This is a genomic window from Pelagibaculum spongiae, from assembly GCF_003097315.1.
Taxonomy (GTDB): domain Bacteria; phylum Pseudomonadota; class Gammaproteobacteria; order Enterobacterales; family Pelagibaculaceae; genus Pelagibaculum; species Pelagibaculum spongiae.
Window position 1 is genome coordinate 1 of record NZ_QDDL01000006.1, and the last position, 57,671, is coordinate 57,671.

General features: G+C 42.9%; 53 protein-coding genes, 1 tRNA gene and 2 rRNA genes (1 of these 56 running past the window's edge). 26 read left to right on the forward strand and 30 right to left on the reverse strand.

The features are described 5' to 3' along the window. Together DC094_RS14170 and rrf are read left to right on the forward strand one after the other, a co-directional pair. Positions 1-88 (forward strand): 23S ribosomal RNA (locus tag DC094_RS14170); the annotation flags it as partial. Between the two features lie 151 nt (positions 89-239). Continuing rightward, positions 240-355 (forward strand): 5S ribosomal RNA (rrf, locus tag DC094_RS14175). 879 nt (positions 356-1,234) lie between these two features. On the opposite strand, the gene DC094_RS14180 is transcribed toward rrf, so the two are convergent. Then, complete coding sequence (locus DC094_RS14180) at positions 1,235-1,936, reverse strand: GntR family transcriptional regulator (protein ID WP_116687784.1); 702 nt, start codon at positions 1,934-1,936, stop codon at positions 1,235-1,237. Positions 1,937-2,120: 184 nt separating this feature from the next. On the opposite strand from DC094_RS14180, the gene DC094_RS14185 reads away from it, so the two are divergent. From DC094_RS14185 to DC094_RS14200, 5 genes are all read left to right on the forward strand, one after another. Next, positions 2,121-2,318, forward strand: a complete 198-nt coding sequence (locus tag DC094_RS14185) for a hypothetical protein (protein ID WP_116687785.1) — start codon at positions 2,121-2,123, stop codon at positions 2,316-2,318. Positions 2,319-2,329: 11 nt separating this feature from the next. Further along, positions 2,330-2,515, forward strand: coding sequence for a hypothetical protein (locus DC094_RS14190; RefSeq protein ID WP_116687786.1), 186 nt, complete (start codon positions 2,330-2,332; stop codon positions 2,513-2,515). Between the two features lie 39 nt (positions 2,516-2,554). Then, positions 2,555-2,683 (forward strand): hypothetical protein, encoded by a 129-nt coding sequence (locus tag DC094_RS22730; RefSeq protein WP_255420919.1) that lies wholly within the window; start codon positions 2,555-2,557, stop codon positions 2,681-2,683. Between the two features lie 92 nt (positions 2,684-2,775). Next, positions 2,776-2,988 carry a hypothetical protein gene (locus tag DC094_RS14195; protein ID WP_116687787.1) on the forward strand — a complete coding sequence of 71 codons (213 nt, stop codon included), beginning with the start codon at positions 2,776-2,778 and terminating at the stop codon, positions 2,986-2,988. A gap of 200 nt (positions 2,989-3,188) precedes the next feature. Next, positions 3,189-4,493 (forward strand): alpha/beta fold hydrolase, encoded by a 1,305-nt coding sequence (locus DC094_RS14200; RefSeq protein ID WP_116687788.1) that lies wholly within the window; start codon positions 3,189-3,191, stop codon positions 4,491-4,493. A 41-nt stretch (positions 4,494-4,534) separates the two neighbouring features. Here DC094_RS14200 and DC094_RS14205 read toward each other — a convergent pair whose 3' ends face one another. Together DC094_RS14205 and DC094_RS14210 are read right to left on the reverse strand one after the other, a co-directional pair. After that, the gene (locus DC094_RS14205; RefSeq protein WP_133245561.1) at positions 4,535-5,416 is read right to left on the reverse strand and encodes a hypothetical protein; all 882 of its coding nucleotides are present in this window, start codon (positions 5,414-5,416) and stop codon (positions 4,535-4,537) included. Between the two features lie 133 nt (positions 5,417-5,549). Then, the gene (locus DC094_RS14210) at positions 5,550-6,092 is read right to left on the reverse strand and encodes a DUF7691 family protein (protein ID WP_116687790.1); all 543 of its coding nucleotides are present in this window, start codon (positions 6,090-6,092) and stop codon (positions 5,550-5,552) included. Between the two features lie 220 nt (positions 6,093-6,312). Between DC094_RS14210 and DC094_RS14215 the strand changes: the two genes are divergently transcribed. Beyond that, the gene (locus DC094_RS14215) at positions 6,313-6,654 is read left to right on the forward strand and encodes a TraR/DksA family transcriptional regulator (protein WP_158527333.1); all 342 of its coding nucleotides are present in this window, start codon (positions 6,313-6,315) and stop codon (positions 6,652-6,654) included. Positions 6,655-6,786: 132 nt separating this feature from the next. Here the strand turns inward: DC094_RS14215 and DC094_RS14220 are convergent, their stop codons facing one another. Further along, positions 6,787-7,692, reverse strand: a complete 906-nt coding sequence (locus DC094_RS14220; RefSeq protein WP_116687792.1) for a glycerophosphodiester phosphodiesterase — start codon at positions 7,690-7,692, stop codon at positions 6,787-6,789. A gap of 295 nt (positions 7,693-7,987) precedes the next feature. Next, a complete protein-coding gene (locus DC094_RS14225; protein WP_116687793.1) occupies positions 7,988-8,761 on the reverse strand; it encodes a hypothetical protein in 774 nt (257 codons plus the stop codon). A gap of 992 nt (positions 8,762-9,753) precedes the next feature. Between DC094_RS14225 and DC094_RS14230 the strand changes: the two genes are divergently transcribed. Both DC094_RS14230 and DC094_RS14235 read left to right on the forward strand, forming a co-directional pair. Continuing rightward, the gene (locus DC094_RS14230; protein WP_116687794.1) at positions 9,754-11,502 is read left to right on the forward strand and encodes a substrate-binding domain-containing protein; all 1,749 of its coding nucleotides are present in this window, start codon (positions 9,754-9,756) and stop codon (positions 11,500-11,502) included. An 85-nt stretch (positions 11,503-11,587) separates the two neighbouring features. Further along, complete coding sequence (locus DC094_RS14235) at positions 11,588-12,205, forward strand: LysE family translocator (RefSeq protein WP_116687795.1); 618 nt, start codon at positions 11,588-11,590, stop codon at positions 12,203-12,205. A gap of 24 nt (positions 12,206-12,229) precedes the next feature. On the opposite strand, the gene DC094_RS14240 is transcribed toward DC094_RS14235, so the two are convergent. From DC094_RS14240 to gspC, 13 genes are all read right to left on the reverse strand, one after another. Next, positions 12,230-13,582 (reverse strand): Fic family protein, encoded by a 1,353-nt coding sequence (locus DC094_RS14240; protein WP_116687796.1) that lies wholly within the window; start codon positions 13,580-13,582, stop codon positions 12,230-12,232. A 175-nt stretch (positions 13,583-13,757) separates the two neighbouring features. Next, on the reverse strand, positions 13,758-14,543 hold the full coding sequence (locus DC094_RS14245; RefSeq protein WP_116687797.1) for a type II secretion system protein N: 786 nt from the start codon (positions 14,541-14,543) through the stop codon (positions 13,758-13,760). Next, on the reverse strand, positions 14,543-15,028 hold the full coding sequence (locus DC094_RS14250; RefSeq protein ID WP_116687798.1) for a type II secretion system protein M: 486 nt from the start codon (positions 15,026-15,028) through the stop codon (positions 14,543-14,545). The genes DC094_RS14245 and DC094_RS14250 overlap by 1 nt, the downstream gene beginning before the upstream one ends. After that, the gene (gene gspL / locus DC094_RS14255) at positions 15,028-16,260 is read right to left on the reverse strand and encodes a type II secretion system protein GspL (RefSeq protein ID WP_116687799.1); all 1,233 of its coding nucleotides are present in this window, start codon (positions 16,258-16,260) and stop codon (positions 15,028-15,030) included. Before gspL ends, DC094_RS14250 begins: the two co-directional genes overlap by 1 nt. Next, positions 16,248-17,441 (reverse strand): type II secretion system minor pseudopilin GspK, encoded by a 1,194-nt coding sequence (gene gspK, locus DC094_RS14260; RefSeq protein WP_116687800.1) that lies wholly within the window; start codon positions 17,439-17,441, stop codon positions 16,248-16,250. Before gspK ends, gspL begins: the two co-directional genes overlap by 13 nt. Beyond that, entirely contained in the window at positions 17,438-18,052 is a 615-nt protein-coding gene (gene gspJ, locus DC094_RS14265; RefSeq protein WP_116687801.1) for a type II secretion system minor pseudopilin GspJ, read from the reverse strand. The genes gspK and gspJ overlap by 4 nt, the downstream gene beginning before the upstream one ends. Further along, on the reverse strand, positions 18,036-18,449 hold the full coding sequence (gene gspI / locus DC094_RS14270) for a type II secretion system minor pseudopilin GspI (protein ID WP_116687802.1): 414 nt from the start codon (positions 18,447-18,449) through the stop codon (positions 18,036-18,038). The genes gspJ and gspI overlap by 17 nt, the downstream gene beginning before the upstream one ends. Next, entirely contained in the window at positions 18,439-19,029 is a 591-nt protein-coding gene (locus tag DC094_RS14275; RefSeq protein ID WP_116687803.1) for a prepilin-type N-terminal cleavage/methylation domain-containing protein, read from the reverse strand. The genes gspI and DC094_RS14275 overlap by 11 nt, the downstream gene beginning before the upstream one ends. Continuing rightward, the gene (gene gspG / locus DC094_RS14280) at positions 19,030-19,461 is read right to left on the reverse strand and encodes a type II secretion system major pseudopilin GspG (protein ID WP_116687804.1); all 432 of its coding nucleotides are present in this window, start codon (positions 19,459-19,461) and stop codon (positions 19,030-19,032) included. A 40-nt stretch (positions 19,462-19,501) separates the two neighbouring features. Then, on the reverse strand, positions 19,502-20,722 hold the full coding sequence (gene gspF, locus DC094_RS14285; RefSeq protein ID WP_116687805.1) for a type II secretion system inner membrane protein GspF: 1,221 nt from the start codon (positions 20,720-20,722) through the stop codon (positions 19,502-19,504). Positions 20,723-20,727: 5 nt separating this feature from the next. Beyond that, positions 20,728-22,236 (reverse strand): type II secretion system ATPase GspE, encoded by a 1,509-nt coding sequence (gspE, locus tag DC094_RS14290; protein ID WP_116687806.1) that lies wholly within the window; start codon positions 22,234-22,236, stop codon positions 20,728-20,730. Further along, positions 22,229-24,226: a type II secretion system secretin GspD gene (gspD, locus tag DC094_RS14295; RefSeq protein ID WP_116687807.1), complete on the reverse strand. Its 1,998-nt coding sequence runs from the start codon at positions 24,224-24,226 to the stop codon at positions 22,229-22,231. Before gspD ends, gspE begins: the two co-directional genes overlap by 8 nt. Before the next feature lie 41 nt (positions 24,227-24,267). Next, positions 24,268-25,227, reverse strand: a complete 960-nt coding sequence (gspC, locus tag DC094_RS14300; protein ID WP_116687808.1) for a type II secretion system protein GspC — start codon at positions 25,225-25,227, stop codon at positions 24,268-24,270. Between the two features lie 415 nt (positions 25,228-25,642). On the opposite strand from gspC, the gene DC094_RS14305 reads away from it, so the two are divergent. The 4 genes from DC094_RS14305 to pckA all read left to right on the forward strand — a co-directional run bounded on the left by DC094_RS14305 (position 25,643) and on the right by pckA (position 31,266). Continuing rightward, complete coding sequence (locus DC094_RS14305; RefSeq protein ID WP_116687809.1) at positions 25,643-26,020, forward strand: RNA-binding S4 domain-containing protein; 378 nt, start codon at positions 25,643-25,645, stop codon at positions 26,018-26,020. Positions 26,021-26,079: 59 nt separating this feature from the next. Continuing rightward, on the forward strand, positions 26,080-26,949 hold the full coding sequence (gene hslO, locus DC094_RS14310; RefSeq protein WP_116687810.1) for an Hsp33 family molecular chaperone HslO: 870 nt from the start codon (positions 26,080-26,082) through the stop codon (positions 26,947-26,949). Between the two features lie 556 nt (positions 26,950-27,505). Further along, positions 27,506-29,104, forward strand: coding sequence for a phosphoenolpyruvate carboxykinase (ATP) (locus tag DC094_RS14315; protein ID WP_116687811.1), 1,599 nt, complete (start codon positions 27,506-27,508; stop codon positions 29,102-29,104). Positions 29,105-29,646: 542 nt separating this feature from the next. Then, the gene (gene pckA / locus DC094_RS14320) at positions 29,647-31,266 is read left to right on the forward strand and encodes a phosphoenolpyruvate carboxykinase (ATP) (protein ID WP_116687812.1); all 1,620 of its coding nucleotides are present in this window, start codon (positions 29,647-29,649) and stop codon (positions 31,264-31,266) included. A gap of 51 nt (positions 31,267-31,317) precedes the next feature. On the opposite strand, the gene DC094_RS14325 is transcribed toward pckA, so the two are convergent. Continuing rightward, positions 31,318-31,893 (reverse strand): GNAT family N-acetyltransferase, encoded by a 576-nt coding sequence (locus DC094_RS14325; RefSeq protein WP_116687813.1) that lies wholly within the window; start codon positions 31,891-31,893, stop codon positions 31,318-31,320. A gap of 482 nt (positions 31,894-32,375) precedes the next feature. Continuing rightward, positions 32,376-33,434: an AraC family transcriptional regulator gene (locus DC094_RS14330; protein WP_116687814.1), complete on the reverse strand. Its 1,059-nt coding sequence runs from the start codon at positions 33,432-33,434 to the stop codon at positions 32,376-32,378. A gap of 251 nt (positions 33,435-33,685) precedes the next feature. Between DC094_RS14330 and DC094_RS14335 the strand changes: the two genes are divergently transcribed. The 3 genes from DC094_RS14335 to DC094_RS14345 all read left to right on the forward strand — a co-directional run bounded on the left by DC094_RS14335 (position 33,686) and on the right by DC094_RS14345 (position 37,774). Next, positions 33,686-35,965: a hypothetical protein gene (locus DC094_RS14335; RefSeq protein ID WP_116687815.1), complete on the forward strand. Its 2,280-nt coding sequence runs from the start codon at positions 33,686-33,688 to the stop codon at positions 35,963-35,965. Positions 35,966-36,084: 119 nt separating this feature from the next. Then, positions 36,085-36,756, forward strand: coding sequence for a hypothetical protein (locus DC094_RS14340; protein ID WP_116687816.1), 672 nt, complete (start codon positions 36,085-36,087; stop codon positions 36,754-36,756). Positions 36,757-37,078: 322 nt separating this feature from the next. Then, a complete protein-coding gene (locus DC094_RS14345) occupies positions 37,079-37,774 on the forward strand; it encodes a hypothetical protein (protein WP_116687817.1) in 696 nt (231 codons plus the stop codon). Positions 37,775-37,925: 151 nt separating this feature from the next. Here the strand turns inward: DC094_RS14345 and DC094_RS14350 are convergent, their stop codons facing one another. Together DC094_RS14350 and DC094_RS14355 are read right to left on the reverse strand one after the other, a co-directional pair. Further along, complete coding sequence (locus DC094_RS14350; protein ID WP_116687818.1) at positions 37,926-38,762, reverse strand: patatin-like phospholipase family protein; 837 nt, start codon at positions 38,760-38,762, stop codon at positions 37,926-37,928. A gap of 146 nt (positions 38,763-38,908) precedes the next feature. Then, positions 38,909-38,993 (reverse strand) — tRNA-Leu (locus DC094_RS14355). Between the two features lie 291 nt (positions 38,994-39,284). Here DC094_RS14355 and DC094_RS14360 point away from each other — a divergent pair. Then, positions 39,285-39,680 (forward strand): hypothetical protein, encoded by a 396-nt coding sequence (locus DC094_RS14360; RefSeq protein WP_133245562.1) that lies wholly within the window; start codon positions 39,285-39,287, stop codon positions 39,678-39,680. A 10-nt stretch (positions 39,681-39,690) separates the two neighbouring features. Here DC094_RS14360 and DC094_RS14365 read toward each other — a convergent pair whose 3' ends face one another. Next, positions 39,691-40,635 (reverse strand): cobalamin-binding protein, encoded by a 945-nt coding sequence (locus tag DC094_RS14365; protein WP_116687820.1) that lies wholly within the window; start codon positions 40,633-40,635, stop codon positions 39,691-39,693. 3 nt (positions 40,636-40,638) lie between these two features. Next, the gene (locus DC094_RS14370) at positions 40,639-41,565 is read right to left on the reverse strand and encodes a cobalamin biosynthesis protein (protein ID WP_158527334.1); all 927 of its coding nucleotides are present in this window, start codon (positions 41,563-41,565) and stop codon (positions 40,639-40,641) included. Positions 41,566-41,767: 202 nt separating this feature from the next. Here DC094_RS14370 and DC094_RS14375 point away from each other — a divergent pair, with 202 nt between their 5' ends. Continuing rightward, positions 41,768-41,980 (forward strand): DUF3820 family protein, encoded by a 213-nt coding sequence (locus tag DC094_RS14375; RefSeq protein WP_116687999.1) that lies wholly within the window; start codon positions 41,768-41,770, stop codon positions 41,978-41,980. Positions 41,981-42,015: 35 nt separating this feature from the next. Here the strand turns inward: DC094_RS14375 and DC094_RS14380 are convergent, their stop codons facing one another. Further along, the gene (locus tag DC094_RS14380) at positions 42,016-42,645 is read right to left on the reverse strand and encodes a Tll0287-like domain-containing protein (RefSeq protein ID WP_116687822.1); all 630 of its coding nucleotides are present in this window, start codon (positions 42,643-42,645) and stop codon (positions 42,016-42,018) included. Positions 42,646-42,864: 219 nt separating this feature from the next. Then, positions 42,865-43,242 (reverse strand): rhodanese-like domain-containing protein, encoded by a 378-nt coding sequence (locus DC094_RS14385; RefSeq protein WP_116687823.1) that lies wholly within the window; start codon positions 43,240-43,242, stop codon positions 42,865-42,867. 129 nt (positions 43,243-43,371) lie between these two features. On the opposite strand from DC094_RS14385, the gene DC094_RS14390 reads away from it, so the two are divergent. Both DC094_RS14390 and DC094_RS14395 read left to right on the forward strand, forming a co-directional pair. Then, positions 43,372-44,595 (forward strand): ADP-ribosylglycohydrolase family protein, encoded by a 1,224-nt coding sequence (locus DC094_RS14390; protein WP_116687824.1) that lies wholly within the window; start codon positions 43,372-43,374, stop codon positions 44,593-44,595. Positions 44,596-44,732: 137 nt separating this feature from the next. Beyond that, positions 44,733-45,542, forward strand: a complete 810-nt coding sequence (locus DC094_RS14395; protein WP_158527335.1) for an SDR family oxidoreductase — start codon at positions 44,733-44,735, stop codon at positions 45,540-45,542. Between the two features lie 13 nt (positions 45,543-45,555). Here the strand turns inward: DC094_RS14395 and DC094_RS14400 are convergent, their stop codons facing one another. Beyond that, positions 45,556-45,792 (reverse strand): hypothetical protein, encoded by a 237-nt coding sequence (locus DC094_RS14400; RefSeq protein WP_116687826.1) that lies wholly within the window; start codon positions 45,790-45,792, stop codon positions 45,556-45,558. A 213-nt stretch (positions 45,793-46,005) separates the two neighbouring features. Next, on the reverse strand, positions 46,006-46,320 hold the full coding sequence (locus DC094_RS14405) for a DUF6482 family protein (protein ID WP_116687827.1): 315 nt from the start codon (positions 46,318-46,320) through the stop codon (positions 46,006-46,008). Positions 46,321-46,443: 123 nt separating this feature from the next. Between DC094_RS14405 and DC094_RS14410 the strand changes: the two genes are divergently transcribed. From DC094_RS14410 to DC094_RS14430, 5 genes are all read left to right on the forward strand, one after another. Then, positions 46,444-47,199, forward strand: a complete 756-nt coding sequence (locus tag DC094_RS14410) for a ferredoxin--NADP reductase (protein WP_116687828.1) — start codon at positions 46,444-46,446, stop codon at positions 47,197-47,199. 512 nt (positions 47,200-47,711) lie between these two features. Then, positions 47,712-48,680 (forward strand): TAXI family TRAP transporter solute-binding subunit, encoded by a 969-nt coding sequence (locus DC094_RS14415; protein WP_116687829.1) that lies wholly within the window; start codon positions 47,712-47,714, stop codon positions 48,678-48,680. A gap of 317 nt (positions 48,681-48,997) precedes the next feature. Further along, entirely contained in the window at positions 48,998-51,580 is a 2,583-nt protein-coding gene (locus DC094_RS14420) for a TRAP transporter permease (protein WP_116687830.1), read from the forward strand. Next, positions 51,570-52,004 (forward strand): universal stress protein, encoded by a 435-nt coding sequence (locus tag DC094_RS14425; RefSeq protein ID WP_116687831.1) that lies wholly within the window; start codon positions 51,570-51,572, stop codon positions 52,002-52,004. The genes DC094_RS14420 and DC094_RS14425 overlap by 11 nt, the downstream gene beginning before the upstream one ends. A gap of 185 nt (positions 52,005-52,189) precedes the next feature. Next, positions 52,190-55,060, forward strand: coding sequence for an ATP-binding protein (locus DC094_RS14430; RefSeq protein ID WP_116687832.1), 2,871 nt, complete (start codon positions 52,190-52,192; stop codon positions 55,058-55,060). Here the strand turns inward: DC094_RS14430 and DC094_RS14435 are convergent. Together DC094_RS14435 and DC094_RS14440 are read right to left on the reverse strand one after the other, a co-directional pair. Further along, positions 55,017-57,410 (reverse strand): response regulator, encoded by a 2,394-nt coding sequence (locus DC094_RS14435; protein WP_158527336.1) that lies wholly within the window; start codon positions 57,408-57,410, stop codon positions 55,017-55,019. The two genes, DC094_RS14430 and DC094_RS14435, sit on opposite strands and share 44 nt — an antisense overlap. After that, positions 57,385-57,671: the final stretch of a response regulator transcription factor gene (locus DC094_RS14440; RefSeq protein WP_116687834.1), read on the reverse strand. 409 nt of this gene lie beyond the right edge of the window; only the last 287 of its 696 coding nucleotides appear in the window; its start codon lies beyond the right edge, outside the window — the gene reads right to left on this strand; it ends in the stop codon at positions 57,385-57,387. Before DC094_RS14440 ends, DC094_RS14435 begins: the two co-directional genes overlap by 26 nt.

Here is a 57,671-nt window from a genome sequence, read left to right on the forward strand (position 1 = left end):
TTGAAGACTACAACGTTGATAGGCAGGGTGTGTAAGCACTGTAAGGTGTTGAGCTAACCTGTACTAATTGCCCGTGAGGCTTGACCATATAACACCCAAGCAGTTTGCTGGTTGTTTGCGAGTAATCAATAGATTACAAAATGATTAAAGTAAGCTTACAAAACCGAATTAAGTCGTGATTGTTGAATCGATGTAATGAAAATTACAGAAAATCATTCAGCAACTTCATGCGCAGTTTGCTTGGCGGCAATAGCGAGTGGGAACCACCTGAATCCATCCCGAACTCAGAAGTGAAACCACTTAGCGCCGATGGTAGTGTGGGGCTTCCCCATGTGAGAGTAGGTCACCGCCAAGCGCCAAACAAAACCCGATTGCTTAAAAGCAGTCGGGTTTTTTTATGTCTGCAAAAAAGTGATTTAAGAAAAAACAGCCACCTGAACCCATCCGCTATTCCCGAATTTAGCACATGAGATCCACCTCCGTGTGACTGGATCCCGTCAATCCCTGGCGGGATGACGCGCCCAGCAGCATACTCCGAACCTGTCATTCCGAGCAGGGATGCCGGAACCCAGTAGCCACAGAAGGCAAAGATTAAACTTGGCGCAAGCTTTAAAGTGAAGCCTACCTGTCGCTGGGTTCATCGCCAATCCTTGGCGAGAATGACCAGTGTTAATTAAGTACGACCGCAAATTTTGACACAAGATATTAGCTTGGTAACCGCTACATTCAAATTGATTTAGCCAGAATCAATAAAAACAAATTGATTTGGTATGTCCGCTGGTAAAAAGCAACTGATATAACAATGAAATTAAGAGTAATAAAAAGAGGTTTTTTTACACATTAAACATGAATATAAATTTCACAATTATCTACAAGAATGCTTTAATTCAGGCTTTTAACATGATTTTTCTTATTGATGATTTTTGTTTTAAATTTCCATTTGTTTCGAATTTAATAATATAAACAGTGTTTTATGTAAAAAGATTTCTTTAAATAAAGTGAAGCCGATATGAGAACTGTAAAGAATTAACAAGGGAGTTTGTCGCCAGAAAAATATAAACAGAACTTAAATTATTAGCAATTGTTTTGATAGTCTCGTTGTAAAGTAGATGCAGAGTTTTTCACTGCAATGCTACTAATAAAGTTTAATGGATCAGCGACATTGTACGATCGCCCGGCGTTAGCAAGGCGTCGTAAACAGACAAATAAGAAAGAAAGAGGTAAGAAGCGGTAGCTAGTTTTGCCAGCTGCCCATGTCTTGAAATATTTCGGTAAAATCCTGGCTCCATTGGTGATGGTTATCCAGAGCCAGTGATTGCTCAAGATGCTCCAGATGATCAACCATAAACTTGCGACAGGCTTGTGGGTTTTTAGCTGCCAGAAGTTCGATTAACTTGTCATGGTCGTCAAAATGGCAAGTCGTGCCAGTTCCTTTTCGTTCATAGACTCCAATAATTAATGAAGTTCTGGCGAGTAAGTCATCCATCAATTCTAAAATTAGCTGATTACAGGAAATCTTAACAATTTGTTTATGAAAGCGGCCTGAGATAGCGATGGAGAGCGGATGATTTTTAGCCGCGATGGCTTTGTGTTCTTCATTTGCGAGTTTTTTCAGACGCTTAATGTCTACTGCTGTGATATTTTCAGCCGCTTTTTCAATAGCACAGCCTTCTAATACCTTCCTGACTTCAAAAACATCTCTGGCTTCTTTCATGCTGGGACGAGAAACATAAGCACCTCTGTTGGCCTCTATGGTGACCACTTTACGGTGTTTTAACTCCTGCAGCGCAGATCTAACATGGTTGCGGTTGGCATCAAGAGCTTCTGTCAGCTTGGCTTCGACCAGGCGGGTTCCGGGGAGGATTCGCTGTTCGACTATCGCGCGATAGATATTGTCGACGATCCGACGGATCTCCCTAGCTTTAACGGTTGGCATATATGCTGAACCTTGTTGTGACACTTAACTAAGAACATATTATCGATCTGACTGTAGAGAAAAAAAGCTGTATTAGCGACAAAAAATGATTAGTGCAGTACAAACCTTGATATATAACAAAGCGGGCTAGCGGCTAGCAGTCAAATATAACATTGCCAAGTTTATTGTTAACAAAAGTGGTGATATGGCCGAACCATTTCAATATCCATCATCCAAAGCTGATCTATTGATTTATAGTGGTTTAATTGCACTAGAATATGAAACTAAATTGGCTGATATTTTAGTCGACCAAGGAAAAATTGTTAGCATTCATGAGCCTAGTTATGTCACTAGAGCCAAGCGTGAAATAAATACCAGTGGTAAAATAGCCATGCTGTTGTAGTAGATCTCCATGTGCATTTTAAAGAGTCAGGCTTTGGTTCAATTCGTGAATATTACTATTCAGGGGCCAGACAAGCAGCAGGAGTGACTACGGTAATTGAAATGCCGTTAAGTCAACATTTAGTAATGGGTAGAGAAACCTTTAACTTCAAGCTAGATATTATCAATAAAAAATCAGTAGTAGATTTTTCACTTTAGGGTGGATTAAACACTTATACCGAAGGCCACTACGGTGAAATGAAACAAACCAGTGCATTAGCTGAAGACTCAATTACAGAGCACCTATCAGTAGATGTTGGCTCGTGGATAGATGAAGAAAGCTCTTATCATGCATTCCTTGGCAGTCGCAGTATTAATCAGCAATAGTTAGAAACAATCACCACGCATACCAGTGATAGTGTTTTGCAGCTGGTAAAGTTGAGCCACTAGATTTATCTAGTTACCAGGCATCTCTTGAGTTGCATATTGAGCAAGGCCCGATTTTAGAAGATAAGAAAAAATCATTAGCGGTGGTTAATAGTATTTTTGATTTGAAAATGCCAGCAGGTATGTTGTTTGTTCCCAGTATTAATGGCCGTAGTCATTGTTTTGAAGAAGATACTCATCATCAAGATTTAATTGTGAGTGTTGAAGCATTGACCGAAACTTGTTGTCATCTGTTATTAAAGTAAAAATTTCGCCGTAGCAGCGGTGCGTTTTCTGGTTAATGTTCAGTTGCTATAGTGTTGCTTTATCTAACCATAATCTTTGTAGCAGGAGGTTATGGTTTTTTTGTACCTTAGCTTAGCCTCTAAAAATAGCAATTTCAGTCGTAGAGAATATCTCATACAATCACCAGCAAATTCAGGTTTTCTTCAGAGCAAATTTTTCTATGACTCCCGATATTAAAATTGCCGGTGCGGTGGCAAATAAACATTATTTTGACTTGCCATTAGATTATAGCCAGCCGCAAGGGCAGAAAATTCAAATATTTGCTAGAGAACTGGTTGCAGTAGATAGCCAGGATAAAGATCTGCCATATCTGGTGTTTTTTCAAGGTGGTCCCGGGTTTGCTGCTGCCAGGCCAACTGCCAAGGGTGGCTGGATCAAGCGGGCATTAAAGGAATATCGGGTGCTATTGCTGGATCAGCGAGGCACTGGTTTATCAACACCAGTGAGTGCTGCGACTTTAGCAGGTTTGAGCCCACAGCAGCAGGCGGATTATTTCAGCCATTTGCGTGCCGATAATATTGTTCGAGATGCTGAAGCGATTCGTGCCCAACTTAGCCCAAATAAACCCTGGAGTATTTTAGGGCAAAGCTTTGGTGGCTTTTGCGTATTACGTTACTTGAGTGCAGCAGCTCAAGGTGTCAAGGAAGCCTATTTAACGGGTGGTATTCCTTCGCTGACTCGTCCTGCTGATGAAGTTTATCAGGCAACTTATAAACGCCTGCTGACAAAAAACCAGGATTTCTTTGAACGGTTCTCCGATGCTCAACAGTTGATGACTGAGCTGGCAGAATATATTTCAACTAATGAAGTGCTGCTTGATAGCGGTGAGAAGTTAACGGTTGAAATGTTGCAGCTGCTAGGTATTGCCTTTGGTGGCGAGTCTGGGCCTGAAGCAGTTTATTATTTGATTGAGCAAGCGCTGGTGAGCCAGGCTATGGCTGATGGTTCGGTGCGTAAAATCATCAATCCACTGTTTTTGAGCCAATTCAGTCAGATGCTCGATTACAACACCAACCCGATTTATACCTTGTTACATGAAGCTATTTATTGCCAAGGTGATGCTTCTAACTGGTCCGCAGAACGTGTTCGCCAACAGTATCCAGAATTTAATTGGCAGTCAGGCCAGCCATTTTTATTCACCGGTGAAATGGTTTATCCATGGTTTTGTGACCAGTTTAAAAACCTGAAATCATTAAAAGAAGCAGCCAATATTCTGGCTGAAAAAACCGATTGGCCAGAGTTGTATGACCTGGATATTCTAAAAAACAATACTGTACCAGCAGCAGCGGCTATTTACAGTGAAGACATGTATGTAGAAATGCAGTACAGCCTGGAAACAGTCGCTAAAGTTAATCATCTGAAATATTGGTTAACTTCAGAGTATGAACATAACGGATTACGCATGGATGGCGAGAAAATTCTTGACCGGTTAATTGCGATTAATCGCGGTGAGCAGTTGCACTAACTGTTGCTACAAGGGCTGATAAATGTCAGCCCTTGCTCTTCTTAATGCCGGCCGATGTAGGCTTCCCCCTCACTCCAACAGCCATTTTGGTAAATCAGGGCTTTTGGGAAAAAATGATCTGCCACTCCCGATGAATAATGCTCAATTGCAAAATTAACAGCATTCTGCTGCATTACAGGGTCTATAGCAGTGATTATCAATAGGTCTGTGCTACAGATATAGGCAGCAAACTCTGAACCGAAGTTATCTTCGGCATTCATTAATACCATCGGGTTTAAAAGCGTACTGGCTGCAAATAACCCGCCACTATCAAAATGCAAAAAACCATAGTCCGGATGTTTTTCTAATTCGGTATAATCTTGTGTGATACAAAAATCAGTCTGATTGGTTATTGCTGCCGCTTCCAGCTCAAGCGGTGTTAACTCAAGTAAATCTATATCACTGCTGGACAATATGTCTTTTTCAAACCAATGGTTCTTGGAGGGTGATACATAAATAACGGAAAGGTTTTTGGTAAACTCTTCTACATAAATAGGCTGGAAATAATCACGAGTTGCTTTTGGGCAGTGTTTATCATTCTTTGGAATAATGTGCGTTTGGTTATCGTCAAGGTAGATGGACCAATAGCCATTGGCATTTTGCTGTAAAGCTCGATCGAGGGTTTTGTTTTCAATTAACAATGGGAAAATATTAGCTATACCCTCATTACTATGCCTGACTTTGTCAAAAGTAGTCATCAGTGATTTCATTGCTTTTGAAAAAGAATGGCTATTGGCCATTTTTACATAGGGCGTTAGGTTTATGGTCGCCTGTTGAGTGGCTTCCTTGTTGATAAAACCAAAATATGCAGGTTTTTGGTGAGTTAGTAGAGATCGAGCCTGGTTTCTTCCAAAGTGTCCTAGCTTGAATCCTTTTTTACCCAATTCTTTTCTCAGGTATTTAAGGAAAAGTCGATTGCAATAAAACTTAGGGAAAAAGGGTTTTCTGAAAAAGAAATGATTGATGCAGTGTAAGGTTAATGCAAAAGAGAGTATAGATAGTAGCTGAGTCATAATTTTAATAGTTAAAAATGATTAAATCTTGGGCATGATTTTGTGAAAGAGTTAGCCAGCTCAAAAACTGTTGTCGCTGCTCATCATCTTCGATAATTGATGTGTCTTCCTCAAGCTGATGAAACAAGCTCTGCAACTGATCATTCAATACCAGATATACACCAGGAAAGTCATCTGGTGATGGGATGGCTAATTCATTACTTATATAACTACAGTGATGCACTTGGGGTAATTGATATAAGAAAGAGGGTAAAGAAGATGGGTACCACTGATCATTTGGTAAGAACTGACTGTTGCGATGGTTATCGATTGCGGCTTCAATAATATACCAGCAGGTATACCCACAAAGATCAGATCTGTCTTGCTGGGTAAAAAGCGCAATGGCACATTCCAGCGTGGACATGTTGTTGTCGCTAATGTCGTTCAGTGATTCAAGCTTATCGTATTGTTGGCGCAAGAAATCACGTAAAAAATCTCGGTCACGACCACCGATCTGGCTTTTAACCCATGCATAATCAAAGCGATAGGCCATTAATCCATAACTCATAGTGCTACTTGGCTGAAAATTTCGAGGCTTACTTTGAGTGAAGTAAACAATCAATACAATGACTTCTCAATTAATTCTTGCCAAATGGTAGGCTGAGATCACTGGTTGATATTATGAAAGCTTTTATACCCAAACGACCTCCAGCTGAACCTGCACCTTGAAGTTGTTTGGGTATATGCTCGGGATTAGATATAAAAAACTCAGGTGGTGGTTACAAATAATGGCAAGCAACCAACTTATTCAAGACACCTTGGATAGTCTGCGTGAACAGTTACAAGCTGAACTGGTACAAGGCAATGACTCTGCTGCAGCTGTTGAGCTGGATCAGAACAAGGTCGGGCGTTTATCGCGAATGGATGCGATGCAACAACAGGCGATGCAGCAAGCTCGCTTGCGATCTATTCAAAAGCGCTTGAGCGATATTCACCGGGCCGAAGAAGCTTTGCAGCATGATGAGTATGGGTTGTGTGAAGAGTGTGGCGAAGCTATTTCAAAGCAGCGAATGCAGGTCAGGCCGGAATCTGTTTTATGTATTGGTTGCGCTGAAAAAATGGAACACTAGCATTATTTTTTGCTGCACTGCTGGTAAATATATTTACCGTCATTCTGAACAAACGACTCTTTTAAATTAAAAAAGCCTTCAGGTTTCATAACCTGAAGGCTTTATTTTGTGCGCACCTGAAAACTTTTTTAATCAGAAAGCATCTGGTCGATAAGGCAAAAATTCCCAGCTGCCATCTTCGTAGACGGTTAAAGATTCATCAACCCGGCTGGTACCCATCGGTGGCTGTAAATAATTAGCAACTTCCTGGCGCAATGCCTGTGGACGATTGGTAGTTATCGTATCTACCCCCAGTGCTAAACAACGAATCGCATCAGTTAATTCATCAACTGTAAAAACATGAAGTTCTAACCCCTGTTGGCGAATTTTCGCCACTACCTGTTGGGTCAGCCATGGCGTCTTATTGATATCAATGCCATCGGTGCCAATGCTTTTTGCCACATGGAGAATTTGCTCAATGCTGTTAGAAGGCTGATTGGTTTCTTCATCTAAGAACCACCAAACCACCCATAGCGTTTTTGCCTGGGGAATTTGTTTTTTTACTTCACGAATGACTTCAGGATCAAATGCAATGATGATCTGTTGATCCATTCGTAGTTTTGAATTTTCCAGATATTGTTTTAATGCCGGGACAATTTTTTTATCGCATTTAATCTCGATAAATATTCCCTTATCCTCAGGGACTATTTCCAGCACTTCAGATAGTTCAGGGATTGATTCACCAGCGAAGGATTCATCAAACCAGCTGCCCACATCTAATTGCTTGAGTTGCTCGAGGGTACAGTCTTCAATCCACAGGTTTGAGTCTTTACAAACCCGGTTGGTGAAAGGGTCGTGAATTGCGACGATTTTACCATCCTTAGTCAGCCAAAAATCACCTTCAATAAAACTACAACCGGTTTCAAATGCCTTATTAAATGCTGAAAGTGTGTTTTCAGGGGCAAGTGCAGAGTAGCCGCGGTGTGCCACGGTTTTCAGGCTATCAGTTGCTGGAATCGCAACATTTGATGCTTGTGGTAAAAGTAAACTGGAATCCATTCTGTCTCCTTGCGGAAAGGCCGGATTAGCGCCCAATCCTAGAGTGTTATTACCTACTGCTTTTGACAGGTGTCAGACACAGTAAAGATTCATTAAAAATCAGTGATATCTGGTTGTTTTTAACGCCGGGTGGTGACGTTTAAAGAGTTGATAAAAATATCAAACAGCCTGATCACTGGTTGCAGAAACAAACGATCTACCTTGATTCGATTGCGTTCTGAATCTGCTAACAAGTTGGCCGTTTCATAGGATGGACGCAATAGTCAAAACCGGAAAAAACTCACAGATTTACTATTTAGCCAGGTTGATTGTCGCTTTTAGTAGCAGCTAACGCCTCGCCTGCCGGAGTGGCTCGTGTATTGGTCGTTGGCTGGCGAAAGCGAAGGTGGGTTAAAAAGCCTTGCATGGTCATCGGCTGATAACCAGGTAGTTGCATGGCCAGTTGATTGACCGCTGGGATCTGATAAAAATCGCCAAAACCATAAAAAACCCGTTCGCTGACAGTAATTGCCAACAATAAAACTGCCCATCGTGCCAGTTGAGGGATTTGGCGAGTGTTCTTAGCAATTAGGTGGGCGATTCGAAATAAGCTCCATTGCAGCAGAAAAATGGCGGGTGCCAGAATGACCATGCAAGCAGGTAATAGCGCATTGGAAAGCCACTGTTGTGAGACCAACGCTTCAATAAAACTGAGCTGATGGCTGGTGCTGATAAGCCATTGTGATAATTGCTGAGCTGAGGATGAAGAAGTTTGAGCGGATAGTAACCAGCTAGCACTCACTAACGTCATGATCACAGAGCAAGAAATCCAGTTGGTTAAAAAGGCGCCAAAGCGGCGTTTAAAAGATTCAGGCCTGCGTATAGAGGCTCTATTCAACGGAGCGCTGATTAGCCATGCAGGTAATAAATAGATTGCTGGATAACTAATACTGAGCATGAAATAGAACAGCTGCAAAGACCAGCCTTGTGGCCAAGGCAGTGCCCAAAGCGTAATCAGAATCCAGGCAGCCCAACTGATCAATCCGTAATAGCGATAATGTCTTTGCACCATTTCGGAGTGATACCACATAGTTTGCAGCCAAGTTGTGATAGGAGAAGTTGTAAGTTTGTTATAAAGGAATCTCGGTAAACCATCACCAGTTGATCTAATGAGCGGTTTAATCTTTTCTCCCAACGAAATGGCTTGCTGCGGCAAAATTCTAAGTCTCGATATGCTGTGATATTGATTACTGAAGAAAATAAAATCAGTTGAAGATTCATTCCAGCCAGTAATAAAAGAAATGCTAAAAGTTATTGATCAGTTGATTAATCACATCGTTTCCAGCCAGATAAACCATCGGGCAATTTGCAATCAGAAAACACTGGTTTTTGAATGTTGCAGTTGCGGCAAATAAACCTAGCAGAGCTGGCATGGAAATTAAGTTGACCACAATTTCCAGTTTGTGAGCTAAGCCAGTTTGCCTTTGATACTGGAGTAGTAATCAAGGTTTGCTTGACGGGTAAATGATCCCTTCGTAGTTCAGTGCCATCGCTATACTCAAGCTTAATTGAGTCAGCCAAAGCTACCGATGAAGATAATGCCAGTAGCCCAGGCCACCATCCGCGGTGTTGTTTGTGCTGATATCGATAATTTTGAGCTGAATTTTTTGCTTGATAGACTGAGATTGCGACATAAATACATTCTGATAGCTGTTAGTTATATTTAATTTATCTGATTTAAATTTTTTGTTTTTTCAAAGAAAATCTGCTGATTTTAATCCTGAAGTTTTAGCTCAATTCGCTATTGACTGATAAAGTATTAAATTTTCTGTTGCAATAGCAGTGGGTAAAACTGATCTATCCCTTTGTCATTAAAGCTTAAAAAAACTGAGGTAGAGTAGAGAGCTAGTTTGGAGTATTGGCAGCAAAAGCTGCGCTGGCTAGATGTTTTTGGTCGAAAGGAATACTTCACACTCCTCACTTGATTGATATCTACGGTTGTTTCCAATCAGCAAGGATGCAGGTCGTACAGAATGCGAATTTGTCAGTCTCGGGTTATTTGGCACAAGCAACGGAGATCGCATGGCAAATCCTCAGCAGGATCATCATTCAGAGCGTATGTGGCGCTTTGTTATTCAGGCCCGTCGTGCAACAGGAGAAAAAGTATCTTTTCCTAAAATGCATCGCAATCCAACTGAATTGAAAATTTTACTGAAACACCCGAGCGTTCTAAAAGATCAGCAATTGCTGCAAATGGGTAAATCATTGCTGCAAGAGTTGTCGCAAATAGAGCAGCAGACAATAGCAGCGGCCAACAATGCGCCGTCAACAGAAAATGCAGAGCATGAATCGGATTTACTGCCGAATCGGGCTAATTTGAAGTGGCGTATTTTGATGGTCGCCAGTCTGCTGCTGGTTGGACTATTTGTGCTGTGGCAGATTTCAGCTTCCAAGCAGCAAGCTAATTTAGTGGTAACCACAACAACTCAAAATGAAAACCCGGCCAGTCAGTTGCCAACAGTGCATGAGCAATCTGAAATAGTTGCTGCAAGGCCACTTACCCCGAGTGAGATCGCGTTATCTCCCGGTAAGAAGCTGTTTAGTGTTCACGGATCAAACACCATTGGTGCTGAGTTAATGCCTGCATTAATTCAACAATGGATGTATTCAAGGAAGTTGCAACAAATTCAACGTCAGCCAGTTGGTGAGTCTAATGAATTTTTATATACCGCAAAATCTGGCGAGCAATTACAAAGAATTGAATTAAAAGCGCATGGTTCCAGCACTGGTTTTAAAGCACTGATTCATGGTGAAGCGGAGATAGCAGCGGCTTCACGGCCAATCAAAGATAAAGAACATACAGCATTGGCTGAACTGGGTGATATGCGTAGCCAGGCCAACGAGCATGTGATCGCAATTGACGGCTTGGCAATGATTGTTCATCCGGCGAACCCTATTCGTAATATTGCCATCGGCCAGCTTAAGCAAATTTTTAATGGTGAAATCAACAACTGGTCGCAGTTGGGGCAAGCAGCAGCACCGATTCAAGTTTATGCGCGAGATAAAAATTCCGGTACTTTCGATATTTTTAAATCATTAGTGTTAGGTAAACAGGGAAAACTGGTTCAATCGGCGCGTCGCTTTGAATCGAACGACAAATTATCAGATGAAATTGCCAGAGATAGATCAGGTATCGGTTTTGTCGCCTTACCATCGGTTCGGCACTCTAGAGCATTAGCCCTTTCAGATGGTGGTGCAGCCATCTTGCCAACCCGATTTACCCTAGCGACAGAAGATTATCCACTGACTCGGCGGTTATTTTTATACACAGCAGATAATGCTTCGTTGGAAGTGCGTTCATTAATTGATTTGGCTTTAAGTGAGCAAGGCCAGCAGCAAGTAGCCAAGGTCGGCTTTGTTGATTTACAGCCAACGGCAGCTAGCTTACCGGTTGAAGCTAACTGGCCGGAAGCTTATCGGCAATTAGTTGATGGTAGCCAGCGACTGTCGATTAACTTTCGTTTCAAACGCAACACCGATTTACTAGACAATAAAGCCGAGCGAGATATTCCGCGCCTAGTGCGTTACTTCTCATTGCCAGAAAATAGCAACAAACGTATTTACCTGTTCGGCTTTACCGATAATACGGGTGATTCAAATTACAACTTACAGCTATCACGTAAACGCGCACTCAGCGTTGCCAATCGACTCAAGCAAAGCGGCTTGCCGGTGATATTAAGTGAAGGTTTTGGTGATGCGATTCCGATTGCCAATAACCTCAATCCTCGCGGTAGAGCAAAAAACCGTCGGGTAGAGATTTGGGTTAGGTAGCTGAAGGATAAGTTTAGTCAGTTGCTTGCTGCTGTCTGTTGAGGTTTAATCTTGCCAAAGCCCCACGCTGTTGAAGATTAGAACTATGTCATTAGAAAGCGCCATCACCTTCTTTATTGCGATCTTTATTTTCGGTATTACGCCCGGCCCGGGTGTGTTCGCCTTATTAGCACGTGCGCTGGTGCATGGCAGCCGTAGTTGCTTCTTTCTGGCGTTAGGTATGACGATTAGCGATATCATCTACCTGACCTTTGCTTGCCTAGGTCTGGCGGCAATCGCGACTCACTGGGGTGAAGTGTTTACCGTGGTTCGCTGGGTAGGTGCAGCTTATCTGCTGTATCTGGGCTACAAGCTATTTACCTCTGCTTCACAATCAGCCGATATTGATAAAAGCAACAAAGCTGCCGGCCATGTTGCCAGCTTTATTCAGGGTGTATTGATTTCGGCTTCTAACCCGAAAGTTATTCTATTTTACATTGCTTTTTTACCGACATTTATCGATTTGTCTGTATTAAATGCAGCAGATATCGCACTGGCAGCAGTATTAACTTTGGTCGCTTTAATGAGTGGGTTAATGTTAATTGCTTTTTCAGCGGCTCGCGCTGCCAAAATGTTGAAAACAGCTAAAGCCGTTAAACGAATGAACTACAGTGCTGGCAGTATTATGATGGGTGCGGGGATTTATTTAGCGGCGAGCAAATAATGCTCGCCGGGTATAATGCTCGTATTAGAGCTCCAGTTTTTCTCTGAGGTTAGCTGGTGCTATATAAGTAATAGTCCTAGATTTTTTTATTTTTGTTGGTATTAATAGCTCTTCTTCTGCCAGTTTATTTAAATAAGATCTCGCAGTATTTTCATTGACATCTAATTCATTAGCTACTTGTTTTGCAGTAAAAGTTTTTCCAGGTTGATTTATTGCATCTTTAAGTACTTCTTTGTGTCCATGCTTCAACTGTTTTGAAATTCGACTGTTTTCTAGCCATTCAGAAAATTGATATAATTCACTCTTTTTCGTTTCGATATACGAATAAAGAGATCCAATAGCTTGCTGGATAATATCTGCTTGTTGATAAATAAAATATGTTAAGTCAAATTGATCGGATTCGGTATATAAAAATGCTTTATCATAGCTGCTTTTCTTTTCCTGTATCAGCTTACTAATAGATACATATTCGAATAGCCAGTAGCCCGATTGAAGCATAAACCAATAAAAAAGTGCCCGAGCCGTTCTGCCATTGCCATCACCAAACGGATGAATATAGCCGATCATAAAATGCAAAATTATTGCTTTTACGACTGGGTGAACAAACTGTGTAGAGCTTTCGGAATTATCTGCATTGGCAAATTCACACAGAGCATTCATTCTATCCAGAAGCGATTGATAGCACGGTGGTTCATGGGCTATCTCGTTATACATGTCAGAAATAGTAATATCATTATCAGTTCTGAATTCACCTGGCGTTGCATTGTTTTCAATCGCATTGTGAGTAGCGATCTGATGTAATTCTAAAATCAGATCGATAGATAATGATTGGTCTTTAAATTCAAATACCTTTTTCATTAATTGAAAATTATTAAAAATCATCTGCTCAGATTTATCTTTGGGGTTCCGAGCGGTTTGCAACATTTCCTTGGCGACTTTTCTGGTAGTCGATGCCCCTTCTAGTTGAGATGAAGTAATCGCTTCTTCCATCATTAAACTCTGAACCAGAAATTTGTCTTTCTGTTTGGAGGTGGCAAACGTTGCATCGCTAATGGCATGGCCGCCACCGGTGATTTTATCAATATGGTGCAATCTGGCAAATAGAGAATCGGGAACGCAATAGATAAACTTGTTTTGTTCTTTATCTGCGCATAGCAAGTTAATTTGCTTGGCAATAGTGCTCCTAGCGACCTTGGTGGCTAGCCAAGCAGCTTCTTCGTTATCGCCTTTTTCCACTTTCCATTTGAACTTGTCCCAATGAAGGTATTCGCCATCTGGTGAGGTTGCGCCATATTTGGAAAGCAATGGAGCCCATGTCTCAGGTGTAAACTTTTTGGCAAGTTCTTCAATAGGAGCTGGGATTCTGATTCTAGCCATGTCACACCTAAACTTAATTTCTATTTTTTGAGTTTAAGTCTTAGATCTATCAAGTCAACGTAATTTTTAAATTTTGCGTTATGTAATAGATAAGTGGTTGACGGTGGGTTATCTCTGTCCCTAAAAAAGCCTCTTGGCATTGGCTGTCAAGAGGCTTTAATAGTTAAGGCTGGTATTACAAAAACTGCTGCAACGTCTTCAAAGATCCACGCTGATCGACTTTTAACTTGCCATTGTTATCGCTAGGCAAAAAGCCGCTAATTAACCGGCGTGTTGGCTGATCGAAGTTATCCCGTGGCTCAATCATGCCCTTGACCTTGTATTTATCTAGGTCGCTTAGCTCAAGTTTGATATCAACGCCGAGTGGGCCGCCGTCATCTTTAAGTGTGCCTTGGTATTTCGCGCCTTTACCATAACCGTTGCCGGTTAATTGAAGCGTCAAGTTACCCAGTTCAGGACGGGCTAAAGGCGTGGATAAACTAGCTTGGCGCCATTTCAGCTCACCTTTAAAAGACTCGGGCTTACCATTAACCAGTGCTAGATGCTCTAGGTCGAGCCGGAATACACCATCAGCATCAATGCCGCCGGGTAAGAAGCGGCGGAAGCGGTTAAAGGTTAAGCGCGCTTGAGTATCTTCAACCGATACATCGCCGGAGAAAGAGACAGCTACTTTGCTATCGAGCCATTCTTCTTTATCACCGGCACGCAGCTTAATTGCCAGTTCACCAGTGAATAAAGAAAGCGGTTTTACTTCCCAGCGGATATTGGCCAGGGTTTCACCAGAAGCGACAACCTGAGCAATTTTACCATTCCATAAAGTGCCGCTAACGCCGCCCGCTTGGAAAGTGCGAGGTACTTGTTGCTGAATTTGATAGATCACCGGTGCTGCTGGAATGGTGGCAATCAGCAGTACTAAATAGCACAGCAGGCCAAGCAAACCGTATTTAATCACTTGTTTCATTATCCTGCCTGCAACTTAATTCGACCGCGGACTCTACCAGAAGCTTCTTCACGGTTCAGGCTCATGCCGTTTACCTGAATGCCAGTGGAGGCTAAATGGTCCAGCCAGCGCAAAACATCGTCAAAGATCGCATCTTCCAGCCAAACTTGAACCGCTTGGCCTTGCGGCTCAACTCGGTTAGGACGGACCTTAAAACGGCGAGAGCTAGAAGACACCATTTGCAGCAAACTGCCAGAATGGGTTGCCCCTGCGCCATTTTGTTGAAGCGCTTTTACTTCAAGAGCAGATTGCTCCATCCAGACTTTGAGCCTTTGCTGTTTTTCGACTTTGTTTTCTAGTTGGGACACTCCAAGTACTAGAGGCTCGATAATTAATAGATAAAGCAAAGTTATCAGTAGAGCACTGCCACCAAAGCCGACCAGTTGCTGTTCGCGTTTGGCCAGTTGATTCCAGCGCTGTTGAAGTGTGTTGACTAGTTCATTCATCAGCTGCCCCTCCGAATCACAATTCGGACATCGACACCCGTATCAGCACGAGTGGCGCGCTTCACTTCAACATTCAAACCCTGGTTGGCAATTCCTTTGCGCAGTTCTTCAACGCGCTCAAGATCTTTTAATTGCAGCTCAAGGCGTAATTCACCCCGGCCAGCATCGAAGTTAATTCGATCTAGTTTGAAATCTTTTTCAGACACTAGTGCTTTGGAAGTGCCGCTCATGAGCAATGGGAAATCACCGCTTTCAACGCCGCCACGTAATTGCTTGAGCTTTTGCTCCATCTGCAAGCGTGGGTTAGGTACGTTGCGAGATTGTGGAAAAGCGGTGCGATAAGTATCGACAATCTGCTGATCTAATTGCTGCTGTTGTTGCTGCAATTGCAGTAGATGGAAACCTTGGCCAGTCAGCCATACTAGGCTCCAAACTGCGCCGATAATTATCGCGATTTTCCACTGTTTCCATAATTTTCCGATCTTCGCCTGGGGTGCAAAACGACCCTGGCGTAATTCCAACGGAGCAATCCAGTTAGTTGCGGGCATCCAGCCACGGGCACTGTGTTTAAAGCCGATTGACTCAGGTAACAATGCTCGAATCGCATCGATAATCGGTTGATCACCACCCCAAACAATAATTTCTGTCGGCTGGTTTAATAAGGCGGGTTGCTGCTCAGCTTCTTCATCTGCTTTCGGTTGTGACAGCATCAGTTTTAGCAAGTCAGCTAAAGCAATCGTATCGATAACCTGGCCGCTATCATTGTTGGTTTTTAGCAGGCTGCGCTCACCTTCAATGGCGATGCTCCAGCTACCTTCTTGCCATGGCAGTGCCAGCATATCTGGACAGACTGAAGCCGGTTGCAGATTAAGCTCCGCGGCTATCTCCAACCAGTTTGTCATCTGGGCACAATCGACGGTTGCCACAGGAAGATGATCCCGGCGTTCTTTGCCGGCAACAAAGTGTAATTGGTCGATATCACCAACCACTCGATCTTCCATGACAAAACCAAGTGCTTTCTTGGCCTGACGAAGTTGTTGCGCTGGCATTTGCAGTTTTTGCAATGCGACCGCTTCGCCCGGCACCAGACAAGTTACTGGGTGCTGCGAGGCCAGTTCAGAGAGCTGGTTTTTATCGCTTTGGCGCAGTGGTTTAAAGCCTTCATTAAGGCTGCCACTTCCGCTGAGTGCCCAGCTGGCGCTTTCACCCAGCCTGACGATTAAAGTTGACAACTTGGTTTCCTCTCAAACATTCGTGAACGCCACAGGGTAGTTACTTTGCCCTGTTTATCGACTTCTAGCAGGCTGGAAGCTGGCGCTCGGCCTAGTCCGGTAGCTAAAGTTCCCCAGACCAAGAAATACTGGCCTTCCACTCCAAGTGAAATAGCTTGTTTAATTTCATCTTCTGTTTTCTGAACCGCGACTTCTTTCCAGAAATCATCAAGGCTCTTGTAGCCATTGGTGCCCCGGCCATCTTGCAGTCTTAAAGCATCATTGCTGCTGAAGTTCTGATGTAGTGATTGCAACACTGGAATACTGGCTCGGTTGATATCTAGTTTGGCATTTCGTGGCGTTTGAGTTGTGCCATTCTGCCCAGATTTGATCACTGTTGGCAGCACCGTAATGTGTTTAGACAATTCTTGGTAAATTCTGCTTCTAATAGCATCATCTTCTTGGTCGGCAATTCCTTTAATCAGCTTTAACTCGCTGATGTCGGTCATCCAGTTGCCTGGCGTCCGATAAGCAATATCTAGCCCTTGGTAAAAATCATCTTCAGCACCATAGCTTTTGGCTGTGCTGTCGGAATCCATCCAGTCGGCAATTGAATCTGCAATCACTTGCTCATCCAATTCCAAAGGATCTTGGGTGGGTTGTGAACCAGTTGGGCTTGTTGAGTTAATCAGATTCGTTGAATTTATTGAGGGCGGCAAATTGACGTAATCTTCAATTGCTACCAGCAATCGCTGCAAAATTTTTAATTTATTTGGATCAATCGTGCCATTGGTATTGCGCAGGCTGTTTAAATCGAATCGCCCTTGAATATCGACCGCTGCAAGACCCTCGATGTTAATCGTGATGCCTTGTTCTTCCAGTTCTTGGCGCAGGCAAACCAATTCATCATCACCGCCAGAAGCAAAAGCACCGCCTTGCTGCTTAATTAGGTTATCGACCTTGGCCACATTGAAATCATTCTGCTTTAGCAAATCGCCCATCTGACCGAGATAAAACCGCTCGTACTGATCCCAAAACAAATAGGTTTGGTCCATATGGCGTAGCGAATAACCCAAGCGAACCATGCGGCTTTGTTGCTGAATTAAGGTGGTGGCAATGATGGCGACGAGAGAAACTACCAAAATAGCGGTAATGAGTACTGCGCCTTTTTGCTGGTGATGTTTGCTATTAATGCCGATCACTGGGCACTCTCCACCCGAAAGAAGCGAGTAATCTCACCATAGCCTTCCAGTTCCATGACCAACTTCACTGCTCTAGGCAAGCTGTTTAGATCACCTTGATTGACAGGCCATTGTTTTTGCCATTGGCTGCTACTGTCGAGAAATTCCAGCTCTAATTCTTTTACGCCATCCAATAAAGGACGTTTTCTAGGCTCGCCTTCGCGGCCATCGAGTGCATACCAAGTTTGCCGATAGAGTTTTTCATCTTCCAGTAGATAACCGACCCGCTGCAGATTACTTAATGGCAAAAGATCACTATGGCGCCAACCGGAGCGAGTTAGCTCGACTAGTTGATCGGCTTTTAGCCCGCCAGTAAATGCGGGTTGCATTTGACCAAATTCATCAACAATGGGTCGAGAAATTGCTTGTTCAATATCTAGCTGAACATAAGCAAAAGCAGATTGCAGTTGGCGGATATCTTCCAGCTGCACTTCAAGAATTTGTTGCCCGCGATAAGATTGGGTGAGTACCGAATAGCTAGCCACCAGAATAAAAGCTGAAATCGCAGCCGCGACCATGACTTCTATCAGAGTGAAGCCTTGTTGGCTGGCTAACCTATTTCTTTTGAACATAGGTCACCACCGTTGCTAAAGGATCTTGGTCTTCTTTCAGTCGGACTTTGATCTGAACTTGGCGAACGTCATTAGCGGGTGTTTTGACGGTTTCTAGCTCGACTTGCCATTCCTGACCCGCCATTTCAGCCCGGTCAGTGTCTTTACCCAAACGTGGGAAACTGCCAAGCGTTTTCAATTCAACGGCTTTGTTCATGGCCACCCAATGGGAAAGCATCTTCTGTTTTTGGTAGCTGGCACCTGCGGCTTGTTGGCCTAAAGCACCACCGAGCGCAGCCAGTGCACTGGCAACGATCACCACTGCCACCATCACTTCGATTAGAGTAAAACCAAGCGATTTTTTAGTGCGACTTTGCAGTGAATGACGGCTTTTTGAAGTGAGAGAATTAGAAGCCACTGGAAGATTGCTCCAGTTTCATTTCGCCTTGTTCATCTAATGCAAGCTTCCAACCCGTTTGGTCGGTATCTGAATTAGAGAAGTCGTCATCCAGCGCCAGATACAAGCTAAATAGATCCAACTCATCACCATGAATTTGTAGCTGCGGTTTAAGCTTTTGCTTGGCTTGCTTGGCTATTTTTTGCAGTTTTTCTAGTGGTTCGAGTACCACGGTTGTGTCGTGAACTGACAATTGAATCTGTAAATCTTCTGGCCATTGCCGCTCACGCCATTGGCCTTCATCGAAAGCGTTGTATTCGGCGCCGTCGGCTGACTCTAGAAATCGGTAGCCTTCGCGGTAGAACAACATGCCCATCGACTTTTGCTGAATAAAAGCTTCGTCTCGCGCCAGCGTCAGTAATGCCTGAATTCGATCGGCTTCTCGTTCTAGTTCTTCAGCACGACGATCGCCGGTCAATGCCAATGAGGCAAAACCGGCGAGTATTCCAATCACCACAGTGACCACCAGCAGTTCAAGCAGGGTAAAACCTGATTGAGCCTGCTTGAATCGTTTCTGTGGCCGATGAGATAAGTCGGTCAATTACTGGTTCCAGTTACCGATATCAGCAGATGCAGCTTCGCCACCTGGCTCGCCATCAGCGCCATAAGAGAAGACATCAATTTCGCCTTGTTCACCTGGGCTGAGGAACAAATATGGGTTGCCCCATGGATCTTTAGGCAGGCGAGGCATGTAGCCGCCAGACTTAAAATTCTTTGGTTCAGGAGAACCCGCCGCTTTAGTGACTAAAGCTTCCAGGCCTTGGTCAGTGCTTGGATAGCTGAAGTTATCTAACTTGTATAACTGCAGTGCCTGCTCAAGGTTGGCAATATCGGTTTTAGCCGCGGCAACTCGTGCTTTGTCTGGGTTATCAAGAATTCGTGGAGCAACGATGCCCACCAGAATCGCCAGAATGGTGACCACCACCATCAATTCGATCAGGGTGAAACCCTTATTGCGACTGAAATTTTTCATAAAACACCTATTGCTGTTTATCTTCTGGTCTTAAAAAGAATTAACCGACCAGAGTATTTAACTCGAAAATGGGTAGCAGAATTGCGGAAACAATTAGGGCAACCATCATGCCCATTACCAGAATCATTGCCGGCTCAAATACGCCGAGTAAGATGGCAATGGTGGTTTCTAGTTCTCGTTCCTGGTTGACTGCAGAACGCTCTAGCATGTTTTCCAGCTCGCCACTTTGTTCGCCTGAGGCGATCATATGCAGCATCATTGGTGGAAAATAACCAGTTTGTTCAAGGGCAACTTTTAGGCTGGTACCTTCGCGAACTCGTTTAGTTGCATCGACCACTGCATCGCGAATTACTTCGTTAGATAACACTTCACAAGCAATGCCCATTGCTTCTAGCAAGGGCACACCAGCGCCGGCCAAAATACTTAGTGTTCTGCCAAAACGAGCGGCATCGGCACCACGGACAAACTTTTTAATCCCCGGGGTATGCAAAAGAAGCACATGCCATTTTAAACGGAAGCTGCGCTTTCGCATGGCTCTTTTGAAGAGAAATATACCGCCGATTGTTCCCACTATTAGGTAAGGCCAGCCAGCTTTAAAAGCATGGCTGAGCTGCAGCATAGCAATGGTTAAACCGGGGAGGTCTTGCCCGGAATCAGAAAATGCCTGAACCACTTGCGGCACCACATAAGTCAGCAGCACACCTAAAACGGTAAAGGCGACCAGAACTAGCAAGATTGGGTAAACCAAAGCCAGTTTAATTTTCTGGTTTAGTGCTTGGCCGTTTTCTGTGTGATCGGCCAATCGCTCCATCACTGGGCCTAAATGGCCAGATTTTTCACCGGCAGCCACGGTGGCTCGGTAAAGCGGATTGAATGCACGGGGAAAATCACCCAGTGAGTTGGCCAAGGTATAACCCTCAGAAACCCGAGAGCGAACCGCGGTCATTACACTGGTAATTCGAGGATGCTCTGATTGCTGGGAAACTGCCCGCAAACAAGATTCCAGCGGCAATCCAGAAACAATTAAAGTGGATAACTGACGAGTAACTAAAGCCAGTTCAGTGCTTTTAAGCTTGGTGCCACCGCCCAGGCTAAAACTGCTGCCAGTAGAAGTTTTCTTCTCGGCAACAGGATCAACTGCGGTTGGCAGCCAGCCTTTGTCACGCAACTGCTGGCGGATTTGTCGGGCCGAATCAGCTTCAAGCACGCCTTTTTGCTGCTTGCCCCGCTGATCCATTGCGGTGTATTCAAAAGCCGCCATGCTATTTATCCTTCCCGGGTAACCCGCAGTACTTCTTCGATGGTCGTTTCACCCGCTAAAATTCGGCGGATACCATCTTGACGCATGCTTGGAGCCTGTTGGCGACTGTAGTCTTCGATAACTTGTTCACCAGAACCATCGTGCACCATTTGGCGCAAGGTTCGGTCAACTACGATCAATTCATAAATACCGGTTCGACCGCTATAGCCCAGCCCGTTACATTTTTCGCAACCCTTCGCTGTATACAGCAACGGTGGGTGGCTAGACTCAACACCCAGCAATTCACATTCGCTTTCAGAAGCGCTGTAAGGTTGGCGACAATCGCTACATAACACCCGCACCAATCGCTGGGCTAAAACACCGAGCAAACTGGATGACAGCAAGAAGGGTTCAACGCCCATGTCTTGCAATCGTGTTACTGCACCGGCAGCCGAGTTGGTGTGCAAGGTAGACAATACCAAGTGGCCAGTTAACGATGCCTGAACTGCAATTTCTGCGGTTTCCAGATCTCGAATCTCACCGACCATGACCACATCCGGGTCTTGGCGCAGAATAGCGCGTAAACCCGCGGCAAACGTCATTTTAACTTTGGAATTCACCTGGGTTTGGCCAATGCCTTCCAAGTTATATTCCACCGGATCTTCAACCGTTAGAATATTACGAACGCTGTCATTGAGTCGGGTTAAACCAGCATACAAGGTGGTGGTTTTACCAGAACCGGTTGGGCCGGTTACTAGCAAAATGCCGTGTGGTTTATGCAATAAATCGTGAGTTCGATCGCGGGTTGCCGGATCCATACCCAAATGATTTAGGTCGAGTCGGCCTGCGGTTTGGTCTAACAATCGCAATACGATTCGTTCGCCGTAGCTTGATGGCATGGTCGATACACGAACATCGACTGCACGGCTTGCGACTTTCAAAGAAATACGACCGTCTTGTGGTACGCGCTTTTCAGCGATATCCAGCTTGGCCATTACCTTAATACGAGAAACCAGCATCGGTGCCAGCAAACGTTTAGGTTGCAGTACTTCACGCAACACACCATCAACCCGCATCCGAACGATTAAACGTTTTTCATAGGTCTCGATATGAATATCGGAAGCATTGGCTTTAATTGCTTCGGTTAACAGTGCATTGATCAAACGAATGATCGGTGCGTCGTCTTCCTGTTCCAACAGATCTTCAGTTTCCGGAATTTCTTCAGCGATTCGGTCTAGATCTAGCGAATCATCTAGTCCTTCCATAACTTGGCGTGAGCCACCGGTATCGCCTTCATAAGCGCGAGCTAGCAGGTCTTCAAAAGCTTGCTGATCTTCTACCAGACGAATATCAATTGGCTGGCCAGCTGCCCGGCGGATTTCCGCCAGAATTTCTGCGCTGGCACCAGGTCGACAAGTAAGGTGTAAATACTGCTGACCTTCTTCAACCAAAATACCGTGGCGCTTGGCAAAGTTATAACCAGGCCGCTCAAACTGCGGCTGGTCAGCTAACGGTGTTTGCTGCAGATCACTCATTCACAGCCTCCGGCTGCTTAGAGGATGCTTCTGGCGTTACAAAAGATTTCTTCTTCAATGGGTCGCCGTCCCATGCTGGTAATAATTCTTCAGCATTAAAACTGGAAGGCTTGTCATTGAATTTTTGATTGAGTAATTGCTGGCGAATATAACCGTATTTAGACGCCGAGATACCATTCTGTGTTTCAGCATCACGAATAATGGTTGGCTTGATGAATACCATCAAATTCGATTTGCTGGTGGTGACACTGCGATAACGAAATAACGCACCGAGGAATGGAATATCACCTAACAGTGGCACTTTAGAAACGGACTCACGTATATCGTCACGAATCAAACCACCTAAAACAATCGTGTGGTTGTTATCGACCAGTACGGTGGTTTTAATTGAACGCTTGTTGGTGATCAAGTCAGATGCACCAGTAGAAGAAGGTGCCAGTGAAGAGACTTCTTGCTCTATCTCCATTCGCACCGAGTTACCCTTATTAATTTGAGAGGTAACTTTTAATGTGATACCGATATCTTCACGCTGAATCGTCGTGAAAGGATTGGTGTTAGTGCTGCTGGTGGTAGAACCGGTAACAAAAGGAACGTTCTGGCCAACAATAATTTCAGCGTCTTCGTTATCCAGCATGGTTAAAGAAGGAGTAGAAAGAATGTTACCAGCGCCAGTGCCCTTTAATGCATTAATTAACACACCAAAATCGATACCCTTACGGTTAAAGTCACCGAGAATAATACCGGCACCTTCACCCAAAGCGCTCGCGGCACCTGCAGCGTTACCTGATGCAATATTTCCCGCCAGACTTAAAATAGAACCTTGACCACCGAAACTGATTGAACCGACTGGGCCTGAACCGCCTGGGGTGCCATCAAATAACCACTGAACACCGAGTCTGTCAGCTTGCGTTTCATCTAGCTCGACAATAATCGCTTCAACCAAAACCTGAGCGCGGCGAATATCCAGTTTACGAATCACATCTTGTAGTGAACGCATTAAAGCCGGTGGTGCAGTAATCACCAAAGCGTTGAGGCTTTCGTCAGATAAAATGCTGACTTCTTTGCTGTTGGCAGTGCTTTTTTTCTTGCTGCTTTTATTACTTAGTGAATCTTTAACGCCGGTTAATACCTTAACCAGGTTTTCAGCATTGGCGTAATTCAGGTAGATAACACGGGTATTTCCCGATTGCTCCAGTGGTGAATCTAGATGGGCAATTAATGCCTTTAGGCGTAATTTGTCTGAAGAATCACCGGTAAGCAAAATGGAGTTAGTGCGTTCATCAGCCACCATTTTAGGTGTGGCATTTTTAGAACGGCTGCCTTTATTGGTTGATTTATATAAATCAGAAACCACCCGAACCACTTCTTTAGCAGAAGCGTTTTCTAGCCGAACTACATCAACTTGTTCATCGGAAGCTTTGTCGATACGGCGAATAATATTGGTCAGTCGTTCGATGTTGGCGGCACGATCAGAAATGATAATAACGTTAGTAGGCGGATAAGCTGCCAAGTGACCTTGTTGAGGTACTAATGGACGCAGAATCGGAACTAATTGTGCTGCTGCAACGTTATTTACCTGCAATACGCGAGTCACCACGTTATCGCCTGAACTATTACTGCTGCTGCTGTTGGCATCTAGTACCGGTACGCTGTCTTGCTTGGCACCCGATTCAGGAATGATTTTAATGACATTACCGGTTTCTACTGCGGCATAACCATGAACTCGCAGAATCGACAGGAATACTTGGTAAACGTCGTTCTTGCCCATGCTGGTGTTAGAAATAACGGTAATCTTGCCTTTGACGCGTTGGTCAATGACAAAATTCTTACCAGTAATTTCTGCTACCTGACCGATCACAGCTCGAATATCAGCATTATCGTGATTTAAGGTCCAGCCTTCTCCGGCCTGAGCCATAGCGGGTGATGAGATTGCCAAGCACAGTGCCAAAGCACCTGCTGCAAAACAATTTTTAAGTAGCTTTGAATTCATGGCTGCAGGCTTTGCTCCTGTAATGTCGCCTGATCGCAAAATTAATTGGTCAGAGAGAAAGTAAGTTGAAGAGGTCGACCGTTTCTCTCGACCGATATCGATAATTCTGATGCTTGCTGGATGTCGGCTAATAAGCCTAGCGCTTTTTGCTGATCATCTAATTGCACACCATTAATATTAGTAACTAGATCATTTCGTCTTAATCCGGCGCGGCGGAATAATTGACGATCACTGCCAGGACTCACTCTAAAGCCTTGTAGTTGACCGCTTTTAAATACAGGCGTCGCGCGAATTAGATTAATAACGGATAAAGGATCTTCAGATAGCTTTTGCTTAATTCCAGCTAGATCATTGGTCAGCGAGCTGTCGCCACGCTTATCTATGACTCTGGCGTTAGAATTATTGCTGTTTGATGCGCTAGAGCGATTTTTACTGGTGCTTGGGCTATTTTTGGCCGCTAGCTTGCGGCTTAACTCCAATGCTTCCAGCTTTCCGTTGCGACTTAAGATGACTTTGTCGGCATATACCGAATGCAGAACCACCGAGCCACTACCTTTAATTTGGTCGCCGTTGCTGTAATGCTTTTGTTTACCGCTGCCCTGTATAACCGCCGAACCATTACCTTGATCATCATAAGTAATGATGCCAAATAGTTTCAGGTTTAATGTGGTTTTTGGAATGTCATCGGGAACGGGCTCAATCGGCTTGGGTTCAGGCTGAGAAGCTTTAGCCGTTACGTCGGCTTTTCCAAACAAGCTACTCGATGCAACAGATGCCAAAGTTGGCCCTTGATTGCTGTTTTTCACCTGAGAAACTATCGATACATTGTGCGTATTACCAGTGACTTCCGGTTGTGGAAGTGGCAGCAATAGCCAAGTGGTCTGGGCAAGTTGCCAGCATAAGCCAACACCCAGCAGCAGACTGATAGGAAGTGTAAGTTTTTGAGTAGGCCACCGATTTGAACCGGCAACTAAAGCCCTAGCGTTATCTGCCAGCTTCATGCAGTTATATTGATCCCTAAAATGAGCAGCCAAGCCTAACAGATTTATTTAGCAGTTGTCCCTACCACAAAAGGATCTTATGACCTATTCGTCAGAGCAGTTGCAGCTGTTATTGCCATGTTGTTGCCACATACATGAAAGATGTGCCGTAACTGCCAGCTTGGCAATAATGGCGACAGACTAAATCTCTCAAGGTGATTTAAAGCACAGTTTTTGGCAGGTCAGGGCGAATCGGAGACTGTTTCTAATCAGCTACAGTATGAGTTTATCCAAGCGGCTTTTGATTATTTTTTTCATATTTCAATCAACGGCTAGCTACTTTCATATATTCACCAAACCAGTCCAAGATGGCAGTTCTGCATCTTGAGCTGGTTTGGGTATAATCTACCGCAATTGTGATTGCTGGAAATCAGAAATGGAACAGCAAAAAGTTCGCCTAGATAAATGGCTATGGGCAGCGAGATTTTATAAAACCCGTGGGCTAGCCAGAGACGCAATAGAGGGTGGCAAGGTTCATTATAATGGTGCTCGAGTAAAAGCGAGTCGCCACATAGAACTGAATGCCGAAGTACAACTGGTTCAGGGTTTTGATCGTAAAACGGTTCATATCATGAAGATTCATGATCGACGTGGCCCAGCCCCTGAAGCGCAAAAGCTTTATCAAGAAACAGCCAAAAGTATTGAAGTTCGTGAGACTAAAGCTCAGGAACGTAAATTGGTTAATATGCACCAGCAGCATGAACGTCCGACTAAGCGTGATCGTCGCCAGTTGGATCGTTTCAAGAATTCTTAATCGGGCCATGTTTATTTTTAGTGAACAGACCTAGTAATTTATTGGACTAGACCGCAGTTATGACGCAACAAATTCAGTATGACCAGTTGAACCGTTTCTTATTTGAAAGTAGCCAAGTTCGAGGTGAAATCACTCAGCTGGACAAGAGCTACAAACAGGCAATCGCTAGCCACGATTATCCACCAATCGTTAATCAGCTGATTGGCCAAGCCATGGCTGCGGCATCTCTACTAAGCGCCACGATTAAATTTGAAGGTCAGTTAATTTTACAATTTCAGGGGCAGGGCAATTTACGAATTCTGGCCGCTGAATGCACGAGCGATGGCAAGGTGCGCGCAGTTGCTCGCTATCAAGACATGCCAAAGAAAGGCAAGTTGATCGATTTGCTAGGTAAAGGCCAAGCGGTTATTACGCTGCAGCCTGAAAAAGGCGAACCATGGCAGGGTTTGGTACCACTAGAAAAACCAGATATGGCCAAATGCCTAGAAGACTACTTCCAGCGCTCTGAGCAATTACCGACCCATATTCAATTGGCTTGTGATGGTGAAATTGCTGCTGGTTTTATGCTGCAGGCAATGCCAGAAAGCGCAAATAATGCCAGAGCAGCAGATGTAACCACCGAAGAAAGTGATTTATGGAATACCGTGGTGGCCTTGGCAGCAACACTGAAAAAAGAAGAGTTACTGCACTTGCCTGAAAGCGTGATATTGCACCGCTTGTTCCACGAATATGGTGTCAGATTGTTTGACCCTAAACCAATTCAATTTAGCTGTCGCTGCTCAAAAGAGCGTTTGGCCGTTAGCTTATCTGCAATGTCTGAAACGGATCTAGATGAAATTCAGGATGAAAAAGGACAGATTCACGCTAACTGCGAGTACTGTAATCAGACTTACAGTTTTGATGTGACCAGTTTGAAAGCTGCTAAATAAAGAATGCCGCCGTAATAATGCATTTATAATAATCGCCTTTTCCCTAAAAAGTCGATCAAGCGACAGCTGGAAAAGCACTATCTGAAAGCCTGCTTTGTTTTATTAAAAACAAGCAGGCTTTTTTTATCATTTCAAAAAAAACATAAAAAAACAAAATTATTGTTTTTCAGTTGGTTAAGTCTTTCAAGTATCAGAGTGATCTTATCGTTAACTATTTGATATTAGATACATTTCACAAACGGCTTAAATTATACTTTTTCCAATTGTGGCAATATCTTACAAATCTTTTTAATGTACTACGATTGCTCAGAAAAAAACAACGCTTTTCGGTCATCTTTTCAAAGTTCGTTTTCGTTTCTTTCCATGTTCGTGAAAGATAATCTGAAATGGTCAAACCAAAATTGCTAACGCTTCCAGATGATCCACCATCTAGCTTGAGCCAGCAAACAGCAACGGCACAGTCAGATGATCATCTACATGAAACCTAGCGCATGCTACTTATACCCAAAGCAATTTGAGATATAAGCATGTTGCTCAACAGTAGAAGTATTCAGCCATGACTATGACCGCATCACAGCTAGCCGCAAAACATGAAAAAACCGTTTCTGCCCACGCTTGCCATATCAATCTGACTGCTCCTGAACTGTTACAGCAGGCGATTAGCCGAGGTGAAGGCGAATTATCCAAGCAAGGAAGTCTGGTGGTAAATACCGGGCCAAGAACCGGCCGTTCACCGCAAGATCGGTTTATTGTTTGTCATCCAGGTGAGGCACAACAAGCCATTGACTGGAGTGAAGTGAATCGGCCAATGGAGCCGTTGTATTTTGATAATTTATGGCTGCAAGCGGAAGATTATCTACAGCAATTGCCAGAAAGCTACAGTGGCATTTGGCGCAGTGGACAACATACCCAGCATGGTTTGAATATTCGAATTACTACTGAACTGGCATGGCACCAGCTGTTAGCTGACCACTTACTGGTTCGGCCTGAAATTGAGCAAAGCAATTGGGAAATGCTCTGCTTGCCAGGTTTTGTTTGTGACCCAATGCGAGATCACGTACATAGCGATGCGGCGACTATTATTGATTTTTCAGGTCGGCGTATTTTACTACTCGGTATGCATTATGCCGCTGAAATCAAGAAAGCTATTTTCACAGTTCAAAATTACCTGCTGCCCATGAAAGGCGTTTTGCCGCTACATGCTGCTGCCAGCCAAGATAAAGATGGCAAGGTCGCCATGATGCTGGGCTTATCTGCTACAGGTAAAACCTGCCTGATCTCAGATGATGGCCGAGATTTAATCGGTGATGATGAGCATGGCTGGAGCGATGATGGGGTATTTAACCTGGAAAATGGTTGCTATGCCCGCTGTGCATTTATTACTGAAGAAGAACAGCCGGTCATTTTTGATGCGATCAAGCAAGGTGCTATTCTAGAGAATGCGGTTCTCGACCATCATGGTGAGCCAGACTTCACTAATATCAGAATTACCGAAAATATTCGGGCGACCTACCCGCTATCTGCGATTAGAAATCGGGTTAAGCCGCCAGTTGCTGGGCAGCCTGACGTATTAATTTTCTTAAGCTGTGATTGCAGCGGAGTACTTCCTCCGGTCACTCGTTTAAATAAAGCTCAAGCGGCTTATTATTATCTGAGTGGATATACCGCTACCGTTGGAGATTCAGAAATAAACCATAACAATGGCTACACGCCAACCTTCTCTAGTTGTTTTGGTGCACCTTTCTTCCCACGTCCTGCCGGTATTTATGCTGAACAACTATTCAATAAATTAGAATCCAGCGAAACCACAGTATATATGGTAAACACCGGTTGGAAAGGCGGAGTGCCAAGTGCAAGCCACGGTGGTAATCCACTTGGTAAGCGTTATTGCTTGCAGCAAACCCGCACAATAATTACGGCTATTTTAAGTGGTGAACTAGAACAGCAAGGATTCCATTCTTTGGATCATATCGATTTACAAGTACCTGTCGCGATAGAAGGTATTGATCCTTTGGATTTGGATCCAGCCAACGCATGGCCAGATAAGGTGAGCTATTTAAGAGCAGCAGAAAATCTTTGCCAAGAATTCAAAGTGAATTTTAGTCGCTTTGAAGTGGCACATCAGATAGAAGATGCAGGTTTGAATATGATTTAGCTTGCTATACCAAACAGCAATAAGCTTAGATAACTGAGACTGGCAAATTAGTAATCTTGATTCGATGAATGATGAATATTCATTATTTTTATTTCACAATCACCGGATTTTCAGATTAGTTATGTATAATAAGCCCCGCTGGCTGCCAGAACTAACCTTCTGGTTCAGTGGGGTTTCTTCATTCAGTCTGGTTTCGGGTTAGATTCAGGTTGTGTTCAAAGCAGTATTCGCTTTTTAGCAACTTCGAATCCGAACTTCGTTGCAAAACGAATGAGAAAAAACGCTCAGGTGACAGTGCGGGAATAATTCGTTTAAAAAGCGAAAAATAACCGATTTAATAGATTAAAAAGCTGATTTTAAAAATCTCAGTAAAATATGAAAATATTGACCTGCGCAGCGAAAATGAGTAATTGGTAAGACATTTATTAATATGTTGCTAAGACATTTGATTCAAGTCTTATATAACTACCACTTTCGAGATAAAATAATAACCAGACTTTTAACGGTAATAACAAACTTCTTTTTTTTACCAGGAGAAACAGATGGCTACTCTCGTGGAAAAGGTAAAAGCCGATTTAAATAATTACGGCATTACTGACGCTCAAGAAATTATTCATAATCCGTCTTATGAGCAGTTATTTGAAGAAGAAACTCGTCCAGATCTTGAAGGTTTCGAAAAAGGTATTGTAACTGAAATGGGTGCAGTATCTGTCGATACAGGCATCTTTACCGGTCGTTCCCCAAAAGATAAATATATTGTTTTAGATGACGTCACCCGCGATACATTGTGGTGGACATCCGAAAAAGCAAAAAATGACAATAAACCCATTTCAGCTGAAACTTGGGATTACCTTAAAAGTCGAGTGGCTGATCAGCTCACCGGCAAGCGCTTATTTGTTGTTGATGCCTATTGTGGTGCCAACCCAGATTCTCGTTTAAAAGTACGCTTTGTTATGGAAGTAGCTTGGCAGGCGCACTTCGTAACTAATATGTTCATCCGACCTTCTGCTGAGGAGTTAGAAACTTACGAGCCGGACTTCATTGTTATGAATGGCTCTAAGACCACTAATGACAAGTGGCAAGAACAAGGCTTGAATTCAGAAGTATTCACCGTATTTAACTTGACTGAAAAAATGCAGGTTATAGGTGGGTCCTGGTACGGCGGCGAAATGAAGAAAGGCATGTTCGCCATGATGAATTACTACCTGCCTTTGCGCGGCATGCCTTCAATGCATTGCTCTGCAAACGTTGGTAAAGAAGGTGACACCGCCATTTTCTTCGGCTTGTCTGGCACCGGTAAAACCACCCTGTCAACTGATCCAAAGCGCGAGCTAATTGGTGATGATGAGCATGGTTGGGATGACGACGGTATCTTCAACTTTGAAGGCGGTTGTTACGCGAAAACGATTAATTTATCTGCTGAAGCTGAGCCAGATATTTATCATGCAATTAGGCGTGATGCGTTATTGGAAAATGTGTCGGTAACAGAAGATGGAAAAATCGATTTTGACGATGGCTCTAAAACTGAAAATACTCGGGTTTCTTATCCGATCCATCACATCGAAAATATTGTTAAGCCCGTTTCAAAAGCCGGTCACGCTAAGAAAGTTATTTTCTTAACTGCAGATGCTTTTGGTGTTTTACCACCGGTTTCCAAGCTTACCCCTGAGCAAACCAAGTACCACTTCTTGTCTGGCTTTACTGCCAAACTAGCCGGTACTGAGCGTGGTATTACTGAGCCTACGCCTACATTCTCAGCTTGTTTTGGTGCCGCGTTCTTGACCTTGCACCCAACCAAGTATGGTGAAGAGCTGGTTAAGCGAATGGAAGCAGTTGGTGCAGAAGCTTATCTGGTTAATACCGGTTGGAATGGTTCTGGCAAACGGATTTCTATTAAAGATACCCGAGCTATTATCGATGCCATTTTAGATGGTTCAATCGAGAAAGCTGAAACCAAACATATTCCACTGTTTAATTTAGAAGTACCTTTGGCATTGCATGACTGCGATAGCGGTATTTTAGATCCTCGTGATACTTACGAGAATCTGGAGCAATGGCAAACCAAGGCAGAAGATCTTGCCGGTCGTTTTATCAAGAACTTTGCCAAGTTCACCGATAATGACGAAGGTAAGGCACTGGTAGCGGCTGGCCCTCAGCTGTAATACTTTGCTGTTCTTTTATTACCCTATAGCGTAATTGCTATAGGGTAATTGCTATAAAGAAGGATCAAAATCAGAAATATGTTTTATAATTTTATTATCGAAAGGTTGCAATTGAACTTTAGCAAGCCTCTTTAGTAAGTCTCCTGTAATTCCTGATCTTAAGTCTAATTCATATCGGCTTGATTTAGGATTTATCAGAATAAATCCATATTTTTCATAGAGGCCTTCAATTTCTGAAACATCCGTCAGACTTATTTTAGAAAATGGATTTAATCGTCCAATAATTATAAGTAAAAGTATTAGTAAATTTCCATAGCCTTTTCTTAAAGAATTATCTGCGACTTGTACTGTTTCTAAATGAAGCTCTCTGTCGTTTTCAAAGTTTAGTTCGAGATAACCTAAAATATTATCACCTAAATTGATAGTTATTAATTTATGACAAAAGTAAGTGCTAGGATCATCTTTCAAAAAATCAATGGTCGTTTCATTTCTAGATTTTCGTTCATTATATAGTTTTGGCTCACATAGTAGTTTGATTATTTCATAATGCCCAGGAAAAGATTTTAATGATAAGCCTCTGGTTTTTAATGATTCAATAGTTGAACCATTTATAGCGAGTGTTTTCATATTGGCAGTCCTGCTGAATTTTTATGATATTGACTCCCTCCTTGAGTAGCTTTTCCAATTTTTGAAATGTATTTTCTAGTCGCTAGACAGTTAAGAAATATGTCTATGTTTTTTTAGTTCGTGATCGGTAGTTGTGTTTTTGCGAAACTACCCACGAAAAAGATTATGATATAGCTGAGTGCAATCACAGAACTTTTAGTTTACTTGTTGAGTTAGTTGTTTTGGAAGATTTTCGGTAATAAAAACTGATCTGATCGGATGAGCGACATCAATTGCAGTTCCAATGATTAAATTTTTTGTTATGTAGTTTAACTTTAAGTTAATTATTAATGTGTCAGTAAATAAAGTGAGGTACTAAAGCTTGGTTTCAAACGATCCTTATGCTTCTAAACACTAATTTTCAAAGCAAAAAAAACCGCAACCAAAATCGATTGCGGTTTTTTAATCACTATCTTTTATCAACCCACCATCTTTTCAGATTTTCAAGCTTTTTCCAAGCCCGCTGTTTTTGTTTCTACTCTTGCTTCTGGTGTCGCACCGGCTTGATGATCTCGTCGCCACTCCTGAGGTGTAGTTCCGGTCCAGCGTTTAAAGGCCCGGTGGAAGGAGCTGGGTTCAGAAAAGCCCATTCGGTAAGCCACTTCTTTAATACATAGTTCGGGGTCTTTTAGCGCTTGCTGTGCCACGGCAGACATGACTTCATCGGCAAGTGCACCGAAGGTTGTGCCTTCTTCTTGCAGCTTGCGGCGTAGACTACGGCCACTTAAATGAAAGTAACTGGCAACTGATTCTAGGTCGGGTTTTCTACCAATATATTTTTGGCGGATCAGTGCTTTTACACTTTCTCCCAATCGCCCAGAATAACCTTGAAGGCTGCTGAGCATTGACTCTGCCTGTTCCTTTAAAATAGTCGCAACTTCAGGGTCAGCAAAAGGTTGTTTTTTATCTAACAATGAATTGGAGAATTTTAGGAAATAGACATCCTGATTAAATTCTATGTTACAGGGCAGCCATTCAGAATATTTTTCCATATATCTGGGACGAACATGGCAAAAACCTATAGATAAATCGTGATCGTCATTGCTCTGAAATGCTTTGGCGATGAGAGCCAGGCGAGTTAATCCAAATTCACTGCGTAATCGGTTAATTTCTAGATTTGATTTAGAAAAGCTATAAATGAGGCGCGAATGAGTTTCACCAATTTCCAGAACCGGTGCTTCGTAATCACAAACCAAACGGTAAAAACGGCTGGTCATACGAATGGCTTCGCGCCAAGTGCTGCAATTTAGTACTAGGTAAGCCAACACACCAAAAGTCCCTTGTGGTGAGTGCTTGGCCATTTCAATTCCCAATGACGGTGTATTGGAAAGATTTAGAGCAACTTGCTGTAGGCGATCATATTCAGATTCACAGACCCGCCCTGCTGGGTTTTCTAATCTGAGAGAATCAAAACCTGCTTGTTTGAAGTAAAAGTCAGGAGCAACGCCAAGGCGTTGTAACACATCAACCAAACCTCGAACCAGATTAATGGAGAAATCCATGGTCTCCTCCGCTTCATTTTTATTGTTATAGGGGCTGTAAACGCTAATTAGATTTCGATCGATTAGTGTTTGCTGGCCTCGTGAAGCTAACGCCTCCCAGATTCCTTTCTTTTCCCTGGCTGACGCTGGCCTGATTTGTAATTGAGCGTGTTTTAGCTACTGCTCAAACTTATAGAGCTGGTGAAACTATACCAATAACTTTGCCAGCCACAATGATTTAATCATAAAAACAACGAGTTCAGGAGAGTAAGATGCGATCCCTAACCGTATCAATCACACTTGCAGTGCTAGCAACCGTTACCGGTTGTGGCGAGCTGCCCGGAGAATTCCCGGACCAAGAAGAAATATGTAGTTTTGATGCAGCACGTGAAGTTGAGCGAGCAGCTTCAGCGGCCTCCTTTGAGACCCCAATTATTTCCGAAATGCTAGTTAATGGTACTTTAGTATGGCAACCCGGTTCGAGTAACCAAGTAGCACCAGGGCTAGCACCTGGAGATATCGTTACCTTACGTGGTGACCATTTAGGCAAAGGGACAGATACCGATTTCAGTAAAATTATGATCGGAAAAACCAGAATTTTGGAAACCGATCTGACGATGTATCAGCAGAAGCTGGCGATTTCTGATCAAGTGAATTACGAAACGCCAGATATACAAGATACTTGGCCAAAAAACATTAAATCCTGGAATGAAAATGAAGTGCAGTTTAAGGTTCCAGAGCATGCGAGTAGCGGCCCATTAATTTTGCAGGTACAAAAACGTACCGGCTATTTGGAGTCGTTAATTCGTCCCGGTGAATCGCATAACGTAATTAATGCATTAACTTCACGAATTATTGATGATGAATTTCAGCATGATTGTGATGTGGTTTCTACGTTAAGTGACCCTAAAAGCGCAGTGCCAATCGCTGTGATAGTGAATAACCCTGAGTTTGATAACTGGCTGGCTGAAGGACGACAAGTCTTTTGGAGTTATGACTACAACATAGGTACTGCGCACTCGGTTCGTAATCTCGATTGGACGAAAATTTTTGATTATAAGTCAAAAGATCCAGTCACCGGTGAGATTGCAGATCCAACCAAGTTGTTTGGTGCTCACCCGACAGTTGCAGGACAAGTGCCGAGCGAAGCGATTGATGATGTGTATTTTGATCGCTACCCAATGCCAAATCCGATTCCTGGTTTTTTAAACACGCAGCCCCAGTTTTTTAAGGGTAATACGCGTGATTCCGGTTGGGCTGGTTATCGTTATGCTGAATCAAACCAGCCATATAAAGGTAAGGGCGAACGCATTGGCTTTAACTGTGCATCTTGTCATGGTTATAAAATTGCATATGAAGCAGCGCCGGGCCAAATGGAAACTAAAGTATTCCCTGGTATGACGAATCCGCTGTGGAGTATGAAGTGGACTTTGCTGGATAAATTTGAAGGTATTGTTGCTAGTGAAGAAGGCCCTTCTTGGGATTCTGGCAAGAAATATATCAATAAAACCGCATTGCTTTATAGCATGCCACAAGGTGCTGGTGAGCATAATCTGGTTCGGGGAAATGGCGAAGGTAGTCTGACCGACAATGATTATCAGTTCTCGCCGATTGTGATTCCAAACGTCACTAATTACATGATGATTCGCCGCTCGTTATCGCACACTGAATCTTATGTAGGCTTTGAAGGTTCTTACATTCATTCGGAAGAGCCAGATGGTGCAATGGGCGCAATGTATCGCCAGCCCTTGCAAGCACTGACTTCTTATATGACTGAGTTGGATGAGAACGATGACTTACTGCGAAACCTCGGTATGTATCGTTGGTTGAAGTGGAAAGGGCGTTTGAATGGTCAAATAGGTTTGGATCCGGGAGAAGGGTTGTTTGTACAAAACGATTTGACTTCCTACCCAGCGATTGTGCAAGCAGTTGACCGGGGCAAGCAAAGCTTTGATGCGGCTTGTGCATCATGTCACAAAGATGCGTTTGGTGGTTATTCAACCGAGAAGATGGTTCGTTTGGATAAGGTTGGACGTTTCTTTGCGCCGACCATTTACCAGAAAGAAACTCAGTCAATTCGAGCGACTTTCTTACGTAACCTTTACTGGAACTCACACCGTGGTTTGTTAAGTGATGGCCATGTGAAAAACCTAGAAGATTTAGTTGATCCAGCACGTTGTGAAGAAGGTTCAGATTTGTATAACCAGTACTACACATTGCACCAGCCTGATTACCCAGCGCTGGGTAGTGCAGACCATCCTGAGCCATATCCAGCACATAACCGAAAAGGTGATGTATTTAGGGTGCCGAAATCACCTGACACTATTGCCGGTCGTAAATCTAACCGGTTTATTGAGCGTCACAAGTATTTCTCAAGCGTTGATTGGGATCCTAATTTCTACTACTGGGATTATCAAAAAATGCGGGCTGAGTATGGTCCTGATGAAATGAAAACCGCCGGTCCAATTGGTATGCCTGCCGCGCCACACCCATGGTGTGCTGGTTCAGCTGATGAAGTGGATGATATGGTGCAGTACTTGCTGACTTTGTAGTCTGCATTCTTAGATAGGGGCTTTTGCCCCTTTCTAATTGAAAAAAAACTAATGCTAGCTAAAGCTGTAACCTATTCGATAATTAAAATTTAAGAAATAAAATGCCCTATAAGCAAAGTATGGACTTAGTAATTGACAGATGGGAATGGCTGGGTGCTAGCCTGATACAACCTTTTAACCAAGGGGCTGATTATATTGATGATTATGTTGAAGGTAAAAATAGAACCATATCTGGTGCTTATGTAAATGGTGGAATATGTAAAACATTGTCGGTGTATTGGTTAAAGTATTATCCTTCCTGGGCTGATTTTTACGCTAAAATACAAGATAAAAAATTTAAACGCGGCTTAGCAAAAAAAGATATAGGAATTCAGTTTTTTGTTTCTTCTAAATCTAAAAAATTAAATGATATAAAAGAAACGCAATTGATTAAGGGTGGCGAGGTGAAGCTTTCTTTCTTTATGTCTCCAAAGAATGAATATTGTTTTAATGAGAAATTATTTTGTTTTTGTCAAAAATTAATTGAAACGCCGATTTCTTCATATCTTTTGATAGTCGGCTTCCATGATAATGCCGTAATTAATGAAGGATTCCATGCCATGGCAATTAGAATCAATATGGTTGATGGTTACATTGAATTATTTGATCCAAATCTTGGGGTAGTCAGAATAACTAAGTGGTTTCCAACAGCTTTAGGTTTTGTTTTTCATGATTTGATTCGATCTTTTTATAAGCACAAATATGCAAACATAACAGCTACGCAATACACGTCAATTAAGTCAATGGCATAGTTTTTTAAGTCATGTATGATCATATAGAGGTTAGGTTTTTATTATCACAAAAACTACATTAGACAAAAAAAACCTTCAAATTAGAAGAAATTAACTGCCAGCAGATCCATCGTCATTAAGTTGTCAGTAACTGGTGGCTCAACGATCCTATTTTGGACAATGATGGCTGGATTATATCCATTCAGTCCACTTGGTAAGTAATTCCCATCATCTGTTGTGGTGTAGTTGTGTGCAATTCATGAATTACAACCAAATGAAGGAAAGTGTTAATCTTTCTTTTCTGCTAAGGTATTAAAATAAATTTAACCGATTAGGTAATCACATGCCATACAAAGAACCAATGAATAACGTTTATGCTAGATGGCATGAGCTGGGAATAAATGTTATTTATTATTTTAATCAGAAAGATTATATTGATGCTGTTATAGAAGAAGGTAAAGATATATTGTCCGAGGCTTATATTGCAAAAGGTTTATGTACTACGCTCTCAGTTTATTGGTTAAAATACTATCCGACAATGGAAGACTTTTATAAAAAAATAAAAAGCGAATATTTTAAAAGACATTTAATGAGAAAAGATATGTCTCTGCAAATTCATGTACCATCAAAAACTTCAAGTTTGCATAAAGTTAAAGCGAGTGACTTAATCAAAGGAAAGAATATAAAGTTAACTATATCGAATGAAATAATGAGTGAATATATATATAATAGGAAGCTGTATAGTTTTTGTTCGACCATATTGGAAACGCCGATAAGTTCGTTTATGTTAATTTTGTCATTTCGTGGTCGAGCAGGATTTGCTTATTCTCTTTCTGGAAATCACGTCATTGCAGTGAGAGTTAACATGGTTAATCAGATGATTGATGTGTTTGATCCAAATCTTGGAGTGATCAGGATTAGTAGACATTTCCATTCATCACTTTCATTTGTATTACATGACCTTATTAGATCATATTATAAAAGCCCTTACGCTAAGATCACTGCTACACAGCTGACTTCAATCACTTCTAGTCAATAGTATTTGGCTCTTGCGGTTTTTAAGAGAGCTTTTCTTCTCGAACCTATCGAAAGTCGAAATAATTAGGGCTATTTTAATTTTTCTGTAGCCTTAATAAAGGTAATGTGTACGTAATTAGAATGCTAGGTTAAAGCATTCAGTTTATAGTTACTTAGCTTTCAACACCCAACCATCTTTTTATTCCGGGTACCACTCCAGATTTTTCTTGTAGCATCTGCTGTATTTTAGAGATCTCAATGCAGGTTAGGTGATAACCCGTTTGGTAAATTTCTAATGCTTGCTTGGGGTCCCAGCGACTGAAATGGCTTAAATCCATTTTCACTATGTGATCGGCCAGTTGATGATGGCTGCGGGCGTTATTATCCAGTGCAATATCTAGTGCGCTGAGCAGTACATCCATCGCGTTATCTGGTTTGCCATAGTTATGTCCACCGGCTAGATCGATCGCCAGCAATGCTTCGGCGCCCATATTTTGTAGTGGAGATAAAGGAAGATTTTCTAATAAGCCGCCATCGACCAGTAACCGGCCGTTAATTTCAACCGGCGCCATTAAACCCGGTACGCAAGTGGTGGCCATTAAGTTGTCGGCGACTGAGCCAGAATCCAGTACCACTTTTTCACCGCTAATTAGATTGGTGGCGATAAATGCTAACGGAATCGGAGCATCTTGCATGGTGACCTGACCGAGATGTTTTTCGATCAGTTTGCGAAGTGATTGGTTACTCAATAATCCCATTTTGGACAGTGATGGCCGAGTCATATCTAGCCAGCCCATTTGGTGGGCAATTTCTAGCATCTGCTCGGGTGTTTTACCAAAGGCATAAAAGGCTGCAACCAAAGCACCAATGCTGGTTCCGCTGATCATTGAAGGTTGAATTTGATATTGTTCTAGTGCTGCGATGGCACCAATATGCGCTGCGCCACGGCATGCACCACCGCTTAAAGCGAGGCCTACTTTGGGTAGGGAGGAGAATGGAGTCAGGTTCATCGAATACGTCTTCTTCTTATTAGCTGCAAAGCTTGCAGAAGCGATCGGAGGGCAGAAGGCTTAAAAACCGGCGGCCAGTTAATCGTCAGAAGTTTTAGTATCTCAGAAAGCAAAAAACCCCGCTATAAGCGAGGCTTCTTTAAATTTGGTGGGGATGGAGAGAGTCGAACTCTCACGCCCGAAGGCACAGCGACCTGAACACTGCGTGTATACCAATTTCACCACATCCCCAAACTCAATATATTGAGCTGTCTCTCTCAAGACAGTGCTGCATTATACGAATCGAATTCTGACAAGCAAGTGAATTTGATAAAAATCGAACCAGCGTCAATCAAGCTGATACAGCCAGTCTAGCGGGCTACCAGTAAACCGCTACTGAATCAAATTGTTACGCTGCTCACAGATCCCACGGGTTTACTTACTGTAAAGCAGGTAATGCTTAATTTGCTGTGAAGATACGCAAGTTTATTCTGCCAATCCCGATTAGGCTGAGTTTGAGGAAGCAGTAATGGAGTTCCTATGGTGTCGAACAGCAGTAATGTGGATAAAGCCCGGTTAGAGCTAGAGACGAGTAATACTCGACTCGATGAAGTTAATCGTCGTCGTCTCAACTCGCATAGCCGTTGTATTACCGAGCAGTATCAGCAAATAAGTCGCTTGAAATTGCGTTTAAAAAAGTCAGCTGGAAGTGGTCATTACCGATTGATTGCTTGCATCAATTTAAATGATTGCCACTACCAACCGACACTCACTGTTGAGACCCGTGGTAATTGTTTAGCGCAAGTGATTGACCGGATCTTTCAGCGGCTCCAGCAACGGCTTAATAAACTTAAACCTATGCCGATTTCGACTAAAACTTCACTGAAGCTAACCCCCAATTATGCAATTGCTGCGGCAATTAAATGGTGCGATCACTAGCGGCAACTAACTATTTTTTTGCCGCTTGTTCTCTAGATTTTTGCAAAGTTTCACATAGAAATTCAGTGCCTTGTACTAATCGAGTAGATGCTCTTTGCAACACATCGGGTGGCGCGATATATAGCTGCTGATTTTTTACCGCATCAATTTGTGGCCAAACATTCCAGATTTCTTGCCATTGCTCGATCGATAATTTGCCGTGATTGCTGGTAATAATCACTTGTGGATTGGCAACAATAATCGCTTCTCGGCTGACCCTAGGTGCGAGCTGAGGCGATGTGGAAAAAATATTTTTGCCAGAGCAAATATCTAACATTCGACTGAATAAATGTTCGCCATTGAGGGTAATTAACGGGTTGTTCCACACTTCATAAAACAGGCTAACGGGCTTTTTGCCTTGGTATTTCTGTTTCAGCTGCTGCAGTTTTGCTAAATAACGCGCTGCTGCGATATCGGCAGTGGTTTGATCACCGGTGATTTTTCCAAAAACTTTTAAGTTGTCGGCCACCTGCTGCAGAGTTCTAGGCTCACTGATGAATAGCTTGATTCCCAATTCTGGTAAACGCAACAGCGATTCTCGGTTATTGCCACTTTCCCAGCCAATGACCAAGTCAGGTTGTAGAGTAAGGATTTGTTCAATGTTGATTTTGTTGTAGCCACCGACCCTGGGAATGTCGTTAGCTGCTGCTGGATAATCGCTGTAGCTGACGGTGGCGATGATACGGTCACCGGCACCGATTTCAAATAGCTGCTCAGTAATATGTGGTGCCAGAGAAATGATTCGTTTAGCAGGTGCAGGCAGGGTGATGGTTCGTCCGCGGTTATCGACAACACTAATCGGTTGGTTTTCAGATGATTCACCCGCTAGGGCACTATGAGTGAATGCCGTGAGTAGATACAAAAACAATAGGCAGGTTGGGCAGATTAGCAGGTTCTTGAACAAAGACCACTTCATTGGTTACAACAACAAAACTGAGACAAGGGCGACCATCATCCATAAGCGCCAGCTTGCACGCAACCAGCGCATGGCTTTGGCAAGGTCACCCGGCTGAGCTAATTGACTCGGGCCGAGTAATGGTCGCATTAACATTCGGCCTTTTCTATGAATTGGCCCACCAAGCTGAACTCCCATACCACCGGCGCCTGCAGCCAATGTAACGCCGCCAGCACCCGGCCATTTCCAGCTGCTACTGATGACATGTTTGAGTGATTTATTTCGACCATAAAAAACAAAAGCCAAGCCTAAAACCCAATCTGCCGGATAAAGCATCCAGCGGTGTAACTGCCAAATGAATCGTAATGGCTGACTTTTTGGTCGGATATTTCTTGGGTGTTGTTTATGCCAAATTAAGCTGGCTTCTCGGGCAAAACCGTAAATGAGTAAGCCGCTTATATCACCGACTAAATACCAGAATACTGGTGCTGCCCAAGCGGACAAAGCTTGCTGCCAGCTAGCTTCGATAGCCGCGCGGTTCATATCGACTAGATTCATTCTTTGGCTATCTCGATCCGCCATAGCGGCAATTAACTTACGGGCCAATTTAGGGCTTTGGTCGAAGCGGGCAATATCTAATGCTTCGGTGAGTAAACGGATTCGCCCGATCAGTTTATAGCTCGACAAGGTGAGGGTGAGTGCTGCTAGCTCCATTGGCCAGTAGATCCAATTTGGCAGCAGATGAAGCAAAGGATAGAGCGCTAGAAATCCGAGCAATAGCAAAATTAAAAACGCCCATTGAAAAGGAGAACCTTTACTGGCGACTTCTGTATGTGTCTGGAAAGGTTCCAGTATTGGGTAAAGCAGCTCGGATAAACCGGGACGCTTATGGCTGGTTAATTTATCCAGCAGATGGGCCAGTAGCAAAATCAGAAAGGTAGATAGGCTCACAATGGGCTCGTTGTTTCTGTGAAGTATTGGTTTGGTGAAATGCTGTTATTTACTATATACCCAAGCCACCTTAAGGTGCAGAGTTCAGTACACTTTGAAGTGGTTTGGGTATATGTTTTTTGCTCGACCTATTAAGCACAACATCGCACAATGCGCTCATTCGTGCCCATTCAAATTTTTATCTACAGCGACGGTTGCTCATATGACACCCCAAGAACATTTGCTGAAAATCGCCAACACAGCCATGCCATTTGGCAAGTATCAGGGCAAAATGCTGGTGGATTTACCGGAAGAATATTTACTTTGGTTCGACAAGAAAGGCTTTCCCCAAGGGCAGCTGGGTATGTTGATGCGCTCGTGTCTTGAGCTAAAAGTTGAAGGTTTGGATGAATTGATTAAACCGCTGAAAAAGTAACCCCAAGGCCGAAAACCCTGGGGTAGAGGTATTGCTTATAGTGCTTTTTGTAAGCTGAAGGCACCGCGAAGTTCACCTTGTTTGAACCCGGTGGCTTGGTCTTGTGGATAAAGCTTGGCTAGTGCTTGCGCAATCGGTGGTTTGAGATTGCTGCCGTGACAGTTGAGGCAGCCCTCGCCTGTTGGAATCGCTTTAAGCAGTCGAAGGTGTTTCTTACCATCGACTTCAAATATTTCTTTTTTGACCAGTTTCATTGGATCAGCGCCCTGAGCAATTTGCTGCTGAAACTGCTCCAGTCCGGCTTGCTCCCAAGCGTCTGCTACATTGTTCGGGTTGCGTACTTTTAAAGCGGTTCGACGAATTTTCCAGTCGCCTTGGCTAGAAATGCTTTGGGCAATTTTTGGTGCCTGCAAGTTGCAAGTTTGAATTGCTGCCATTGGACCGCCGCTCTTGACGGCTTTCTTCAGTTCACCTTTTAAAGTACTGGCCAGCTGTTTGATGACTTGCTTTGCTTGTTGCTCGGTAGTGGTAGCCGTTGAACTAATTGAGGCTGTAGGCGCAACGGCTACTTGAAGGTTTTGTTCTGCATTAGCATTAGGAGTATGAACAAACATCAAACTACAAAAAGCGACTGGCAGTAATCGAGCAATAATTGGGGTTTTCACAAGCGTTCTCCGTGCGCAATTTTGTTATCAGCGCAGTTTATTTCCAGAGTGCTTTAGCCATAATTCCACAGTGCCCTTTAGTAAATTGAACCATCAAGACAACTAGATGCAATATGGCTATGCAGCAAGATAAAAAGCCTGAGACTGATTTAAAGCGCCAGGCTCTAACGTGATTTTTATTAAAAAGTAAAACCGGACTAGCGACTGATTAAATATTGATCAATAAGCACCAATTTCTTTTTCTATTTTATGGACATGGCCTTGCCAGCTATCGAATCCACCATCGAGCATTTTAACTTGTTGATAGCCCATTTCTTTCAATGTCGCAGCGGCAAAAGTGGAGCGTCCGCCGTTTTTGCAATAAATAAGAACTGGAGTGTTAAAATCATCAATTGCAGGATGGTCGGCGATTTTAAATTCGAGGATGCCTCGGGGGATATTCACTGCATCTGGTAGGTGCCCTTGCTGGAATTCGCCCGGCTCTCGGACGTCCAGTACCGCACACTGATTTTGTAGCATGATTTCGGCTTGTTGATCGTTGATAATGGTGACGTGATGCCGAGCTAGTGCAAGTAGATCCTGTAGGGTGGCGGGCATGAGACAGCTCCTGATATGTTTTAGTCTTATCTAATTAAGCTAATTCTAATGTAAATGATGTTCAGAACAACCCCATTGGCTAAAAATAGTCAGATTTCAGAGGGTAATGAGCATCGATGAGGAAAAATAATGAGTGGTTTGCGGGATCGAATGATCGGTTGTCTGGTTGGCTTGGCGGTAGGTGATGCCCTGGGTGCCAGTGTAGAAACCTCACCGCGAGACAGTTTTGAGCCGCTGACCGATATGATCGGTGGTGGTCCATTTAAGCTGCAACCAGGCCAATGGACTGACGACACGTCCATGGCGCTTTGTCTGGGAAGTAGCTTGTTGGAAAAGAGTTTTGATCTAGCTGATCAAATGGTTCGATATTCACGCTGGCGCGATGAAGGCTATTACTCAAGCACCGGAAAGTGCTTCGATATTGGTGATACCGTCAATGGTGCGATCAATCGTTATTTAGTGGATGGAAATCCTAAGGCTGGCATAAAAGATCCAGAGCTAGCAGGTAACGGCGCACTCATGCGATTAGCGCCTGTTGTATTGTATTATTACCCTGACCATGGTCAGAGTAATTATTATGCCGCGCAAAGTGCTAAAACAACCCACCAGGCAAAAGAATGTCGACAGGCAAACCGGATCATGGCTGATAAGTTATATCTGGCTTTTTCTGGTGTTCCTAAGTCGATGATTATTAATACGATTGCCGAGAATGTACCGACTTGGTCGCGATTAGAAACCATTGCCCATGGTGATTACCAAAAAATGTCGCGTGAAATGATTTCCAGCAGCGGTTATGTAGTCGATAGCTTGGAAGCGGCATTGTGGTGTTTTGCGAATACCGAGAATTTTTCTGATGCGGTATTAATGGCTGCCAACCTAGGTGATGATTCCGATACCGTAGCGGCAATTTGCGGGCAAATTGCTGGGGCTCATTATGGTTTTTCTGCTATTCCACAAGCCTGGTTAGATAAACTGGCAATGAAAGATCAGCTAGTCGATATGGGCAAGCGATTGTCTGATCACATACCGTCAGTGACTACTGCGGGCGATCGGTTAGAAGTACATATTCCTTGTCAGCTAGTGACTGCTGGATTGTTGCCAGAACCAGATGCTGAATTCGATGAACTGATGCAGTTTGCCGCTAGTTTCTTCCCAGAAGATTTTGGTGGTTTGCCGCGCTGCCAGCAATTATTGCAGCTGTTGCAGAAAAACCAGATTCAGCAACCAGAAATCGTTGTTATCCGCGCTGCAATGCGTGCCTGCTATGAAGAAATCCAGCAGCATGAGCAACCTTCGCAAGAAGATCAGCAGCAATTAAAGCAGTTATTGGAATTACTTCGTCAGCAGCTCTGATCGATATTGATTCGTTCTATTTGTTTTATAAAAACGCAGGCTTAGGTCTGCGTTTTTTTATGGCAATGTTTTAATTATATTTGTGCTACAAATAGCACTGAAATCTGACAATATTTGAATAGAGAAAGAGAATGCCAATGCCAAGTATTTTAATTGCAGGAATCGGTCGCTTGGGTAGTCGATTAGCTGAACAGCTGGTTACAGAGGGCTGGAAGGTTTATGGCTTACGCAGGGGTGATCAGTTTCCCGCTGGAGTTGAAGGGATTAGCTGTGATTTGCTGCAAGATGACCTTAGCCAGTTGCCTAAAGTTGATTACCTGGTGTTTTGCGCAGCACCAGCTCGTGGTCAGCAAGATGGTTATCTGCAAACCTATTTGGCGGCAATGGATAAGTTACTATCAGCAATTGAAAAACAATCGCTTAAGCATGCAATTTTTACATCATCGACCGCTGTTTATGGCCAAAACAACGGTGAAATAGTCGATGAAACCAGCTTGACTGAGCCAGTAGCTGATAATGGAAAAATTATGCTGCAGGCCGAACAGCAATTTATCCAGCACTTAAAAAATAAAGCAACAGTAGTTAGAATGGCCGGTTTATATGGCAGTTCACGCTTTTTAATTGACCAGATCATCGCCGGAAAACCATTTAATGGTAATAGTTGGACGAATCGAATTCATTTAGATGATGCTGCAGGTGTTTGTGGCTATTTACTTAAAATAGCAGAGATGGGTAGTGAGCTAGAGACTATTTATAACGGGGTTGATGCTGCGCCAGTTTTATCAAAAGAAGTGCGCGGTTGGATTGCTGAACGATTAGCGTTAGATCTGAACATGCAGCTTTCAGCACCTGCCAATAAACAAGTGTCGAGTAAAAAAATTCAAGAAATTGGTTATCAATTTAAATATAAAAATTTTAAACAAGGTATGTTGTCACTGTTTAATTAATTTAAAAAATTAATTAAACAGACGAATGCTGATGGCTATTTGTGATGGTAGGATTTATTTGGGCGATGACATTTCCTTGATGGTTTGTCAGGGCTATCTGGTTGTTATTTTCTGTCACGCTATATTGAATGCCGCAATTTTCCATCGCTTGAGTCAATGCATCGAGTGCCTGAGTTTGCTGTGAATAGTTCATGCAGAAGGGTTCAATTTTCTGATAGGTTGCTATATCAAGACAAACGCGATAAGCCATCTAGTTAGCTCCGGTTAGTGGGTGTTTATTTCATATAACTCGAAATATAGCAGCTTTTAGTTAACTGGTAGATAAGTAATAAAAGTTTCATTTGTCAGTCCGGTTGCCCGCCAACGAAACAGAAAAAATAGCAAGTAATAAAGCGCAGCAAGTTATTTTTGCTGCGCTAAATAAAAGATATTGCCAGTCATAAGTAGTTGATAAAAGTTATTATTAACTGTAGCTTTCTTGCAATCGGATTGGCATTAAATCACCTTGCAGTCCATCACCAGATTCACCAATCATTTCTGCATAAGCAACATGATGTTGTAAAAAACAATTATGAACGCCTAGGTACTTTAATTTATGCTTAGCTTCGTCAAGGCTTTTGAATTTAAGAGGTTTACCGGTTTCATCGGTAGTTAAAAGCTGCTCTTTGTCGTCTTGAACAATCCGAACCTGATAGACATCGCCTTCGGTAGACAGAATGTGTACTTCTGTTGCGGGTTGTTTTTTCAATAAGGATTTTAGGGCTTTTACTTCAATCATTGCGACTCCCTTCTTTAGCAATTAGACTGTATGTGCTTAATAAAACAGTATTCAATCAGGTTAGACTCAAAATCTGATGTTTGTAGCGTTAGATTCTTGTGAGAAAATTGTAGGAGATAGTTGATGTTTGAATGCGATTTGAAATTAGTTCGCAAGCATAATCTAGCACCAAGAATTATTTCTCTGACTTATGAAGCGGCTGATAATGCCATTGTTGCTTTTCAGCCAGGACAGTTTTTATCTCTGCAATTCCCAGCTAATGCAATAAGCGAGACGCCGCTAAAGCGCAGCTACAGCATTGTTAATATTTCTCCACATCCGCAACACAATCGACAAATTGAGATCGCCGTCACATTGATTGATGGTGGTGTTGCCAGTGAGTATTTTAAAAATACCCAAGCGGGAGATTTAATTGCTGCTAAAGGGCCTATGGGTAATCTGGTATTACCAGAAAAAATTGATAAGCGGTTAATTCTGATTGGTACCGGAACCGGTATGGCGCCTTATCGCAGCATGTTGCATCAATTAAAAACCATGCTCACTGCAGGTTTGAAAGTTGAAATTTTACAAGGTGCCAGAACTCGTGATGAGTTAATTTATCAACAAGAATTTTTATCTCTGGCGACAGAATATCATGCTGGTTATCGAGCCTGCTTAAGTCGTCAAGCTGATGCTGAAATCACGTGTCATGAATATGCTGGCCATGTTGGTAAGCCACTGCAACAGCTTGAACCTGATCCAGAAAATGATCTGGTCTATCTGTGCGGTCATCCTGCAATGGTTGATCAACAAGTGAGTTATCTAACCGAGTTGGGCTTTGACACGCGTTCAGTTAAGCGAGAGAAGTATTTTGTTTCAGGTAAAAATAAGGCCAAATAAGGTTGATTAAAACTCACAGAATCGATACTTTCAGTGGGTGTGGTGCTGCCTTAACAGGTAGAGAAAACCGATCTTGTAGAAATGTCTTATTAGACTAGGATCAAATTTTCTTACCTAACAATTGCTGAATAAGTCTGAGTTATTGTGAGAAATAATTTTATTATCAAAAATTTTTATCGGCCAAAAGATGATCATTTGGGTATGACTTGTCACTAAGTTCAGAAAGTTTGAACTAACCTTCACTTTTGTTGTACGGTTGCTTTGTCTAGCCAAAGGGTCGTGAATCGAAAAAACAAGCCAGCATACTGATCTATTATATGACTCGCGTCATAGCTTTTTAAGCCCATCAACGCGTATCAAGTAGAGTTTGTGTCCAGTGGTTTTCCGCTCGAGGCACTTCTGATATTTAAAAACCATCTCAGGATTCTAGATTTGCCATTTTTGGCAGTGGGCGCAGATCAACTATTCAAAGAAAATTTGCGCAGGGGATTCAGAATTAACCTGGAGACATTATGTCAATCAAAAGCAAACTTGCGGGCATCGTAGCAGCAGCAGGATTAGTGGTAGCAGCTGGAACTGTTCAAGCTCAGGAATTTATCACTATCGGTACTGGTGGTGTAACTGGAGTTTACTATCCAACAGGTGGTGCCATTTGCCGCTTGATGAACCGCAATACTAAAAAGACAGGTATTCGCTGTTCTGTTGAGTCCACCGGTGGTTCTATTTACAACCTGAATACGATCCGTGCTGGTGAGCTGGACTTTGGCGTTGCTCAGTCCGACTGGCAGTATCACGCATTGAATGGCACTAGCAAGTTCGCAGGCAAGGGTGCATTCCCTGAATTGCGTGCAGTATTTGCGATTCACCCAGAACCTTTCACCATGGTGGCGCGTAAAGATGCCAACATTTCTAGCTTTGCAGATCTGAAAGGTAAGCGAGTTAACATCGGTAACCCAGGTTCAGGCCAACGTGGCACCATGGAAGTACTGATGAAAGCTTATGGCTGGGATAAGAGCGCATTTGCTCTGGCTTCCGAGTTAAAGTCTTCCGAGCAGTCAAAGGCGCTGTGTGATAACAAGATTGATGCAATCGTATTTGTTGCCGGTCACCCTTCAGGTTCAATCAAAGAAGCAACCACCGCTTGTGACACTATATTGGTACCAGTGAAAGGTCCTAAGGTTTCCAAGTTGGTTGATAAATACGATTTCTATCGCAGTGCAGAAATCCCAGGTGGCATGTACCGTAACAATCCAAATAACATCGAAACTTTTGGTGTAGGTGCTACTTTGGTTAGCTCTAGCAAGGTTTCTGAGAAAGTGGTTTATAACTTGGTTAAGTCAGTATTCGAGAACTTTGATAAGTTCAAGAAACTGCATCCAGCATTTGCCAATCTGAAAAAAGAGCAAATGGCCCAAGACGGTCTGTCTGCTCCGCTGCACAAAGGTGCTGAACGTTATTACCGTGAGCAAGGCCTGCTATAAAGCAGACTTGCCTACGAACATGCGACTGCATGTTTATCGCTGCCGAGCCGAAAGGTTCGGCGTTGTTGTTTTTAAGCTAAGCGAATTAGCTTGCTTTTTTAACCTGACAAATAATCTTCTGTCCTCAAAGTTTTCCTGTATGCCTAAAAGCATATAAACATAAATTTTTAATTTGATACTAATTAATGTTACGAAAATACAATATCTTATGTTTGGATTGTGGCGATGGGTCTAACAGCATTGCTCAGTTGTTCATAAATACAGGGTATGCGAGGAATGTTGCCGGAAGCAGTCTGGTAAGACGGTAAGGGGTCATCATGAGTATTTCCAGAGACAATCTGGACGACGAGTTGAAAGAGATTCTCGGACAATCTGATAGTGGTGCCAGAACACCAGCAGGAACTGCTGGCAAGGTATTATTAGCGATTCCGTTAATCTGGTCTTTATTCCAACTCTGGTATGCGTCACCGCTACCATTTGTATTTAATTTCGGAGTATTAAACGATACAGAAGCTCGGGCAATTCACCTAGCTTTTGCGATCTTTTTGGCGTTTACCGCCTACCCGGCTCTCAAGTCTTCTCCTAGATACAAGGTACCTTGGCTCGACTGGCTGTTGGCTGCATTAGGTGCAGCTGCGGCAGCGTATATTGTTATTTTTTATGAATCTCTGGCAGGCCGCTCTGGCGCACCTACCAACTTAGATTTAGCTGCTGCTCTGTGTGGCATGGTGTTGTTGCTAGAAGCGACCCGCCGTTCTCTAGGGCCACCGCTGATGGTGGTTGCCGGAATATTTCTGATTTACACCTTTGCTGGCGCGTATATGCCAGATGTGATTGCACACAAAGGTGCCAGTTTCTCCAAAGCAATGTCGCATTTCTGGTTAACTACAGAAGGCGTATTTGGTGTTGCTCTGGGCGTTTCAACCAGTTTTGTATTCCTGTTTGTTTTGTTTGGTGCTTTGCTCGATCGAGCAGGTGCTGGTAACTATTTCATCCAAGTGGCTTTCTCTTTGCTAGGTCATTTGCGTGGCGGACCAGCCAAGGCTGCCGTAGTGTCATCTGGTTTGAGCGGTATTATTTCTGGCTCATCAATTGCCAACGTAGTGACTACCGGTACCTTCACCATTCCATTGATGAAGAAAGTGGGTTTCCCCGGTTATAAAGCCGGTGCGATTGAAGTTGCCGCTTCAACTAACGGCCAGCTGACACCGCCGATTATGGGTGCTGCAGCATTCTTGATGGTTGAATACGTCGGTATTTCTTATATCGAAGTGATGCAGCATGCCATTCTGCCAGCGATCATTTCCTATATTGCGCTATTTTATATTGTGCATTTGGAAGCACTGAAAGCAGGCATGGAAGGTTTGGAGCGTCGTCACAAGAAGACTTTCCTGCAAAGTAGTTTGTCATTTATGACGGTAATGGTCAGCATTTTGGTGCTGAGTTTTGTGGTGTATTACGGTATTGGCTGGACCAAAGAAGTGTTTGGTTTCGGTGCCACTATTGTGGTCGGCATAGCGCTGTTAGCCAGTTATTTAGGATTGGTGAAATTCGCAGCCCGTTTCCCGGATTTAGAAATGGATGACCCCGATAAGCCAATTACCATGACGCCAGATGTTGGGCCAACAGTGAAGTCTGGCTTGTACTTCCTGTTGCCAATTGTGGTGTTGGTATGGTGCTTAACAGTTGAGCGCTTCTCGCCAGGTTTATCGGCTTTTTGGGCTGTGGTATTTCTGCTGTCGATTGTTGCCAGCCATAAGCCTTTAAAAGCATTTTTCCGTAAACAAGATGACACCAAAGAAAAGTTAATCGAAGGCTTCAAAGATCTTCGCCATGGCTTAGAAGCGGGTGGACGTAACATGATCGCAATCGGTGTTGCTACAGCAACGGCCGGTGTGGTGGTGGGTGCGGTAACCCTGACGGGTGTTGGCTTGGTGATGACCGACTTTGTTGAGTTTATCTCTGCCGGTAATGTGATTCTGATGCTGATATTTACCGCAGTGATCAGCTTGATTCTCGGTATGGGATTGCCAACCACGGCGAACTACATTGTTGTTTCAACCTTAATGGCACCAGTTATTGTCGATTTGGGTGCTCAAAGTGGTTTGATTGTTCCATTGATCGCAGTGCATATGTTTGTGTTCTATTTCGGCATATTGGCAGACGATACACCGCCGGTTGGTTTGGCTGCATTTGCTGCGGCGGCAATTGCCCGATCCGATCCAATAAAAACCGGTATTCAGGGTTTTACCTACGATATTAGAACCGCCATTCTGCCGTTTATGTTCATCTTCAATACCGAGTTGTTGTTAATTGGTATCGAGAGTCCGCAGCATTTGGCCTTGACGGTTTTCAGCGCACTAGCGGCGATGCTGGTGTTTGCTGCGGCGACCCAGGGCTATTGGATCGTTCGCAGTAAGTGGTATGAAAACCTTGCCTTGGTATTGATTGCCTTTGCCATGTTCCGTCCAGGTTTTTTCTGGGAGATGGTTTATCCAGAATCAAACACCTTACCGCCATCGGCAATTTATCAAATTGCTGAAGAAATTCCGGCTGATGGTAGTTTGCGGATGCGTGCTGAAGGCGAAACACCAGATGGATCAATTGTAAATCGTGTAGTCCTGCTACCCTTGAGTGAAAGCGGTGAAGGAACTGAGCGATTGCAAAAAGCCGGTTTGTCATTATATGGCGATGGCGATCAGTTGCTGGTTGATATGGTGGATTACGATAGTCCAGCACAAAAATCTGGTTTGGATTTCGATTGGAAAATAGTTTCAGTTGAACAACCCAATCAGCGACCAGATAAGCAATGGATGTTCATTCCTGCACTATTATTGTTAGGCGCAGTTTATGGACTACAACGTCGCCGCAAGCGACTGGAGTTAGCTTGTGTATCGTAATATTTTGTTACCGATTGATATTGACGCGTTAGGTACTGCCCGGCGTTGTTTAAAGCCAGCAGTTGAAATGGCACGGTTGAATAAAGACACTAGAGTTCACCTGTTAGCGGTGTTGCCTGGTTTTAATATGCCAATTGTTTCTAACTACTTTGACCAGAGCTTGATGGATAAAGCTCGGGAAGAAGCAGAACAAATAATGGAATCTTTCGTTAAAGAAGATGTGCCAGATGATATTCAAGTGGTTACCCACATATCGATTGGCGCACCTTTTAAACGCATATTAAAAGAAATCAATCTGCTGCGAGCTGACTTGGTTATCATGTCTGCTAACTCTAGTGAGCGGAAAGATCGTTTCTTCCTTGGTCATGTTTCATCTAAGTTGGCAGAACACTCGCCAGCGAGCGTGATGATTATTAAAGATTGATTGCTAGCGTTTGAAAGATGTTAAAAAAATCCTCCTTTTCGGGAGGATTTTTTTTGCCTGAAAAATGATCAAGTTGATCTTTAAATGTAAAAAAAGCAATCAATGGTCTAAGAAAATAAACACTTTGTGGCATAATCCACAGAACTTCCAAGTGAATTGATCGTAAGCCATCAGGAGTTTGGGTTATGCCAACTAGGTATATCAAACAGCGATTTGGCAACCAAAATTGGTTGGCTGCGTTGGCGACCTTTATTTTGCTAGTACCCGTATTATTCTGGATCGCTTCTGATAGTCATTTTCTTTTCTCATCATCAAAACTATCACCGCAACCCGGCAGCTACAAAATTTCTGCTCGAACTCACTTTCCGATATTTTTCAGGCAACCATGGCTTTTTTGTCCGAAAAAATTACTAGTTGAAACCGTAGATTCCAGCGGTCAACCTACCGCTCCTGATTGTGCCGAACCATGGGTCGCTCAACCCTTGGCTATTGGTGGTGTTGGGCATTATCGAATGGAATTCTCTTTAACCGGAATCGATGCAATGGTTGGTCTTCAGCTACCAAAAGGTTTGGACTTAGGCCAAGTGTGGAAAAATGGGATTCGAGTTGTTTCAGAACAGATTGTTTCAGAGCAACTGATTGAAAATAAAGACCAGTATTTCTCGCACATCATTTTATTACCAGATAGCCAATTACAACTAGAAGTAAATCATTTCTTTTCTTCAAATGATCAATTGAGAAAGCTAGTTAAAATTGATTATTTGCAGCGACTACAGAGCAATGATCAATGGCACCTAGCAATTAGTTCGGCAATGATCGGTTTATTGTTGGCATTGTCAATTTTAATGTTGATTGCACTTTTTCTTGGAGTAGAGCAAGGGGCAATTTATCTAGCAATCAGCTTCTTAGCAGGTGCTGTTTATGTATTTGGTGCAGAGCAAATGGCTTTTTACTGGGACTCAGAGTTCTCCAGTAACTGGCTTATTAGATTAGAATATTTAGGGTTGCTTTTGCTTTGTGGCGCTTACGCCATGTTTATTCAACGATCTTTTCAACCGGCCATTCCTGAGCTACCGATTAATCTCTATTGGCAAATTGCAGTAACTGGCGGCACTGCTTCGATATTGCTACCCGCCGGATTATTACCATCCTTTAGTAAACCTTGGTATATTATTACTATTGCTACCTTATGTTTTTTTATTTTCTTTTTAATAAAAAATTTAATCAATAAAAAAAACAAATGGCCCGCTTTGGGTTTGTTTGTTTCGATAGTCCTGTTGCTTAATCTTAGAGATGGCTTCTTTTTTCGAAATGAAATGCATTATTTTACACATTTTATAGTATGTCTCATTAGTGTGGTCATCGTCGGTATCCGTTTTCGAAATAAGTTAAAGAAGTTAACAGAGCAAAGTATTGTATTACAACAGAATGTTGACCGAAGAACGGAACAATTGCAGCAGCGAATTGTCGATGTTGAAACGGCCAGAAGTTCGGCGCAGGAAGCATCATTTCGTAAAAGTGAACTAATGGCGATTATGAGCCATGAAATCAGAACACCTCTGTCAGGTTTGATTGGCTCAATCAAACTTTTAAGCACTGCACAGTTAACTGAAAAAGAGCTGAAATTACGGCAAAATGCCGAAATGGCTGGGCAGTCATTGTTAGATATCGTTAATGATCTGCTAGATTTTTCTCGCTGGGAAACTGGCAAGCAGACTTTAAAGCCGAAGCGATTTGAGCTGCATCGTTGGTGCAATGCTATCGAATCTCTAATGTCGATTTCGGCTAAAGAAAAGGGCCTTGAGCTGATTTTTGATTGCAGTGACACGCATCAAAAAGAACTGTGGCTTTATGGAGACCAACAGAAGATTCGTCAAGCAGTCATTAACTTACTACACAATGCAATCAAGTTTACCGGAACCGGCTGGGTAAAATTAACCGTTCGCTATGGCGGTGAAACCCTCTTAATAACAGTGGAAGATACCGGACCAGGTATTGCAAAAATTGACCAGCAAGCGATTTTCCAATCTTTTGTTAGCATGGAAAACCAGTTTGATAATAACCGTACTGGCGCAGGTTTAGGTTTAGCGATTACTAATCGTATTGTGGCCAGCATGGGCGGTTCAATCCAGGTTGAAAACCGGCAACCCAATGGCTGCTGCTTTAACTTAAGTTTCCCAATACAACATATCGACGCACCATTAAAGAATGACTCTCATAATCTGGAAGCAGCTCAACGTTGCCGGGTGCTATTGGTTGAAGATGATCCAGCCAATCGGATTTTCTTGACTGAAATACTTTATCGAAGTGGCCATTCTTGCCAAGCAGCAGAGAATGGTGCGATGGCGATAAAATTATTTCAAGATTCGATTTTTGATGCATGTATTATTGATATGTATTTGCCAGACACTCGGGGCGATATGTTACTACAAAAAATGCAGCAATATTTAATTGATAATAAAAATAAAAATCGACCGTTGTTTATTGCATTGTCTGGAGCAATTAATTCATCTAATCAGAGTGAGTTTCTTAATTTTGGTTTTGATTATGTTCAGAGCAAACCAGTTGAGCTAGATGTGTTACAAAGCTTACTGGTAATGGCAACCAACCAGCCTTCATTGGTAGGTAAACAAACTGTTTCTTTAGCAGAAAATGATCGAGTTGAAGGCCATTCAGATAAAGTATTAGAACTTTCTACAGTCGAAGCCTTAGTAAAACTATCATCACCGCCAGGGCAAGGTTTTTTAGAGCAGTATTCAGAGATGGGTAGTCAGGCAGTTAATCGAGTTATTGAAGCGGCAAAAACTTCTGCGCAAGAATCGTTTGAAATGTTACGGAAAGCGATTGCTGACCAAGATGAGTTGCAAATTTCCAAGGCTGCTCACCGTTTAAAAAGCGCTACTTTGGTGGTGCAACTTAACCAATGTTCGGCAATGGCTCATCAAATTGAAATAGATAAAACATGCTCATTAGAACAATTTTTTCAATTAAAAGTTTTTTGGGAAGAAGGCTTTAAGCAACTTCAATCTCAGGTGAAGATTGAGTGTGTTGATTAATGATATTAAATAATGCTTCATGATGAACTGGCTTTCTTAATATACCATCGAACAACGGTTGGTATTGGTCTAGCTGTTGCGGCATCAAACTAGCGGTATATGCATACATTGGCAGGCTAGCGAGTTCTTGTTCGGGTAATGCTCGAATCACTTCTGCCAGTTCCAATCCGTTCATTGGCGACATTTGAATATCCACTAGCAACAGATCGATGTTGTCATTTAACAAATTCAAAGCCTGTTCACCTGAGTTAGCAGTAATAATTCTAAACTGATCGCACGGTAATAGCATTTTTATCACCTGATGATTCAATGGATCGTCATCCACTACCATGATGGTTGCAGGTTGTTTAGGTTTCAGTCGTGATTGAATACTGGCCTCACCCTGGCCTAGTTTAATATTAATTTTTAAACAGCCTGCGTTGTCACTTATCGTTTCCAGCCATATTTTCCCTTTCATCGCATCAATAATTTGCTGACTGATATTTAATCCGAAACCTGATGACAGATAGTTATCTGATTGAGGGTTATTTAAGTCAAACAAGAAGCTATCTGATAATTTATGCTCAGACATTTTAATATTATTGCTTCTGGCGGTAATTTCAATTTTCCACTGGCTGTCAGGTAGCGCTTCGGCTCTGGCAGAAATCAGAATGCTGCCTTTCTCAGAATGTTTAATTAAATAATTAATGCAAGAAATAAAAACAAGTTGTAACCGGTTTTTATCTGCGATTAGATGTTCAGGAAGATTAATTAGTTCAAGGTCGATCATTACGTTTTTCAGATCAGCCTGATAGTGAAGCAAGCAAATGGTATCTTGTAATAGCTGCTTTAAATTGAAGCTGGAGTAATGAAAAGATATTTGATTGTCGATAATTTGCGATTGATCTAATAGCTGGTCAATTAATATAGTCAGCGTATTGGTCGCGCTTTTGGCTGAGCTAACTAGCTGCTGTTGTTGTTTATCTAAATGAGTGTGTTGCAGGGCATGGCTAATCGCTTTTATGCCATTGACTGGGGTTCGCAGCTCATGGCTGAGAATACCGAGAAAATTAGATTTGGCACTATTCTCTCGTGTTAAACCTTCTTTGGTTTTTTGTAACTCTGCAAGTTGGCTTTGTAGTTGCTGGTTTTTCTTGAGCAACAATTGGTCAAGCTTTTTGGAACGATAGGTTTGCGCTTTGAGCTTTTGCTGGCTGCGATCACCAATGGTTAGTGCATTAACCAGAAACCAAAAAGCAATCGCGTAAGCTGTTAAGCTGGGATAAAACTCACCGGTCACCGCACGATATTCGTCGTGCACCACGCTAAAAATTACTAAACCTGAAATGATCAGAGAATAAATACTACCGCGAACCTCGTTTTTATATGCAAGCGTTAACCCCCAAGAACCATAAATTAGAGAAATGGGCATCATGGCAAGACCAATGTTAATGAATATAAAAGACTCATTGAGGTAAGAAGAAAAGCTCAAGGCGCTAAAAATAACCGAGAATGCGAACAAGCTATAAACAACAGCAGGCCGGTAATAACCTTTGTATAGCTGGTGTAAAATGAGTAAATAAGTGGGTGGGAACATCCATGCTGAAGTCCATTCGATAATATCAACAACGTAGTAGTCAAAATTATCAACCAACCAGTTCCCTTCAATTTTATGGCCGATAAAAACCTGGCCAATAATAATTAACGAGGCCCAAGCTAAAGTGAGTAGCTGGTATTCTTTTGGGTGAACGACATAAAGCGCTAAAAAATACAAACCCAGCAATAGATAGCCACCGAGATTCATCAGCAAAAAGGCATAGCGTTGGTTATAACTTGCTTGTAGTTGCTCAGCACTGCCTAAGGTTAATGACCGCTTGGGGCCACCAGAATAAAATTGGAAATTTGCAATTTGCCAAACCAGTTCCAATCTTTGTGTCTGGGGCAATCGAATTAACCGCTCTTGCAGCTTGGGAATGTTGCTTTGAGCGTTTTTGCCAGGCGTGCCAACATTAGCCATTAATTGGTCATTGGCCCATAAACGCCATGCGGTGTATTGGGTGGGAGATTCTAATATCAGTGGCGGTGCATTTTCTGGTAGTTGGATAATTAATCGATAACTGACATAGCCATGATCGGGTAAGCCGATTTCCCCCCAAATTTTAGGTACCGGCAGGTATTGATCAGGGAAAGTATCTTGCGGCGTGAGTAGTTTATTGCTGGCAGCCTGCCACATACCATCCAGTTTGATTGGATCGGTTTGAAAATCCCAGTTGCTAAGATCAATCTGCCCGTTAACTACGCTTGGTTGAGCCTGAACAGATAAAGCGAGCAACAATAGCAAGCAGCTAACTATTACCCGGAGTAAATACATAACCAATGCCGTAGCGAGTTTGAATAATTTGTTTGTTGCGTGACACGTTGGAAAGTTTGTTACGCAGTTTGCTGACCAGCACATCGATGCCTCGATCTCCCGGTAACCACTCAGTTCTTCCCAGGCTATGTCCCAGTTCATCTCGAGTCAGCGGCTTGTCGATGTTTTTAATCATAAATTCAAACAAGCGAGATTCGGTTCGAGTTAAATTGCAGCTTTCACCCCACTGATTGGAAATCAGCATTGATTCTGGCGAGAAAC

Bases quoted from the DNA above. Each gene is read 5' to 3' on its own strand.
- gspF (WP_116687805.1), bottom strand. From the start codon at position 20,722: ATGGCGGCTTTTGAATACACCGCAATGGATCAGCGGGGCAAGCAGCAA.
- DC094_RS14390 (WP_116687824.1), top strand. From the start codon at position 43,372: ATGAGTGGTTTGCGGGATCGAATGATCGGTTGTCTGGTTGGCTTGGCG.
- DC094_RS14240 (WP_116687796.1), bottom strand. From the start codon at position 13,582: ATGGCTAGAATCAGAATCCCAGCTCCTATTGAAGAACTTGCCAAAAAG.
- DC094_RS14245 (WP_116687797.1), bottom strand. From the start codon at position 14,543: ATGAAACAAGTGATTAAATACGGTTTGCTTGGCCTGCTGTGCTATTTA.
- gspG (WP_116687804.1), bottom strand. From the start codon at position 19,461: ATGAAAAATTTCAGTCGCAATAAGGGTTTCACCCTGATCGAATTGATG.
- DC094_RS14375 (WP_116687999.1), top strand. From the start codon at position 41,768: ATGACACCCCAAGAACATTTGCTGAAAATCGCCAACACAGCCATGCCA.
- DC094_RS14385 (WP_116687823.1), bottom strand. From the start codon at position 43,242: ATGCCCGCCACCCTACAGGATCTACTTGCACTAGCTCGGCATCACGTC.
- DC094_RS14250 (WP_116687798.1), bottom strand. From the start codon at position 15,028: ATGAATGAACTAGTCAACACACTTCAACAGCGCTGGAATCAACTGGCC.
- DC094_RS14235 (WP_116687795.1), top strand. From the start codon at position 11,588: ATGTCATTAGAAAGCGCCATCACCTTCTTTATTGCGATCTTTATTTTC.
- gspE (WP_116687806.1), bottom strand. From the start codon at position 22,236: ATGAGTGATCTGCAGCAAACACCGTTAGCTGACCAGCCGCAGTTTGAG.
- hslO (WP_116687810.1), top strand. From the start codon at position 26,080: ATGACGCAACAAATTCAGTATGACCAGTTGAACCGTTTCTTATTTGAA.
- gspC (WP_116687808.1), bottom strand. From the start codon at position 25,227: ATGAAGCTGGCAGATAACGCTAGGGCTTTAGTTGCCGGTTCAAATCGG.
- DC094_RS14410 (WP_116687828.1), top strand. From the start codon at position 46,444: ATGTTTGAATGCGATTTGAAATTAGTTCGCAAGCATAATCTAGCACCA.
- pckA (WP_116687812.1), top strand. From the start codon at position 29,647: ATGGCTACTCTCGTGGAAAAGGTAAAAGCCGATTTAAATAATTACGGC.
- DC094_RS14405 (WP_116687827.1), bottom strand. From the start codon at position 46,320: ATGATTGAAGTAAAAGCCCTAAAATCCTTATTGAAAAAACAACCCGCA.
- DC094_RS14185 (WP_116687785.1), top strand. From the start codon at position 2,121: ATGGCCGAACCATTTCAATATCCATCATCCAAAGCTGATCTATTGATT.
- DC094_RS14345 (WP_116687817.1), top strand. From the start codon at position 37,079: ATGCCATACAAAGAACCAATGAATAACGTTTATGCTAGATGGCATGAG.
- DC094_RS14395 (WP_158527335.1), top strand. From the start codon at position 44,733: ATGCCAAGTATTTTAATTGCAGGAATCGGTCGCTTGGGTAGTCGATTA.
- DC094_RS14330 (WP_116687814.1), bottom strand. From the start codon at position 33,434: ATGGATTTCTCCATTAATCTGGTTCGAGGTTTGGTTGATGTGTTACAA.
- gspD (WP_116687807.1), bottom strand. From the start codon at position 24,226: ATGAATTCAAAGCTACTTAAAAATTGTTTTGCAGCAGGTGCTTTGGCA.
- DC094_RS14420 (WP_116687830.1), top strand. From the start codon at position 48,998: ATGAGTATTTCCAGAGACAATCTGGACGACGAGTTGAAAGAGATTCTC.
- DC094_RS14225 (WP_116687793.1), bottom strand. From the start codon at position 8,761: ATGTGGTATCACTCCGAAATGGTGCAAAGACATTATCGCTATTACGGA.
- DC094_RS14400 (WP_116687826.1), bottom strand. From the start codon at position 45,792: ATGGCTTATCGCGTTTGTCTTGATATAGCAACCTATCAGAAAATTGAA.
- DC094_RS14230 (WP_116687794.1), top strand. From the start codon at position 9,754: ATGGCAAATCCTCAGCAGGATCATCATTCAGAGCGTATGTGGCGCTTT.
- DC094_RS14220 (WP_116687792.1), bottom strand. From the start codon at position 7,692: ATGGATTCCAGTTTACTTTTACCACAAGCATCAAATGTTGCGATTCCA.
- DC094_RS14325 (WP_116687813.1), bottom strand. From the start codon at position 31,893: ATGAAAACACTCGCTATAAATGGTTCAACTATTGAATCATTAAAAACC.
- DC094_RS14200 (WP_116687788.1), top strand. From the start codon at position 3,189: ATGACTCCCGATATTAAAATTGCCGGTGCGGTGGCAAATAAACATTAT.
- DC094_RS14430 (WP_116687832.1), top strand. From the start codon at position 52,190: ATGCCAACTAGGTATATCAAACAGCGATTTGGCAACCAAAATTGGTTG.
- DC094_RS14315 (WP_116687811.1), top strand. From the start codon at position 27,506: ATGACTATGACCGCATCACAGCTAGCCGCAAAACATGAAAAAACCGTT.
- DC094_RS14335 (WP_116687815.1), top strand. From the start codon at position 33,686: ATGCGATCCCTAACCGTATCAATCACACTTGCAGTGCTAGCAACCGTT.
- DC094_RS14365 (WP_116687820.1), bottom strand. From the start codon at position 40,635: ATGAAGTGGTCTTTGTTCAAGAACCTGCTAATCTGCCCAACCTGCCTA.
- DC094_RS14215 (WP_158527333.1), top strand. From the start codon at position 6,313: ATGGCAAGCAACCAACTTATTCAAGACACCTTGGATAGTCTGCGTGAA.
- DC094_RS14350 (WP_116687818.1), bottom strand. From the start codon at position 38,762: ATGAACCTGACTCCATTCTCCTCCCTACCCAAAGTAGGCCTCGCTTTA.
- gspJ (WP_116687801.1), bottom strand. From the start codon at position 18,052: ATGTTCAAAAGAAATAGGTTAGCCAGCCAACAAGGCTTCACTCTGATA.
- DC094_RS14180 (WP_116687784.1), bottom strand. From the start codon at position 1,936: ATGCCAACCGTTAAAGCTAGGGAGATCCGTCGGATCGTCGACAATATC.
- DC094_RS14210 (WP_116687790.1), bottom strand. From the start codon at position 6,092: ATGAGTTATGGATTAATGGCCTATCGCTTTGATTATGCATGGGTTAAA.
- DC094_RS22730 (WP_255420919.1), top strand. From the start codon at position 2,555: ATGAAACAAACCAGTGCATTAGCTGAAGACTCAATTACAGAGCACCTA.
- DC094_RS14340 (WP_116687816.1), top strand. From the start codon at position 36,085: ATGGACTTAGTAATTGACAGATGGGAATGGCTGGGTGCTAGCCTGATA.
- DC094_RS14415 (WP_116687829.1), top strand. From the start codon at position 47,712: ATGTCAATCAAAAGCAAACTTGCGGGCATCGTAGCAGCAGCAGGATTA.
- DC094_RS14305 (WP_116687809.1), top strand. From the start codon at position 25,643: ATGGAACAGCAAAAAGTTCGCCTAGATAAATGGCTATGGGCAGCGAGA.
- DC094_RS14435 (WP_158527336.1), bottom strand. From the start codon at position 57,410: ATGTATTTACTCCGGGTAATAGTTAGCTGCTTGCTATTGTTGCTCGCT.